The sequence below is a fragment of the Lacinutrix iliipiscaria genome (assembly GCF_042686125.1).
GTDB lineage: Bacteria > Bacteroidota > Bacteroidia > Flavobacteriales > Flavobacteriaceae > Oceanihabitans > Oceanihabitans iliipiscarium.
Genome location: NZ_JBHUOV010000015.1, coordinates 173,015 through 230,685 on the forward strand (window position 1 = coordinate 173,015; position 57,671 = coordinate 230,685).

Consider the following 57,671-nt stretch of genomic DNA (forward strand, 5'->3'; position numbering starts at 1 on the left):
TGAAGGAAGGTCGTGATCAATGGCTTCAACCTTTGTTAGATGCAGCTTCAGATCAATGTAAGGCTGAAGTCATGCAAGCTGAAGATCCTCTGTTTATTTTATATACTTCTGGTTCTACAGGAAAACCTAAAGGGATGGTGCATACCACAGCGGGTTATATGGTTTACACAGCTTATACTTTTAAAAATGCGTTTCAATATAGAGAAGATGATGTATACTGGTGTACCGCAGATATTGGTTGGATTACAGGACATAGTTATATTGTTTACGGACCATTGTGCAATGGTGCAACTACAGTAATGTTTGAAGGTGTACCAAGTTATCCAGATTTTGGACGTTTTTGGGATATTGTTGAAAAACATAAAGTCAATCAGTTTTATACTGCACCAACTGCAATTCGGGCTTTGGCAAAACAAGGTGTAGAATTAGTTGAAAAATATGATTTATCTTCTCTTAAAGTTCTAGGAAGTGTTGGCGAGCCAATTAATGAAGAAGCATGGCATTGGTATAATGACAATGTCGGGAAAGGAAAAAGCCCTATCATTGATTCGTGGTGGCAAACTGAAACAGGTGGTATTATGATAACACCAATTCCGTATGTAACACCAACAAAACCAACCTATGCGACTTTACCTTTTATTGGTATTCAACCATGTTTAATGGACGAAAATGGCGAAGAACTAAAAGGCAATCAAGTAGAAGGGCGTTTGTGTATAAAGTTCCCTTGGCCAAGTATTGCAAGAACCATTTGGGGAAATCATCAACGTTATAAGGACACCTATTTTTCAACCTATAAGAATATGTATTTTACAGGTGATGGTGCACTAAGAGATGAAGTAGGTTATTATAGAATTACAGGTAGAGTAGATGATGTCATTATCGTTTCTGGTCATAACTTAGGTACAGCTCCTATTGAAGATGCCATTAACGAACATCCTGCAATTTCTGAAAGTGCTATTGTAGGATTTCCACATGATATCAAAGGAAGTGCTCTATATGGTTATGTGACTCTAAAAGATACTGGAGAAAACAGAAACCATGATAACCTGCGTAAAGAAGTCAACCAACTTATCGCTGATCGAATTGGACCTATAGCAAAACTAGATAAGATTCAATTTACAGAAGGCTTGCCAAAAACACGCTCGGGAAAAATCATGAGACGCATTCTTCGTAAAATTGCTGAAAACGATACCACTAATTTAGGTGATATAAGCACACTCTTAAATCCAGAGGTGGTTCAGCATATTATTGATAATAAATTGTAATAGTTGTAACTATTTATACTATACCAACGTCTTATGATTAGTTGATAATTAAATCTAACCTTAAAATTCTCGCATCATGAAAAAACTAGTCTTTGTTTTCAGTTTATTATTTATAAGCTTTACATTACAAGCTCAAGATAATTTAATTTCTTCTGAAGTTAAGGAGCATATTAAAGCCAGAATAGAAACTAAAACAGATGTAGCCATCGCAATGGGATTTATTGATGGCGATGCTGTCGAGTATTATAGTGCAGGACAAACTGCTTTAGAAAATGGGACAGATGTTGATGAACATTCTGTTTTCGAAATCGGTTCAATTTCAAAAACCTTTACAACGGTTCTTTTATCTCAAAAGATTATAGCAGGAGAAATGAGCTTAGAGGATCCTATTTCAAAATATTTGCCATCGACTGTAAAAACACCTGCTAGAAATGGTAAAAATATTACCATTCTTGATTTGGCAACTCATACTTCTGCTTTGCCAAGAATGCCAAATAATTTTACGCCTAAAAACCCTAACAATCCGTTTGTAGATTATACTTACGAGCAGTTATATGATTTTCTTTCTAACCATGAGCTCAATCGTGATATAGGAGTTCAATATGAATATTCAAATTTAGGAATGGGTTTACTTGGCCATATTTTAGAGCTTCAAAGTGGTAAAACTTTCGAGCAATTATTAATAGATAATATTGCTAAACCATTAGGGATGAATGATACTGCTATTGCTTTAAATGAATCTATGAAAAAACGGTTAGCTAAAGGACACGACGGCCTTGCTGAAGTTGAGAACTGGGACATTATTACTATGGCTGGAGCAGGAGGTATTCGTTCAACGGTTAGCGATATGGTCAAATACATACAAGCTAATATGGGCGTAACAAAATCATCTTTTTATAATGCCATGCAATTATCTCATGAGTCTGCGTATAAGAATAAAGAAAATAATTACGAAATAGGCTTGGCTTGGCATTACGAAAATGATAAAGAGGTCATATGGCATAACGGACGTACAGGTGGCTATTCATCATTTGCAGGTTTCGTTCCTAAAACCAACAAAGGGGTTGTCATCTTAACAAATAATACAGCAGATATTGGTGCCTTGAGTTTTAGAAGTCTTGGAGGTCCAACACCTTTAGTAGCACCAAAAAAATCAATAGTAACTTTGCTAAAAAAAGAAATTCAAACGAGTGGTATTGATTCTGCAATTGCGTTATACATGTCAGAAAAAAGCAATGCAGCTACAGAATACAATTTTAACGAACAAGCGCTTAACACATTAGGTTATGAGTTATTAAACGGTGAAGCCCTAGACGATGCCTTAGCCATTTTTAAACTCAATGTTAACATGTATCCAAACGCCTCTAACCCTTACGATTCTTTAGGTGAAGCGTATCTGGCTAAAGGCGATTCTGTCTTAGCTAAGAAAAATTATGAAAAGTCACTAGAGCTTAATCCAGCTAATACAAATGCAGTTTCGGTCCTAGAAAGTATGGGTGTAAAAAATGTAGTTAAAGAAGTGGTTATCCCTCAGGATGTACTCGATACATATGTTGGAAAATACGAATTAGCACCTGGATTTATTATAACTGTGACTAGAAAAGAAAATCAAATGTTTGCCCAAGCTACTGGACAATCACAATTTGAAATTTTTGCTTCAGCACAAAATAAATTTTATTTAAAAGTGGTTGAAGCTAATGTGGAATTTAATGTCGATGAGTCTGGTGAAGTTACAAGTATGACGCTATATCAAGGCGGACAAGTCTTACCTGGAAAAAAATTAGACGAATAAGTTGTTGGGCATTCCCAAACATAGCTTTGGCTAAGTTTGGTCGTGCTTTCGCGAGTCACTCTTAAAATTTAAAAATTTTAAGGAGTTTCAACAAACGCTCAATCACTAATGCAAAACGCAACCCAAAAGGTTGCGTTTTTTCATAATATAATCATTAAAAATAAAGCTTATAAAATAAGATTGTTATTATGTCATATAAAGCATTATGGCATATTAGTTGACAATACAATAAATTATAATTCAAATAGTAAGACGCTTAGATTTAAAATAAACACATGCAACACCTCAAAGAAAAAACAAAAAAAACGAAGCCAAAAGTCACTATGGTGCAAGCCTTTAAAACGATTATTTGGCCAAGACGTAAACTAGTGTTTATTGGTTTAATACTTATTGTTATTCGAAGTTTATCTGGCTTAGTTTTGCCATGGCAAAGTAAAGTACTGCTTGATGAAGTCGTACCATCAAAAGACTATAGTCAGCTTTATTCTTTAATCATTATCGTATTATTAGCAATATTAATTCAAGCCGTAACCTCTTTTTTATTGACTAAAATATTAGCCATTCAGGCGCAATTTTTAATTTCCGAATTACGTGCGCAAGTACAGAAAAAAGTATTGTCCTTGCCTATTAGTTTTTTCGATAATACAAAGTCTGGCGCACTCGTATCACGAATCATGACTGATGTAGAAGGCGTTAGAAACCTTATAGGTACAGGTCTAGTACAATTAGTTGGAGGTACGTTTACAGCAATTGTGTCTTTAGTCATTTTAATTAAACTTAATGCATGGATGACCCTTTTTGTGTTTATCCCACTTTCTATTTTTGGAATTATAGCTTTAAAAGCATTTAAATATATTCGACCAATATTTAGAAAAAGAGGAGAGATTAATGCTGAAGTAAAAGGACGCTTAACAGAGACTCTAGCTGGAGTTCGTGTAATTAAAGCCTTTAATGCTGAACCTCAGGAAAATATAATTTTCGAAAAAGGCGTAGATAAACTTTTTCAAAATGTTAAAAAGAGCATGACAGCAACAGCACTTATGACAAGTTCTTCTACCTTTCTTATTGGAGTCGCAACTACAGGTATTATGGGAATTGGTGGTTATTACATGATGCAAGATCTTATGACAACTGGAGATTTTCTCTTTTTTACTTTACTATTAGGTTTTATGATTGCGCCTATCATACAAATGAGTAATATTGGAAGTCAGTTAACAGAAGCACTTGCTGGTTTAGATAGAACCGAAGAATTAATGAATATGACTGCCGAAAGCGAAGATCCAAATAGAACTGTTTTATTAAACGATATCAAAGGCGAACTCGAATTTAAAGAGGTCTCCTTTGCTTACGAAGAAGGTAAAGAGGTTTTGCATAACATCAGTTTTAAAGCGCCTTCGGGTTCGGTAATTGCTTTAGTGGGAAGCTCTGGCTCAGGAAAGTCAACTATAGCTGGACTGTCAGCTACATTTTTAAATCCTGAATCTGGTAAAGTTACCATCGATAACCAAGATTTATCTCAAGTTAATTTAAGTAGTTACAGACAACATTTAGGAGTTGTTTTACAAGATGAGTTTTTATTTGAAGGAACAATTAGAGAAAATATTATGTTTCCAAGACCAGAAGCTACTGAAACCGAATTGCTAAATGCTGTTAAAGCGGCTTATGTTAATGAGTTTACAGATCGCTTTGAAGATGGCTTAGACACTTTAATTGGAGAACGAGGAGTGAAGCTTTCTGGAGGTCAACGCCAACGTTTAGCTATTGCAAGAGCTATTTTAGCAAACCCTAAAATTATTATATTAGATGAAGCAACGTCTAATCTAGATACCGAAAGCGAAGCTTTAATTCAGAAAAGTTTAGCGCAATTAGTAAAAGATAGGACGACTATTGTTATTGCTCACCGATTGAGTACAATTAGAAAAGCCAATCAAATACTAGTTATTGAAGACGGACGTATAGCTGAACGCGGAACACATGATGAATTAATTGCAAAAAATGGGAGATACTATGATTTGTATACCTATCAAGCTAAGATTTAAAACCGATTTTAACTTTTTAATTTTAAGAGGAGTAACCACTAGGTTTTCCGTACCTTTAAACAAAACTAATTATGGATATAAAACTAGCAGTACTTATAGATGGTGATAATATTCCGTCAGCTTATGTTAAAGAAATGATGGAAGAGATTGCTAAATATGGTAATCCAACTATAAAACGTATTTATGGCGATTGGACCAAACCGCATCTATCGAAGTGGAAAAATGTGCTTTTAGAAAATGCCATAACACCTATTCAACAGTATGGATATACTACAGGTAAGAATGCAACAGATTCTGCGATGATTATTGATGCCATGGATATCCTATATTCTGAAAAAGTTGATGGTTTTTGTTTAGTGTCTAGTGATAGCGATTTTACAAAACTTGCAACACGACTTCGTGAAGCTGGTATGCAAGTGTATGGTATTGGTGAAAAGAAAACTCCAAACCCATTTATAGTCGCTTGTGATAAGTTTATTTATATAGAGATTCTTAAAAACCAAGCACAAAAAAGTGCATCTGAGTCTGAAGATCTGGAGGATAGTAATAAAGATAGCTTAGATAAAATAACAGCTAAAGAAATCAGGTTTATATCATCTACTATTTCTGATTTAGCAGATGATGATGGTTGGGCATTTTTAGGAGATGTTGGTAGTTTATTACAAAAAAAACAGCCTAATTTTGATTCAAGAAATTATGGTTTTCAAAAATTAACCCCTTTAATTAAATCCATTAATAACTTTGAAATAGAACGTCGAGAAGATTCTCGTGGACGCTTTAAATTGATTTATGTGAAGATTAAAGAACAAAAACCAAAACCAAAATCTAAAACAAAAAAACGCCAATAGATTATACCTTCTTGTGTTTTAGAGATATAAAAATAAAAAGAGAGAGCATTCCAAATACAGAAAACCCAACAAAAAGGGGTAATGCTGTTTGATCTACAAAGCTTCCAATATAATTGGCAATAGGTACAGCCATTACAGTGGCTATAAATCCTGTTATAGCAGCACCTATTCCTGCAATATGCCCAATAGGTTCCATAGCAATGGCTCTAATGTTTCCGAAGATAAATCCAATTGTGAAAAATTGTATGGCCATAAATATTAGTAGTATTGCTAATGGTGGGTTTGTAGTATTCCAAAATAATAGTACATATACTAAAGCATTAATACTAAAAACAATAATTGCTAAATAGGATAATCGCCACATACCTAATCGCATGACAAAAGAACCATTTAAAAAGGTCGATAAACCAACACCAGCAGCTAATCCAGCAAATATGTATGGAAACTCTTCTTTTAGATGATACTGATTTTCAAAAATATGCTGTGAAGCACTTAAGTACACTATAAAAGCACCAGAAATAAACCCTGAGACTAAGGTGAACCCTAAAGTTATTTTGTGTTTTAGTAATTCTTTTAAACCATTAATAAAAACATACTTGCTGAACTTTATTTTATATTCTGGTTTTAGTGTTTCTGGTTGTCGTTTCCAAAACCATAAACAAACTAAAAAAGCCATTAACAGTTGGACATAAAAAATAGCTTTCCAATCATAAAAATTTAAAATAAATTTTCCCATAACTGGAGCAACCACAGGAACAAGGATGAAAAAAGTAGTAATAAAGGACATGATTTTTGCCATGTAATCACCTTTATATAAGTCCCTAATAATCGCTATAGCTATAGTTCTTGGAGCAGCCAAACCAACACCTTGTAAGACACGACCAAAAATCATCATTTCAATAGATGTAGATAAAACACAAATAGCACTTGCAAAAGCAAAAATTATAAAGCCAATATATACAATAGGTTTTCTTCCAAAACTATCAGATAATGGACCTAATATCAATTGACCAATTCCTAAGCCTAAGAAAATCATAGTAATTAACTGCTGACTATCGCTCGAATCAGAATTGTTTAAAGATATACCAATAGATGATAGCGCAGGAAGTAAAGCATCAATTGCTAATGCTACAATAGACATTAAAGATGCCATCAATAAAATGAACTCTAACTTTACAGTTTGTGTGTTTTGCATCCCGCAAAAGTACTTTAATTGTTTAGAGTGTTTTGCATAAATATTATAATAGAATGTTAATATTCATATACCTCATTAAAATGTGTATTTTTGTTTAATATTTGCATTGGTATGTTGCCTTTAATAACTACAGAAGAAAAACTAAAAGAGCGTATTAAAGAACTTAGTTGTTTATATACTATTAGCTCTTATATTTCGAATTGTAATTTTAATGATTTAGATCCTACAATTCAAGCCATAGCTAGAAGTCTTCAAGATGCTATTCGCTTTCCAAAAGATGCATCTGTAGAAATTTTGATAGATCAGAATGTGTTTACGGCTGGGAAAGATCCTCTAAATAAAGTTTTTATATTATCTGCTATAAAAGCATTTAATGTCCAAATAGGTTCTATAAAAGTAGGCTATTCTAAAGCTAAGTATACAGCAAATAGTTTTTTAAATGAAGAAAAACAACTATTGCAAAAAGTCGCTATAGAAATAGGTAATTTATTTGAACGCAAACAAATTATAGACAACGAAGTTATTTCTAAGCGTCAAATAGAGCGTGCAGACCGATTAACTATTTTAGGTGAAATTACTGCAGGAATAGCTCATGAACTCAACACGCCTTTGGCTAATATTTTGGGGTATTCTGAACTTTTAAAAGAGCAGTTTCTAAATAATAAAGCTGCTATTAGCGATTTAGAAAAAATCACGAATAGTGCCATTTATTCTAGAGAAGTGGTTAAAAAACTTATGTTTTTTTCTTGTGATATGCCGCAAGAAATGAAACTTACCAATGTTACGCCCATTATTAAGGATGCGATAACTCTTTTAAAACCTAATTTTACGAGGAAGAATATTGATTGTCAATTATCAATTTCTGATAAGAACATTCCACTTCGTGTGGATGCCATTCAGTTGACGCAAGTAATTTTTAATATTGTTATGAATGCAATTTATTTTTCACCAGAAAATGGTATTATAGTCGTTACTGTCAAGCAAGATGATAAGAATATAATATTAGATATAAGTGATGAAGGTCTGGGTATAGAAACCTCAAAAAATGATGCTATTTTTAATCCTTTTTATTCAACTAAGCCAGTAGGTGAAGGTTCAGGATTAGGATTGAGTGTTGTTCATGGAATTGTTAGGAGTCATAAAGGGACTATTAAACATCGCCCTAATTCTCCAAAAGGCACTATCTTTACTATAAGCTTTCCTAAAAATTAAGTTATGGCACTCAACCGTGAAAATATATTAATAGTTGATGATGATGTTCATATTTTAGAACTCATTCAGCGTCATTTGAAGGCGCTAAATTACCATACTTATAAAGCCATTTCTGTAAAAGAAGCAATAACCATTTTGCAAGATAAAGCCATAGACTTATTAATTACGGATTTACGAATGCCAGGTGTTGATGGCTTAGAATTGGTGAAATATGTCTCTGAACATTTTCCTCATATTCCTAAGCTTGTTGTAACAGGCTACCCTTCAATTGATGGCGCTTTAGATGCTTTAAAATCTGGTGCTATGGAGTATATGACGAAACCATTCACCAAAGAAGAGCTGAAAAAGGCCGTCTTAAATGCATTAAAAGATAAACCCAAGAAGAAGCAAGTGGTTTCTAATGTAGCTAAAGATAATAAAGCTTACGGCGAATTGATAGGAAAGTCAAAAGCCCTGAAAAAAGTCACTGATGTTATTGAACGTGTTAAGAATAATAAAGCTACAGTTTTTATTACAGGTGAAAGTGGAACAGGTAAAGAGTTAGTAGCACGGTCTATTCATTATATGGGGAAATACGCAACAGCGCCTTTTGTGGCGGTGAACTGTGGCGCTATTCCAGAAAACTTATTAGAATCTGAGCTTTTTGGTTATGCTAAAGGTGCTTTTACTGGTGCTGATACACAGAGAGATGGTTTTTTTCAAGCTGCTCATCGTGGAACTATATTTTTAGATGAAATCGGGAATGCTTCTTTAGCCACTCAATTGCGCTTATTACGTGTTCTTCAAGAAAAAGAAATTACTAGAGTCGGTTCGCAAAAAGTTGAATATGTGGATGTTAGGGTAATTGCAGCGACTAATGTTAATTTAAAAGATTTAATCGCAAAAGGCCGTTTTCGTGAAGATCTCTTTTATCGTTTAACTGTTGTTGAACTTGAAGTTCCTCCGCTAAGAGCCCGTTTAGAGGACGTGGCAGTTTTAGCTCAAACCTTTTTATTTAAGTATGGTGTAGAGTTTAAAGACCGATTGATACCCATTACTGAAGATGCTCTTGCAGCTCTTGAACGCTATACGTGGCCTGGGAATATTCGGGAATTAGAAAATGTTATTCAGCGCGCTGTAATTATGTGTCATAAACAGATTACGATAGCCGATTTACCTGAACACTTAAAATACACTATTGACTTTCCTGAAGATAATCAAGAGCTCTTACCTTTAAAAACAGTGGAACGAAACTATATTCTAAAAGTTTTAGAGTTCACCAAGAATAATAAAACACAAGCTGCAAAAATTTTACAAATAGATCGTAAAACCTTAAGCGAAAAAATAAAATAAGCCTTCTATAAAAGTGAGTTATATTTACTCACCTGGGGAAATATTCCCCAATTTGCAATATTGTAATATTTCAAATAATAGAATGTAATATACTGTATTACAATTCATTACTATAATTTTTGTGTAGTTTATTTTAATGTGGCATAGCAGTTGCCTATACGTTGGTAATATTTAAAATTAAAAATATGAATAACGCTATGGAAAACAGCTTATGCAGTGATTGCAAATTTAACCAGGACTGTAGTTTAACATCAGATAAGAACTTTATATGGTCTTGTAGTGAATATGAGTTCGATGCTATAAACGATTCAGAAGCCCCATTATCAACCCATAATACTTTTGCGTACGATACTTCAGAGCGTGCCATAGAGATTATCTAAAACCAACAAATAATGACTTTAACAAAAGAATTAAAAAAGAAAAAACAGCCAAAGCAAGGTATGCTGGCAAATGTGATGAAACAATTTGACGCAGCAGCAGATATGGTTGACTTAAACCCTAACATTAAAAAAATACTCGCAGTTACCAATAACGAATTAATTATTCACTTTCCTGTACGTATGGATAATGGTGATGTTGAAATTTTTAAAGGATACCGTGTGCAACATAATAATGCATTAGGGCCTTATAAAGGCGGATTACGTTATCATCCAACTATAGATATTGATTCTGTGAAAGCATTAGCCATGTGGATGACATGGAAAACATCATTAGCAGGTTTACCTTATGGAGGTGCTAAAGGAGGAATTCAAATAGATCCTAAAAAATATTCGAATGCAGAATTAGAACGTATTACAAGACGGTTTACGTATGCCTTAGGTGAAAATATTGGACCAGAACATGATATTCCTGCTCCAGATGTGAATACAAATGCACAAACTATGGCATGGATTGCTGACACCTATATGTCGACAAAAGCACCATCTGAACGTTCTAAAAATCAACATGTCGTAACAGGAAAACCAATAGGTTCTGGAGGTCTAGAAGGAAGAGATAGAGCGACAGGTTATGGTGTGTTTTTAACTATTAAATATTGGGCAAAAAATAAAAATGTATCGTTAAAAGATAAAACTTTTATTGTTCAAGGATTTGGAAATGTAGGTTATTGGGCTGCTCATTTCTTAGAGCAAGAAGGCGCTAAAATGGTCGGAGTTCAAGATGCTTTCGGTTCCATTGGGAATGCAAAGGGGATTCCAGTTGAGACTTTGTTTGAATATACTAAGAACAACCAAGGAAGTGTTGAAGGGTTTCCTAAGTCGATGTCTATTGTCAAGGACGACTTCTTTACTTTAGATTGTGATATTTGTATCCCAGCAGCTTTAGGAAATCAAATTACAAAGGAGAATGCGCCACATATTAAAGCTTTTTTAATAGCTGAAGGTGCAAATGGACCTACGACAGTTGAAGCAGAAAAGATTTTGTTAGACAGAGGCGTTACTATTATTCCTGATATTTTATGCAACTCAGGAGGTGTTATTGGTAGTTATTTTGAATGGTTGCAAAACCGTAATGGAGAACTTTGGGAACTTGATGAGATTTTAGTCAAAATTGATAAAAAGATAAAAGAAGTTTTTAATAAAGTTTTGAATACATCAGAGAGCAAACATATTGATATGCGCTCGGCGGCCTATTTTTTAGCTATTGAACGCATTGAAAAAGCGTATGTGCAAAGAGGAATTTTTCCATAATAAATTAAAAAAAAAAGTTAGATATGAGGTATGGTAGTTTAGTAATTGAAAAAAAGGAATATGTTGCACTAAAGCAACTGCTTAATTTGGCAGAAAGTTATAAAGAGCCTACAAGAAAACAATCGGTCTTAAGGTTGGAAAAAGAATTAGAAACGGCAATTATATCAAACGAAGAAGAAATGCCGGAGGATGTTATTCGGTTTAATTCTGAGGTTGTTGTTGCTACGGCTGATGGTTGGGAGAATTCTTTTGAATTGGTATCTCCAACTGAAAGTAATTTTTCTAATAAAAAAATATCCATTTTGACACCTATGGGATTAGCTGTTATTGGTTACGCAAAGGGGGATGTTATTGATTGGGAGTTTCCAGGAGGTTCAAAATCTTTAGAAATTAAAGATGTGAAACAAATACAAAAAGTAAAGTAAAATACTATAATAATGGAATTAAATACATATTTTGATCATGATACTGACGACCGTATAGTTCAGAAACGAAGTGCAGAAGAGTTAGGTTTTTGGATCTCACACATAAACTATATAATTGAGGAGAGTGATAGATTAGCAAAAATAGCTTCTAATGTTCTTAAGAATAGAGCTATAAGAGATGATTTTCTGGAGATAATTATTAAGAATCAATCTGTGTTGAATGAATTTACAGCATATAAAAATTCAATGGTGCAGTATAAAGAGTGTGACCACTTTGAATGTGATTTATATTATATTAATAAACACGAACATATTAGGCAGCTCTATATTAAAACCATTGTTGATTATAGAAAACTGAAAACTCAGCTATATTCTGAAATACTCAAATAATTATCCCTAATTTAATTTTTACTTTTAGAGCCAAAGCAATTTGTTGTTTTGGCTTTTTCCTTTTAAGTCCTGATGGTTTTTATGTGTTGTTAAATTAAATGATTTGAGCTGTTTTTGTTTTTAAGTTTCTATTTTTAATTCTTAAATTTAAAACAAAAACATTGTGCCATGCTAACAGCAACTTTAATCAAACTTTTTAAAAGAGATTTACAGGCTTTGAAAGCTGAAATTATACAGTATAACAGTGAAAAAAATATGTGGCTAGTCGATGGTGCGATAAAAAACTCAGCAGGAAATTTATGTCTTCACTTAGTCGGAAACCTAAATCATTTTATTGGGCACGATTTAGGAAACACAAATTATATTAGACAACGTGAATTAGAATTTTCACTTAAAGATGTACCAAGAGAGGAATTGGTGAAACAAATTGATGAAGTCACACTTGTTGTAGAACAGACTTTGTTAGCCTTGTCTCCTGCAGATTTGCAAAAGGAATATAAACGACGTGTGTTTGAAGATACAATGACAACAGAATATTTCCTCGTACATTTAAGTATGCATTTAGCATATCATTTAGGACAAATTAATTACCACAGACGTTTATTAGATTGCTAATTATGGAGTTTGATCATTTTAAAATTCAATTATTACAGCCTCATGAAGGAAAAGCTTTTTTTGATTTAATTGAAAGAAATAGACCGCGTTTAGAAGATTTTTTTGCAGGAACAGTATCCAAAACTCAGACTTTAGATGATACCATAGCGTATTGTGAAATCATTCAACAACACATAGAAGAACAGAGTTATTTTCCGTTTTTAATAACAGATTTAAAGACGAATACTTTTGTTGGGCTAGTAGATGTGAAAAACATAAATTGGGATTTACCTAAAGCAGAACTTGGCTATTTTATTGATGCCAATTATAATAGAAAAGGAATCATGTCAAAAGCTCTTGGGTTGGTTATAGACCACCTCATTTTACATTATAAATTTAAGAAACTATTGTGTCGTATAGGAAGTAAAAACTTAGGGAGCATTCAAGTCGCTTTAAATAATGACTTCCTATTAGAAGGTGTTATTAAAAATGATTATAAAACCACAAAAGGAGAAATCGTTGATCTAAAATATTATGGTAGAGTGTTTTAAGTGTGTTAAAACTTCTTAAAAATAGATGGCGTTGTTTTATAGTTTACTATTTTTATAAATAAACCAAAATCATTCAATCATTATGAAATTTAAGGCAGTTTTACTTTTATTCTTCGTTTTTGCGTTTACGAGTTTTTCTCAGAAAAAAAATAATCGAGAATTAAAGCATGTTACACTTTCTGGCAGTGGTTATGAGTTAGGTCTACAACATGGATCGTTGTTAAAATCAGAGATTGCTGAAATCGTATCTAAATGGAAACAGAATACGACTCAAACTTTTCAAAAGGATTCTGATAGCATCGTAAGCGATTTCTTTAAATATGCACATTTTACTGAAGCTATAAAAAAATGGACTCCAGAGTTGTATGAAGAAATTAGAGGAATAGCAGATGGCTCAGGTCAAGATTTTAATGACATTTTTATACTGAATTTGTTAGATGAGTTTTGGGTGTATATTGATGACCTCTCCAATCATCATTGCAGTGATGTTGGTGTTGCCTCAGTAAATGGAAGTCCGAGCTATATTGCTCAAAACATGGACATTGAAACGTACACAGATGGCTACCAAACTCTCATAACACTTCAACGACATGATAACAAACCAGAACAGCTCATCTTAACGCATCCAGGTTTAATTGCTTTAAATGGTATGAATGAAAATGGAGTAGGTGTAGTTGTAAATACCATCATGCAATTAAAGGCTTCTTCTGAAGGATTGCCAGTTGCTTTTGTTATTAGACGTATTATTAATTCTACAGATAAAGAGGATTTGTTAACATTTATTCAGTCTGTAAACCATGCTTCAGGTCAGAATTATATCATCGGAATTAGAGGTGAAGTCTATGATTTTGAAGCTTCAGCAAATGAAGTGGTAAGATATGATCCTAAAAATAAAAATGGCACAGTGTATCATACCAATCATCCTATTGTAAATACAGATGTTAAAGCGTGGTATAAAAATTATAATCCTAATCTAAAAGATGAATCTTTACCACGAGCATCAAATAGTTATGTAAGATTAGATGCACTTAAAAGTCGAATGCTAAACAAATTCACTATTAATGATGAAATCATTAAAGAGGCCTTAAGGTCGAAGGATAATGAAAAGCATCCTGTTTGTAATAGCAATACAGAAAATGCTTTCGGGTTTACATTTGCTTCAGTCGTTATGACTTTAACTGAAACACCTTATTTACAAATAACTGCTGGTCCTCCAGATGAATCAGAATTTACTCGAATTGATTTTAGCAAAAAGTGATTATAAACTATAACGGAATATTTCCATGCTTTCGCTTTGGTTTATTCACTTGTTTATGTTCTAGCATTGAAAAAGCTTTTATCAATTTACGCCTAGTATCTTTAGGTAGAATGACTTCATCAATAAAACCGCGTTCTGAAGCACTGTAAGGGTTGGCGAATAATTCAGCATATTCAGCTTCTTTCTCTTTCCATTTTGCTTCTGGGTTTTCTGCAGATTTAATATCTTTTTTGAAAATAATTTCCGCAGCACCTTTGGCTCCCATAACAGCAATTTCAGCACTAGGCCAAGCAAAATTCATATCAGCACCAATGTGTTTAGAATTCATGACATCATAAGCACCTCCATAGGCTTTACGCGTAATAACAGTAACCCTTGGCACTGTGGCTTCACTAAAAGCATATAATAATTTTGCACCATGAACGATAATACCATTCCACTCTTGATCGGTTCCTGGTAAAAAGCCTGGAACATCTTCTAATACTAATAATGGAATATTGAAGGCATCACAAAAACGGACAAAACGTGCTGCTTTTTTCGAGCTATTAACATCTAAAACACCTGCTAAAAACATTGGTTGGTTGGCTACAACACCAATACTTCTACCTCCTAATCGAGCAAAACCAACAATAATATTTTCCGCATAATTTTTATGAATTTCATAAAAAGAGTCTTCATCTATAATACCAGAAATTACCTCATGCATATCGTAAGGTTTATTTGCATTATCTGGAACTATATTAGATAAACTATCTCGTTCTTCAATTTTAAATTCAAAGGGTAGAAGCGAAGGGCTTTCAGTATTATTTTGAGGAAGATAACTTAGTAGTTTTTTTATATCTTCTAAGCATTCGACATCATTTGATGCAGTTATGTGAGCAACTCCAGATTTACTAGAATGCGTACTTGCGCCACCTAATTCTTCAGAAGTGACTTCTTCATTCGTTACCGTTTTTACGACATTAGGACCAGTAACAAACATATAACTGGTATCTTCTACCATAATGGTAAAATCAGTCATTGCTGGTGAATAAACAGCGCCACCAGCGCATGGTCCCATGATGGCAGAAATTTGTGGAATCACTCCAGAGGATTGTACGTTTTTATAAAAAATATCGGCATAACCTCCAAGCGAACGAACCCCTTCTTGAATTCGTGCACCACCAGAATCGTTTAAACCAATTAAAGGCGCTCCAACTTTAAGCGCTAAATCCATAATCTTACATATTTTTTCAGCGTGTGTTTCTGATAAAGACCCTCCAAAAACAGTAAAATCTTGGGCAAATACATAAATGAGTCTTCCATGTACTGTACCATAGCCAGTCACAACGCCATCACCATAGAATTTTTGGTTTTCCATACCAAAATCTTTAGTTCGATGAGTAACCAAAGCACCAATTTCTTCAAAAGAGCCTTCATCTAAAAGATAGTGTACACGTTCTCTAGCTGTTAGTTTTTTCTTCTCGTGCTGCTTGTCTATTCTTGCTTGTCCACCACCTAAATATGCTGCAGCTAATTTTTCGTTGAGATTTTTTATCTTATCTTCCATACAGATTTTAGTTAGGTAAGCGTAATAATTTTTGATCTTCTATATATTGTTTTACTGCAATAAGTGCAGCAATATAAGCTTCTTCTTCCTGTTTACTTTTTAACGCTTCAGGCGAATAGTATTTCTTTACAAAATGTGTATCAAATTGTCCTGAACGGAAAGCGTCATGCTCACAAACAAAACTTCCAAAAGGGAGAGTGGTTTGTATACCTTCAATATGATAGTTATTTATTGCTTTTAGCATCAATTGTATCGCTTCATCTCGCGTTTCTCCATAAGTGATTAATTTCGATAGCATAGGATCGTAATAAATAGGAATATCCATACCTTCTTCAAACCCGTTATCGACACGTATATTTTTACCAACAGGTAATTGATAAACTTCTAAATTCCCAACGCTAGGTAAAAAATCATTTAAAGGATCTTCAGCATAAACGCGCAATTCTAAGGCATGTCCTTTAATTTTTAAATCGTCTTGTTTAATAGGAAGTTCTTCACCACGCGCAACACGTATTTGTAATTCTACTAAATCGGTTCCTGTAATAAGTTCGGTAACAGGGTGTTCGACTTGTAAGCGTGTGTTCATTTCTAAGAAATAGAAGTGATGCTCATCATCTAATAAAAACTCTACGGTTCCTGCGCCTAAATAATCACAAGATTTTGCGACTTTAATGGCTGCTTCTCCCATTTTTGCTCTTAACTCCGGAGTTAGAACAGATGATGGTGCTTCTTCTACAACTTTTTGATGACGACGTTGAATACTGCATTCGCGTTCAAAAAGGTGAACAACATGGCCATGAGCATCTGCCATGACTTGAATTTCAATGTGTCTTGGTGAGGTAACATATTTTTCAATAAAGACTGAACCATCTCCAAAAGCAGACGTTGCTTCGCTTATTGCACGATTCATCTGAGATTCAAAATCGGCTGCTTTATCAACGACTCGCATACCTTTTCCGCCTCCTCCAGCAGAAGCTTTTATTAAAATGGGAAAACCAATTTCATGAGCAATATTTTTAGCTTCAGTAATATCTGTTATGGCTTCGTCGGTTCCTGGAACCATAGGTATATCATAGACTTTTACAGCTTCTTTAGCGGCAAGTTTACTTCCCATAATTTTAATGGCCTTAGATTTTGGACCAATAAAAGTAATGTTGTTTTCTTCACAAGCTTCAGCAAAATCAGCATTTTCAGAAAGAAACCCATAACCCGGATGGATCGCATCAACGTTAAGTGATTTAGCTACATTTATAATTTTATCACCTAATAAATAGGATTGGTTTGATGGTGCTTCTCCAATTAAAACCGCTTCGTCAGCATATTTTACATGTGGTGCATTTCGATCAACAGTAGAGTAGACAGCCACTGTTTTAATGCCCATTTTTTTAGCTGTTCGCATCACACGTATAGCAATTTCACCTCTATTGGCTACTAATATCTTCTTCATATTATTCAAATTCAATTAATAGTTGATTTTTATCTACAGCATCACCTTTATTTATAGCAATAGATTTTATAACACCATCTCTAGGCGCTGTTAAAACATTTTCCATTTTCATAGCTTCAAGGATTAAAAGCGCATCATCTTCTTTTACTTCTTGTCCTTTTTTTACGTTAATTTCAAGTATGAGTCCTGGCATTGGCGCTTTTATTTCATTGACTTTTTTTGTTGCTCCAACTTCAAAACCCATTTGTTTTATTAATGAATCTAAATTATTGAAAATGTTTACATTATAGTTGTTGTTATTAACTTTTACTTTATATGTTTTTGTGTTGAAATTTGCTTCAGTAATTTCAGCTTTAAAGCTTTTGTTTTCTTGAAGGACATGAAATTTAGAAGGCGATACTTCTATGGCATCAAGTGCAGAAAATTGTTCCGATGAAATATCAAATTCTGAAGCGTTATTGACTTTGACTTTATAAGATTTAGACATATTATTCTAATTTGGTGTAAATATAAATATTAAAAATTCAAAAACTAAGAGACTTTAAATCTTGAATTATCAGAATGTGTATTAATGGCTTTTTTTGATAAGTACAATCCAATAAATAAAGAGATAAATGCGCCAACCCAAATACCAGGAATGAACTCTAAAAATAGAAAGAAATCGTAGGCACCATGAAAGAGAATAGCAAAGAATAAACCAAAGAGATTTAGTAATTTTTTATGCTTAGAGAATTTCGCTTTCCCCATAAAATAACCCATTATTACTGCAAATGTGGCATGTGCAGGAACTGCTGTAAAAGCTCTTAATAATGCAGTTTGAACACCACTTTCCAGAACATACATGATGTTTTCTGTAGCAGCAAAACCCATAGAAACCATTACAGCATATACAATACCATCAAATTGTTCGTTAAATTCTTTTTTAGGTTGAGCAAAATAACGCACAATAATGTATTTGCTAAATTCTTCAATCAGCCCAACGATTAAAAATGCCTTTATAAAGAGTTGTACAATACTTTTGTTATCTTTTATTTGTATAGGAATAGTGTAATCGGTCAATACATATAAAACTGTAGTAATAATGATACTTACAATAGCACCTAATAAAAAACTAAATAATAATAGGCGTTTAGGTTCTTTATCATATTTGTCTTTGTAGTATATGTAAAGAATGATTATAAAAACTGGTGCTACAGCTAAGGCAAGTAATTGCATGTTTAGGAGAATAGTTAGGTTTTAAGTTTTTGCTTAATCGTATTTAAAACAAAAACATAATAGTTGAAGTTCGATTTTATAAAATGATTATTTGTTTCACTGTGATGTAATAAATTTTCAAATTCATTAAAACGGACTAGTTTTAATTCTTCTACCTCATTTTTTTGAGGTGTAAGCTGACTAATATCTTGAACTAATTCAGCGATAAAAGTATGATGAAATTCGTTGTCCTGAATACCATTGTCATAAGTCTGAAAACATGGAAATACGCCTATTTTTTCTAAATGCTCTTCATTAACCAACAGCCCAATCTCTTCTTGCGTTTCTCGAATAGCAGCTTGTTTTATGGTTTCGCCAGCATCTACATGACCAGCAACTGAAACATCCCAAAGTAATGGACAAATAGCTTTTAAAGCTGAACGTTGCGCTAATAAAATTTCTCCAGCTTTAGTATATAACCACACATGAGCTGTGTTATGATAATATCCTTTTGCATGAATTAAGGATTTTAACTCAGAGTTTCCAGTAGGAAATCCATCAGATGTTATGATATCAAGAAGTTCGATAATTTAAAATAATTAAATATTAAATAATTGTATCTTTAAGCAACTAACCTTAAACCAATACATTTATTATGATTAAAAAGTACTCTTTTTTATTGACAATACTTGGATTATTATTGTCAATATTTTCTCAGGCTCAGAATACAAATATACAATGTAGTCCAGTTACTGAGAATTTTAAATCTGTTAAGTTTTGTGAAAATGAAAATCATTATAGTCAAGACAAATCTGGCAATAGAATACATAGTCTAGAGAATGAGTTTATAGATCGTTTCGGGAATAAGTTTCATAAAAAAATTAATAAAAATATTAATGAAGCTGGAAGAGCAGTAACTGACACACCTGATTATATAAGTCCAGATGGACTTTTCGCATTGTATTTAGCTGATCCTGATGGTGTTGTAAATGAAGATAACTTTACCACATTAAACAGTCAAGGTGATGCATATAGAAATGTATTAGCTCAATTATTTGCAGATGTAGAAAGCCTCATTATTGAAAATGGAGCAGCAAGTATGGAACCTGTTAAATTTGAAATTCGCTCTTTTTCAGCTACAGATGGTCCGTTAGGTGCAGCCTCTTCTTACTATGATACTGCTGGTTTTCCAGAAGGATCAGTAATCGCAGGCAATGTATGGAAGGCAATTAATTCTGGAGTTAATGACCCAAATGAATGGGATGGTTATATAAGGATTAATTTTAGTTTTAATTGGTTTACAGATTTTAATAACCCAACAAGTATAAGTAATGAAGTAGATATGTATGGTGTATTGCTACATGAACTCATGCATGCGCTAGGTTTTGCATCAGGAATTGATGCAAGTGGATCACCAGAACTTGGTTTTTACTATCCTTATGATACACTTTTAAAAACGGAATCTGGAACGGATGTTATTGTTAATAGTGGAAGCATTTGGAGCTTTAATCCAGCGCTAAATACTAGTCTTTTAACATCTGGGTGTGAATCACCAGTTACTGGTATCAGACTTGGAGATGCAAATTTTCCTGTTTTTGCACCTGATACATTTTTCCCAGGAACCAGTTTGAGCCATATTGATAGAAATGATGATTGTTTGTTACCATCTGATGAATATTTAATGGGTCCTGGTACTGGATCAGGAGAAACTAACCGCTTAGATGTTGATCAGATTAATGTGTTATGCGATTTAAACTATTTAGTTTCTAATAGTTATGGTCATGCTAATGTTGTAGAGTTTGGTAATCCTGCTATTGTCACTAATGTATCTAATGTAAATGTTCTTAATTTACCTGGATGTAATCCAGTTGTTTTTGGAGGAGATGATATTCCAAATATAGGAGTCTTCGATAATTGTGATGATACAATTGTACAAATAAATGAGGCAGATTTACTGAATAATGATACGGGTTCAAATCTTAGCGTTTCAAATCTCACAGACCCAAGTGGTAATGAGTTAATAGTTGATAGTGGTGTTGCTCCGAATAGAATTTTTCTATATAACCCGACGTATCCAGATTTAGGGACTGTGCAATTGCGCTACCAACCTATGGATGATCAAGGTAATTTCGGTAATTATACTTATGTAGATATTGAAATTATTGCTTGTCCAGGAGCAGAATTTGGTTGTACTAATAGCGACCCTTGTAATCTCATTTGTAATCCACATATTATTCATGAAACATTAGATTCTGATTCTGCTTGTCAATACCTTAATAACATTCCTATTGGATGGCGTCTGGCATTTTCCACTCCAGATTGGTTACCAGATAATCCAAGCTGTGAAAATACTTCTACAGGTATTAGAAACTATAATGTATTACCAGGTGATTTTGGTGGACGAATATCATTTGGTGGAGGTATTAATGAAGTGAATAATGGAGAAGTTGATATGTGGACAGAAGGCATTTCTACTTCAGTTAAAAGTGTTCAGCCTAATACTAAATACCTTTTATCTTATCATAAGAACGATGGAATAAACACTAATCTGGAAGGAAATATTACAGGAGGAAGACGTCTTAGTTATGCTATTGGATTAAATGTAACATTGAGTAAACCTTTTGGTAGTTTTCCTTCATCTACAGCTGATTCCTATTACTATCATGATGTAGCTACTGGAACATTTACAGATAGTAATACTAATATTGAAGACTTTGAGAATAATCATACTAATATATTAGTTGATAATACCGTAACTCAAAATTGGTCACAAACAGTAGTTAGTTTCACATCGCCTGCCGATATAGAAAATGAATTTTTGAATTTTTCGCATCCAGTAAATGGTGCGTTTTATAGTTTAGGTATTGATTATCCAACAATTACCTCTCTTTATATCCTAGCTATTGATGGAGTAGAATTAATTGAAGACCGTCTCCATCAAACACCAACTAATTATTTAGTTGATTGCGGGACTACACATACTATAGGAATTGATTTATGTGATGTAACTAATATGCAATATCAATGGTGGGATGTGACAAACCCTGGAACTCCAGTTCGGTTAACCGATTTAGTTGATTCTTCAGGTGATTACGATGCAGATGGAATTCTTATTACAAACCCTGCTACTCAATATAATATTGAAAGTGTCAATGCCAATGGTTCTCAAATAGTATTATCTGATATATTAGGACCAGTGAACTTGCAATTAAGGCGCGTTTTCCCAGTTACATTTGGAGGTGATTCTAATTTAGTAATTAATAATAATCTTACTGCTGCAGATTCTATTGTAGATGTTGCAGTTTCTATTAATTCAGGAGGAATACCTGCTGATGCTGGATTTTCTAGTAGCCTAAACCTTAGTAATTGCTTATTTAGTTTTCAATCTAATGAGACATATGATATGCATGAATGGGATTTTGGTGATGGTACAGTAATATCAGGTGTTGGAACAGATGATAATTTTGTCAACCCAACACATGGATATGCATCTGGTGGATCTTATCTAGTAACACATACTGTAAGTAATGAATGTGGAAGTATTTCAAGTACACAGAGTGTTTTTGCGTTTTGTACACCTCCACCTTGTACTAATTGTGAATCCGTTTTTAATGATATTGATGAGTCATTTATTGAAAGTGGAGGTAATTGTGGTGAATATGCTTTTGTTATTGCACCATCTACTTTCGATTGCTATAGTGTTCAAGTGACTTTAGAGGGGCAGCCATTACTTATTCAAGAAGGTACAAACCTCGTAAACTTTGATATGAATGGAGCTTATGCTATAGATGTTTTATTGACAAGTAATTATACTAATGAAACTTGTAATGGGGCAATTAATGTAGATGTAGACTGCCATATAAGTTGCAATAATTTTCAACCAGATTTTACATTTTCACAAGATCAAGAGACGGGTTGTCCACTTGGGTTTGTAGGTATTAATAATGGAGATGATTGCCCTGGACAGACTTATCTTTGGGAAGTTTTTGATGATGAGAATGGTAATAACAGTATTGATAGTGGTGATATTTCGGTATATCAAACATCAGAAATTAGTTTCGATAGTGACGATTTTTCATTTCCAGATCCATATGCTAATTATATCATCCAATTTACCATTTTCGATCCAAATAGTGACTACTCTGAAACACTAATTGTGCCTTGGCCTATTGCAGATACTTGCTATGATAATCCATGTACCGACTTTGAATTAGATTTCACCTTTTTACAAACCACTCCAGAATTATGTCCTATTGAGTTTGTTGGACAAATAATAGGTGATGTTTGTCAAGGACAAACATATCTGTGGCAAGTGTTTGACGATGCTAATGGAAACGGTATTTTAACTAACGATGAAGAATTATTCCATACAGATAACATTAGTTTTGATGTGGATGATTTTTCATTTCCAGACCAAAACGCTAATTATTATATTCAGTTTACTGTTTTCGATCCTAACAGCGATTATTCAGATACACTTACTGTTCAATGGATTATTCCTGCTACATGTTATCAAGGCCCTTGTATAGAATGTGATGAAGTGAATGATATTGTACTAAATAGTATTTCTACGGTAGATGATTGTAATAAATTGCAAGTTGCACTTTCTGAAGAGATTTTGAATTGCTATGATGTTTATGTTTATATAGATGATAATGAAACTCAAATTGAGCCTGGAACCACTCTAATAGAAATTGGTGACGCAGATTTGTATACTTTAGTTATAGTAGATGCTTTTAATCCTAGATTAGGTTGTCTAAAGGAAGATTTTGAAATTGAATGCTGTCCAAATTGTGTAGAAGCCTTTGATATTATTGCTAACTCTATAGTGACAATTGAAGACTGTCATTTTATTCAAATCACAGTTCCACAAGCTTTTACTGGCTGTTTTAATGCTGCCGTAGATATGGGAGAGGGACTTATAACATTAGAAACAGGAGTTAATACTATAGAGAATCTTGGAAATGATTTACTCGTTCTCCATGTTTTTGATATAAACAACCTGGAAGATGCATGCATTAAAAAGGAGGTTGAAATAGAATGTTGTCCGAGTTGTGAAGATGCTTTTGATATTATTGCAAACTCTGTAACCACAATTGAAGACTGTCATTTTATTCAAATCACAGTTCCACAAGCCTTTAATAGCTGTTTTACTGCTGCAGTAGACATGGGAGATGGTTTTATAGCATTAGAGACAGGAATTAATACGATAGAGAATCTTGGAAACAATCAATTCACTCTCTATGTTTTTGATATTAGTAACCCGGAAAATTCTTGTAAGAAAGATGAGGTTGCAATAGAATGTTGTCCAGATTGCCTAGAAGTGTTTCAGACTATTGCAAACTCTGCTATCACTATAAAAGATTGTCATTTTGTTCAAATTACTGTACCGCAGAATATTAATGATTGTTTTTTTGCTACTCTGGGTATAGGAGGTGGTGAAATTCTTTTAGAGACAGGGGTTAATACTTTTGAGTATAATGATAATGAACAATTAGTTTTATACGTCTATGACTTAAATAATCCAGATGATGCATGTCTTAAAGAAGAGCTTGAATTAATTTGCTGTTCTACATGTTCAGATATAAGACAAAAATTGAGTGATGTTTTAAGCGATTTATCACCAAATAGTTGTGGTAATTATACTTTAGAAATTCCGCAAGAAATTTTTGATTGTTATAGAATTAGAGTTTTGGTTAATGGTGTTAGTACAGAAATGGAAACAAGTACATTAGATTTTAGTTTTGAAGAAAATGGAGAGTATCCAATTCTTATTCAACCTATACGAATAGGAGGAGATAGGTGTAGATCAGTTCAGTCTACTATAGAAGTTGGTTGCTTTTTTAACCGAAACACAGTTTCAATGTATCCTAATCCAGCAGAAAGCAACGTATCCTTTGAGCTAAGCAAAACTATAGATGAAATATCTCAAATCGTGCTTAAGAATGTTCTCGGTAGAACAGTGATTAATGTTAAAAATAGCACAGATTTAAATGTAAGCTCGCTAAACTCTGGAATATATTTTGTTACTGTTATTACTAAGCAGAATGATATATATATGAAACGACTTATAGTAAAGTAAACAAATAAAAAAAAGCCCAATATCTTATAGAATATTGGGCTTTTTTATTTGAATTAATTATCATTTTTTAAGAAACATGCGACGATAAGCAAGCAATTAATGGTTTGAAATCTTCCGAAGTATTATATAAATGACAAGAAATTCTAATATAATTTCCTCTGAATGATACAAATATTTTGCTACCGAATAAATCCTTTTTCAAAGCCTGAAGACCTATTTGATCTGGAAGTTTAAAACCACACATGAGCTGTGTTATGATAATATTTTTTTGCATGAATTAAGGATTTTAACTCAGAGTTTCCAGTAGGAAAACCTTCGCTATTTACAATATCTATGCGCTCATCCATATTAAATAGTTTGTATAAGCATGGATGAACATGAAATATCAGATTTAAAATCTACTGCAGTATTAAACAGGAGACATGAAATTCTTATAGCATTCATTCTTACTTAAAATAACTAAACGTTTCTCCATCTTTAATATTAAGAAGTGTTTCATAAATCATTTTAATCACATTTTCAACATCTTCACGATGTACCATTTCTACTGTGGTATGCATATAGCGTAATGGTAAAGAAATTAAAGCAGAAGCGACACCTCCATTACTGTAAGCAAAAGCATCTGTATCTGTTCCAGTTGATCTTGAAAGTGCAGAACGTTGAAAAGGAATTTTATGGCTTTCGGCTGTGTCAGTAATTAAATCACGTAGTTTTTGTTGTACTGCAGGTGCATAGGCTACTACAGGACCTTTTCCCATTTCTAAATGACCTTCTTTCTTTTTATCAATCATTGGTGTTGTGGTGTCATGAGTGACATCAGTAACAATAGCAACATTCGGTTTTATCGTTTCAGTAATCATTTGTGCACCACGAAGTCCAATTTCTTCTTGCACAGAATTAGTTATATATAATCCAAAAGGTAAAGACTTTTTATTTTCGTGAAGTAAGCGTGCGACTTCAGCAATCATAAAACCTCCCATTCTATTATCTAAAGCACGACACACAAATTTGTCATTATTCAGGATGTGAAATTCATCAGGATAAGTAATAACGCAACCTACATGTACGCCTAGTTTTTCAACCTCTTCTTTTGTTGCACAACCACAATCAATAAAAATATTGTCTGGTTTTGGTGCTTCTTCTTTAGCTCGATTTCTAGTATGAATTGCAGGCCATCCAAATACACCTTTAACGATGCCTTTTTTGGTGTGGATATTCACCACTTTACTTGGTGCAATTTGATGATCACTTCCACCATTTCGAATCACATAAATTAAGCCATTATCACTTATATAATTAACATACCATGAAATTTCATCTGCATGTCCTTCAATAACTACTTTGTATTTTGCCTTAGGATTAATGACACCTACTGCAGTTCCGTAAGTATCTGTTATGAACTCATCAACATAGGGTTTTAGATAATTCATCCATAGTTTTTGTCCATCCCATTCATAACCTGTTGGTGCTGCATTATTTAAATATTTTTCTAAAAAGTTTAATGATTTTTTGTTGAGGATACTCTTTTTTGCCATCTGTATTTATTTTTCACTAAAATAATAATATTAATAGGAATTTAAGGTTTATAGATAAGTAAATTATTAATTTTGAATATCCTTTTGGAACGATTTTAGTATCAGATATAATAATGAGAACAATTAGTTACATTTTATTACTATTTCCTATGTTGCTCTTCGCTCAGGTTAATGAAGTTGAGCAGGATTCTACAGCATATGAATATATTATAATTGATGGCGATTCTATACCAAGAGCTAAAATAGATTTAGAAGAAGTGATGCTACTTCATAAATTAGAATTTAACGGCAAGGAAGATCGCAGGCGTTATTTGATTTTGAGACGAAAAACTATAAAGGTGTATCCTTATGCTAAATTAGCTGCAGAACGTTTGCAAACGATGCAAAAAAGAATGGATGCTATAGACCGAAAAAGCGCTAAAAAAAAATACGCCAAACGTATTCAAAAATACATTGAAGGCGAGTTTTCTGAAGAACTTAAAAACTTAACTAGAACCGAAGGTCAGATACTTGTTAAACTTATTCATCGGCAAACGGGCCATACAGCTTTCGATTTAATAAAAGAATTGCGTAGTGGTTGGCGTGCGTTTTGGTTTAATAATACCGCTAATTTATTCGATATTTCTTTGAAACGAGAGTTTGATCCTCTTAATGAAAAAGAAGATTATTTAATAGAAGACATCTTACAGCGAAACTTTCAGTCTGGGAATTTAGAAGAACAAAAACCAGCAATTCCTATTGATTTCTTTGCGCTTACTAATAAATGGATGAAGCCTACATCTGCTGCTGCAGGAGAAAAGGTGAAGCTTTAATTATAAAATACGAATGCGAATACAAACAGCTTTTGAAGAGCAACTCAATACATTCTCTCATGCTATTGGTGCAATATTAGGTGTTGTAGGTCTAATTTTACTTCTTGTATTTAACTCTCACAAAACAGAGTGGAGCTTATTTAGTGTCATTGTTTATGGTATATCAATTATTGTATTATTTACGGCTTCTACTTTATATCATTATGTAAAGCATGAAAAACATAAACACTATTTTAGAATTTTAGACCACATCAGTATTTATATTCTTATTGCTGGTACTTATACACCTGTTTTACTCATTTCTTTGCAGGATAGTCTAGGTTGGCCACTTTTTTGGATGGTCTGGGGAATAGCACTTTTTGGAGTGCTTTTAAAACTCTTTTTCACAGGACGTTTTGAGACGTTTTCTGTACTTCTATACTTAGCAATGGGCTGGTTAGTTGTTTTTGATTTTAATCATTTGACTGAAGTAATAGGTAGTCAAGGAATTTTGTTTTTGTTTGCTGGTGGACTAGCTTATACTGGAGGCATTATTTTTTATGCTATCGATAAAATACCATACAACCATGTGATTTGGCATCTATTTGTGTTGGCTGGTGCAGTATTTCATTTTTTCATGGTTTTTGGATATATCATCTAGATTAAATTTGAAACAGGCTAATGACTCTTTCTGCTGAATAATTACCGAGCATCACTATGCAATAAATTAGTATATTTATGCAAATAAAATACTAAAGTCGTTTTTTTGTTTTATCTGTCTAAAGGGTGTGTGAAATGGCTTAAAAATCATAATAGAATTGGTTAATTTTTTTAAAATGATAATGATAAGGAGAATCTTACTTTTATGTTGCTTTATATTTAGTGTGACGGCTAAAGCTCAAATTAGTTTTGCTGATCAGGCTAGTGGTTTAGGGCTAGATGCTGCGTGTGGAACCACTATTTTTGGAAATGGAATTACGTTTTACGATTTCAATAGTGATGGATGGGATGATGTGACTATAAATACTGAGTCTGGAGAAAGTCTTCGTTTTTTTGAAAATTTAAATGGAACTTTTCAAGAAATATTTCTTGAGATCCCAGATTTTATCGCGCAAACAAAACAAGTAAATTGGGTCGATTTTGATAATGATGGCGATAAAGATTTGTTTGTTACCAGTGACCTTAATGGGAATAAACTTTTTGAAAATGTTGGCGATTTAGTGTTTCAAGATATTACAGCTGCTTCAGGGATTAGTTTAGAAATAACGTCGTCTTTTGGTGCTTCTTGGGGCGATTATAATAATGATGGTTTTCTGGATTTATTTATATCAAATAAAACGCCTTTATTAAGTAATAAACTTTATAGGAATAATGGCGACCATACATTTACAGATGTAAGTACTGAAGCTGGAATTAGCCCTGACGGTCATGGCTCTTTTTGTGCTGCTTTTTTCGATTTCAATAATGATGGTTTTCAAGATATTTATATCTCTAATGATCGCGACTTTAATCCAAATATCTTATATAAAAACAATGGTGATGGTACTTTTGCTGACGTTAGTGAATCTTCTGGAACTAATGCCGCAATTGATGCGATGACTGTTACTATAGGTGATTTTAACAACGATGGCTGGTTTGATATATATGTCACAAATGGCATTCCAGGTAATGTGCTTTATAAAAATAATGGTGATGAAACGTTTACAGACATTGCTCTAGAATCTGGAACTACTTTTAATAGTGTGAGTTGGGGTGCTTCATTTCTTGATGCTGATAATGATATGGATTTAGATTTGTATGTATGTGGTTCATTTGATGCTTCTATTGAAGATTATTTAAATGGTGGGTTTTATATCAATAATAACGATGAAACATTTAATTTGAACAATGAAAGTTTTCCGGGAGATAATAGAGCAAGTTATTCTAGTGCGCTAGGTGATATTGATAATGATGGCTATCCAGAAATTGTAGTTGCTAATAGTAATGATGAAAATGTGTTTTTATGGAAAAACAATACGGCAACAACAAACAATTGGTTAAAAATAAATCTTGAAGGCGTAGAAAGTAATAGAGATGGAGTAGGTTCTGTTATTGAAATTTCAACCGATGGAAACAAGCAATACAATTACACACTTTGTGGTGAAGGCTATTTGTCTCAAAACTCTGCGACTGAAATGTTTGGATTAGGGACTCATTCAAGTGTCGATTATGTTAAAGTCACTTGGTTGAGTGGAGCTGTAGATGTATTGAATAATGTTACAGCCAATCAAACTTTACACATAGTTGAAGGTTCTAATCCTCAATTATCAATCGATGAATTTGAAAGCTCTAATAGAATAAAAATTTATCCAAATCCAGTAAAAAACACCTTGTTTTTAGAGACGAATACATTCTTAGATAATTCTATTTTTAATGTAGAAATTGTATCAATCTTAGGACAAAAACAAAGGGTTGCTTATCAAAATAAGTCTAATAAAATTAATGTGTCTAATTTTAGTAATGGCTTATATTTTTTAAAGCTTACAACAAGTAATGGGCAAATCATTCAAAAGTTTATAAAAGAATAGCGCTTATTTAATCACTTCTTTATACTCCTCAAAAAATGCTTCAAAAAGACTCATATTGGTATTAAAAAACACCATCACCTCTTGCCATGTGTTCTTATTATGAATTGATACTTTTTGAGTTAACGGAATGTAGATGCGTGATATTTCTTTACCATTATCTAAAAAGTACTCTTCTTCAAAAATAGCCTCTGGTAAATATTCATTTTGTAAAATAGATTTTAAAGCCTGTAATTTTTCCCAATAGGTAATCCTATTTTCTAGGTCATCTTCCAAGTCTAAAGCCACTAAAGCCGATTTAGTATCAAAATGAAATTTAAAACTAAAGCCTTTAATTTTAGTGTCATATAAAATCCATTTCCTTGGAAAGGATTTTCCAAAACTGGTCCAGAATTGCTGTCGTATTTGTCTTGATTCTTCTTTAGAAAACATTATATAAAATAAGCAATCGCTATTGCAGAAGTAATAATTAAAAGCTTTGTAATATTGAATTTATGACCTTCACTACTTTCAAATAAAATGGTTGTCGAGATATGTAAAAAGATACCAATCACTAAAGCAGAAATTTCAAAATAATATTCTTCTATAAATCCAAACTCTTGCGATAATATAACACCAAGAGGTGTCATTAATGCAAATAGAATTAAAAAGAAAGCAATCTTTATCTTAGGTAATTCTGAAGCTAAAAAGTAAGTCGATAGTATAATAGCAACCGGAAGTTTATGAATAATAATACCATAAATTAAATTCTCATGAGTGTGCATAGGAATACCTTCTAGCACACTATGAATACTTAAACTTACAAACAACAACCAAGGAAAAATACTAGAACTTTTATCAATATGCACATGACCATGCTCTGCACCTTTAGAAAAGAATTCTAGAATAATTTGAAGAAGAATTCCTATCATAATAAACAAGCCTATAGACTTGTTTTTACTCTGGTAAACCTCAGGTAAAAAACTAAAAACTGTTATAGAAAGAAGGAAAGCACCACTAAACGCTAAAAGTAATTTTAAATTTTTGCGTTGCGAAGGTTTTAGAATCACGACAATTAAAAAGCCGAGAAGCACACTTAATATGGGAAGAATAATATTATGCATTACATTATTTAAAAATCATAATTAAACGTTCGCTCTGTTTGTGATCAAACTTACGTAATTTATAATCACCAAAAACATCTAATAAATAAACACCTGCTTGTTCAAATAAGGCTTCAAAATCTGCTAACTTAAATCCGCGAACGCGCTCTTGATAGTTGTAATTTTCACCATCAGCTGTAAAAGAAATATCTTTAATAATGTATCCATTTTCATAGCGACGTTTTAATGCAAAATCAATACCATCAACTGTTTTTGTGTCTTCAGCTACCAAATGATCAATCACAAATTCACTATTCATAAAATCAATAACACCAAAACCAAAGGGATTTAAATTGGCTTTAATAGCTTTAATTGTATTTAAGTTGTCTGCTTCATGATCAAAGTAACCAAAACTGGTAAACAAATTAAAAACCGCATCAAATTGTTTTGGGTAAGGTTTACTCATATCATGCACCTTAAAATGCAAGCTATCGTTTTCATATTGCTTGGCATGTGCAATACTATTTGCCGACAAATCTACTCCTGTAACATCATAACCAAGCCTGTTTAAATACACAGAATGCCTTCCTTTTCCACAAGCTAAATCCAGTATTTCTCCACCTTCTGGCACATTTAAATATTGCGTAAGGTTGTCCATAAACTGCTGCGCTTCAGCATAATCTCTGTCTTTGTAAAGCACATGATAAAATGGCGAATCAAACCAAGATGCAAACCATGCTGTAGAGTGTGTAGTCATATATTTTTTTGGAGGTTTCCCAACTTAGCTATGGCTAAGTTGCGTCAGGCTTTTCGCTATATCTTTTTATACTAAATTGTATTCAGCATAAAAAGGATGTCGCTACAATCCTTAACCTAAATTTCAATAAACATTAAGTTTACCGCAAAATTAAGTTATTTTTGCAATCTATTATATGCAATTCATGGAGAATAATTTTAAAATGCTAGCCAAAACCTTATTTGGGTTTGAAGATTTACTAGCAAATGAGCTTGTACAGCTTGGTGCTCAAGAGGTAAAAAAAGGAGTAAGAAATGTCACTTTTGTTGGTGATAAAGGCTTTATGTATAAAGCTAATTTAGCCTTACGTACAGCTATAAAAATTTTAAAACCCATTAAAACCTTTCGCATTGTAAGTGAAGAAGATTTGTATAAGCAAGTCTATAAAATGGATTGGGATCAATACCTAAAACCTTCAGGTTCTTTAGCTATTGACGCAACTGTACATTCTAAACAATTTACTCATTCTAAATATATTGCCTTAAAAACTAAAGATGCTATAGTTGATAAATTTAGAGATACTACAGGCGAACGTCCTAATGTAGATTTACGTTTTCCAGATTTAAAAGTAAATGTGCATATCGATAGGCAAATGTGTACGATTTCTTTAGATACTTCTGGTGAGTCTTTACACAGACGTGGTTATAAAACCGCGACAAATATAGCACCAATAAACGAAGTGTTGGCTGCAGGACTGATTATGCTTTCAGGTTGGGATGGACAAACAGATTTTATGGATCCAATGTGTGGTTCAGGAACAATGCTTGCCGAAGCTGCTATGATAGCCTGTAATATTCCGCCTAACTTAATGCGAAAAGAATTTGGATTTGAGCGTTGGCAAGATTGGGATGTGGACTTATTTGAAAAGATAGAGGAGTCTTTATTAAATAAAACCAGAGATTTTCACCATAAATTATTAGGTTTCGATAAGTCGCCTAGTGCAGTCGCTAAAGCTAAAGAGAATCTTAAAAATGCACACCTTGATGAGTTTGCAACCATAAAACATGAAGATTTTTTTAAAACTCAAAAAGGTGGTCAAGAGAAATTACACATGGTTTTTAATCCACCTTACGGTGAACGCCTAGAAAATTTAGATGTAGAAGATTTTTATAGTAAAATAGGAGATACCCTAAAACAAGGCTATCCAGGAACAGATGCTTGGTTAATAACATCTAATCTTGAAGCTTTAAAATATGTAGGCTTACGTCCTTCAAGAAAAATAAAAGTATTTAACGCCAAATTAGAAGCACGTTTAGTAAAGTACGAAATGTATGAAGGGAGTAAGAAAGGAAAATACATGAAAAACGATTAGTTTACTTTTGTACTTCAGGAAACTCGAGAAATAACTCCTCAATTAAAGGTTTAATGTAATGTTGTAATCTCTTTTTGGATTTATTGAGTTCACAGGGAATCGTTGCTTGCCAAATCACTTGATTTTTATTTATGTCTGAGACATAAACAATTAATGTTTCACGTGTATATATGACATTGTTTATAGTACAGGTTTCCCAATACCCAAGTTTTTCTTGAACTTCACAATTTCTTACCATGACTTCTTCTTCAGTAATAGCAATTTTAAAACCTGCTTGCAATTGTGGTTGTAGCACATTGGTTTTGTAGCCTAAGACTTCCATATTGTTTTCAACTTCTAAACCAATCAATTCACGAACATAAGTATTGTCTAGTTCTGGATGCTTCGTATTGTTTATATTGAAATCTTCTACACATAATACAAAAGTATCATAGTAGTTGAAATCTATAGTTTCATCATATTCTGATATAATAGCATTTGGCGCAGCACAACCTAATACTAGTAGTGTTGCAATAAGGCTGAATGATTTAAAAGTTTTCATGGTAATGCATTTAAACCACGAAGATCATTAAATAAAAGAAACATTACTATGATATTTGTCAGCTTTAGAGAGATAAAGCACTATTAATACTTCTCTTGCAAAATTTTAGTGTGATGTTCGACATGGTAAGCGGTCCACATTATAATCTCACGAACAGGCATTTTTCCCATTAAAGGATGCGGTAATATATAAGTATCAAGTTGTTGGTCTGACCAACGTTTTAAAGTTTTGTATTGAAGTTTTTTGTTTTCCACCTGAAGTCTATTGAGGATATAACTTTTCTCTTTTAAAGTAGGGACTTTCATATTTTGAGAACCTTTAAATGTTTTTCCTTGCGCATCTTTTAATCGCTCTTGATAGCGTTTTACAACACTGTCATAATTTCTAAGTTCTCGATTAACTTTACCAAATTTATATCTTAAAATAAATTTAGGCATGCTTAGTGCATCATTTAAAGGCTTAATACTTTGTAGTAAATGTAAGGCTTGCTGACCAGTAGTCCATTTGCCTTCAGGACCTTCTTGCCACTTATCGTTGTCATGGTTAGCTAACCAATTGATAAGTGTTTTGTGTTTTTCTTCAAGTTTAAGAGCAATGTCTTCTTTGTGCATTATTTATCCTTTTTAAATAAAGGAATAAGGTAAGAAATATTATAGCCATAGCCAACACCAAAACGACCACTATCATAAGTTCTATTAAATCCAGGGACATAAAGATTTTCAAAATTATCTGGTTGATCTTGATTGATCATGCTTTTTAATTGCGCATTAATTCCTACAAACAAGTTGGGTAATACTTCGGCCTTAATACCAATAATGAGTTCTGCCCAAAGTGCAGATAAACCACTAAATTTTTGTGCATCGTTTGAAGAAAATTGTGGTTCCCAATATTGATTTTGGGAATAAACAGTAAAGTTGTTTCGGGTTTGACTAAATGTACTAGCTCCAATACGTAAACCACCATAAATCATATTATGCATGCCATACCAATTCACATAAGCGTTATAATCTACTCCAGCTTTAAAGTATGTTCCAGAAGCTGTACTGCTTAAATAGTCATTGCTTAATGTTCTTTCTTCTGTCCCTAATTCACCAGCGATATACCATTTTTTAGTCAGTCTAAAATCAGCCATAATTTCAAAGCCTTTATAATCATCGTCTAAAGCAGTTCTAACTAATTTGCTTAAGTCACCACCAATACGAAGTCCATATTTTTGCTCGTGCTTAATTGAGTCTTTTTTGGCTTTAGCAATACTATCGTTTTGTGCATGAACAGATCCACAAAACAAAATGAAAAAAGCAAAAAGCTTAGTGATATAGGTTGAAGTGTGCTTCAGTTTCATTAGTTATTGGGTCGTTATCTGTTGTTGTTTGTATAAAATCTATCCATTTATCTCCATCATCTTCTATTGCTATAGTCACGTTTTCAAAAACAGTTTTATAGCCACAAGCACGTGATACATAAACTTCTTTTACTGCATAAGATATAGTAATTATATCTTCATTACCAGTTATAAAATCATCGGTTTCATCATCAGGCGTACCGTTATCATCTATTTCATAATCGTTATGAAGTTTAAATTGTGTTTGGTTTTCTGTTGTTTTTAATGGTAATAAGACTTCATTTGTTCTAATGACATTATAATCATCTAAAGGGTTATCATTTCCAACACCTTGAGCGCGAAAATTAAATACATTCTTTCTACTATCTTGATTGTTATTGTTATAAAATGCAATATATAAGCGTGCAGTCGTCGAAGTATCTTCAGAACAAATGTCATCTTTTTCGCAGTTGGTTAATGCAAGACAGAGTAGAAGTAAGATTATTATTTTTTTCATTACACTATTATTAGTCACTATCGTTTCTCCAAAAGTACAACATTTTCAACATGGAACGTTTGCGGAAACATATCAACAGGTTGCATTTTGGTGACTTTGTACCACTCATTCATTAACGCTAAATCTCTAGCTTGTGTTGCACTATTGCAACTTACATAAACTATTTTATTTGGCGCAATGTTTAATATTTGATTAACAACATCTTTATGCATGCCATCACGAGGTGGATCAGTAATAATAACATCTGGATGACCATGAGTTTTTATAAATGTATCATTAAACACATGTTTCATGTCACCTACATAAAAATCAGCGTTGTCTATTTTATTTAATTTTGCATTTTCTTTGGCAGCTAAAATAGCATCAGGAACAGCTTCAACACCAATTACTTTTTTGGCTTGTTTAGCTACAAACTGAGCAATGGTTCCTGTGCCTGTATATAAATCATAGACTAATTCATTTCCTGTTAATCCAGCAAAGTCACGAGTTATCTTATAAAGCTCATAGGCTTGTTTGGAGTTGGTTTGATAAAAAGATTTGGCATTAATCTTAAACTGTAAACCTTCCATTTCTTCAAAAATATGATCATCGCCTTTAAAGCAGATAACGTCTTGATCATAAATTGTATCATTTGCTTTTTCATTGATAATGTATTGCAAAGAACTAATCTGTGGAAATTCTTCAGCAAGAAAATTTAATAACAACTCACGTTTGATTTTATCGTCTTTAAAAAATTGAACAACAACCATAATTGCACCTGTAGATGATGTGCGTATCATTAAGGTGCGTAATAATCCAGTCTGGTTTCTTGTGTTAAAGAAATCCATGTTATGTGTTAAAGCAAACATTTTAACAGTATTTCTAATGGCATTAGAAGGATCAGCTTGTAAGTGGCATTTTTTAATATCAAGAATTTTGTCCCACATACCAGGAATATGAAATCCTAAGGCATTTTTATCTCCTAAATCTTCTGTAGATTGAATTTCTTCTAAAGTTAGCCAACGACTATCGCTAAAAGAAAATTCCATTTTGTTTCTGTAGAAATACTGCTCAGCAGAACCAAGAATTGGTGTCACATCTGGTAAATCGATATGACCAATTCTCATCAAGTTATTAACGACTTCCTTTTGTTTGTAAAACAATTGATGCTCATAAGCCATGTCTTGCCATTTACATCCACCACAAGTCCCAAAGTGCTCACAAGCAGGAGTTGTGCGCTTATCAGATAATTTATGAAATACAGTCGCCTTACCTTCGTAATAAGCTTTTCGCTTTTTGAATGTTTGCACATCTACAACATCACCAGGTACTGCGTTTGGTAAGAATACTACTTTTCCATCAGGTGCTTTGGCAATCGTTTTACCCTTTGCTCCAGCATCTATAACTTCAAGGTTAGTAAATACTTGTTTTTTGTTTCGTCTTGACATGCTGCAAAAATAATAATAGCAACAAATAAAATGTATGTAAATTGAATTATCTTTAAAAGATTTTCATTTTCACATAAATAAAATGAACCTTTTTATTTTTTTCACGTCTTTATAGTATCAGAGTTATAAACATGCCTAGTTGAAAACGAACAAACAAATAGATGCAGCATTGGTAGAAGCCTACCAGTTAGGAGATAAAGCAGCATTAGCTAAGTTGGTAAAACGATGGCATCTTTTATTTTGTAAAAAAGCCCATTGGTTATTGAAAGATGCTGATGCTTCAAAAGATATAGCACAAGAGAGTTGGACAACCATTATGGCTAAAATGGAGACTCTAAAAGATACTAGTAAATTTGGTTCTTGGGCACTACGTATTGTGTATTCAAAAGCATTAGATGCGCTTAGAAAGATGAATAAAGAGCGAATTAATCAGCAAGATTATGCTAAAGATCAGGTTGTATTTGTTGAAGACGATAAAGAAAACCTTCAGCTTAAAAACGCACTTTTAAAAGCCATACGAAGTTTACCAAGTCAGCAACAACTCGTCATTAAGCTGTTTTATGTAGAAGACTATTCATTAAAAGAAATAAGTAAAACATTAAATATCTCGGTAGGAACGGTAAAATCAAGACTGTTTCACGCTAGAGAAATATTAAAACGAACATTAAAACACACACATTATGAAAACGTATAAAGAAGACATTGATCAATTAATTAAAGACACATTAACTAAAGAAGAAGCTAAATTCTATGATGAGTTAGATGAGCAAAACGTTTTAGGGATGATTTTCGGGCTATTCAAAGGAAAAAACAAATGGCTCCTTGTTATGATGAATATTATGACTTTAGTTTTTTTCGGTTTATTTATTTATTGCCTAGTACAATTTTTTAATTCAGAAGTGACAAAAGATTTATTAAAATGGGGATTTGGTGGTATTATATTTATGCTTGGTGTAAGTATGCTAAAAGTTTTTGCTTGGATGCAAATGGATAAGAACGCCTTACTAAGAGAACTAAAACGATTAGAATTGCAGGTGTCTTCATTATCTGGAAAAATGTCATGAATTAGATTTTAATACACAATTATTATTTTGTAATTTGCAAGCTCTAGGGATGATTTCTCTCCCACGCTGCTTTTTCAGTCTCTCTGAAAGAATAAAGGTACAGAAGGAATGGTTATTTTATCAATTTAAAATTTTTAAAAATGGCTGTTTTAGACCAATTAACATCGCAAGAAGCGATGGATTTAGAAAACAAGTATGGCGCACACAATTACCATCCACTTCCAGTAGTATTGAGTAGAGGAGAAGGTGTTTATGTTTGGGATGTTGAAGGCAAACAATATTATGATTTCCTTTCGGCTTACTCAGCAGTAAATCAAGGACATTGTCATCCAAAAATTGTTGGAGCAATGGTTAATCAAGCTCAAAATTTAACCTTAACATCAAGAGCATTTTATAACGACATGCTTGGGAGATACGAAAAATTCGCAACAGAATATTTTGGATTTGACAAGTTGTTACCAATGAATACAGGTGCTGAAGCTGTAGAAACCGCATTGAAGTTATGTAGAAAATGGGCTTATGAAGTGAAAGGAATTAATGAAAATGAAGCTGAAATTATAGTGTGTAAAAATAACTTTCACGGCAGAACAACCACTATTATTTCATTTTCTAATGATCCGATTGCAAGAAAGAATTTTGGACCATATACCAAAGGATTTATTAAAATTGAATATGATGATTTAGAGGCCTTAGAAACAGCCTTAAAAAGCAATCCAAATGTGGCTGGTTTTATGGCTGAACCTATTCAAGGTGAAGCGGGTGTTTACGTGCCTAGTGAAGGGTATTTAACTAAGGCTAAGGCCTTATGCGAGCAATATAATGTTTTATTTATTGCAGACGAAGTTCAAACAGGAATTGCTAGAACAGGTAAATTGTTGGCCGTTGACCATGAAAATGTTAAACCAGATGTGTTAATTCTTGGTAAAGCTTTAAGTGGTGGTGCTTATCCTGTTTCTGCTGTATTGGCAGACGATCGTATAATGAATGTTATTAAGCCTGGAAATCATGGTAGTACTTTTGGAGGAAATCCTGTGGCTGCAGCTGTAGCAATTGCTGCATTAGAAGTTGTTCAAGATGAAAATTTAGCGGATAACGCAGAAAAATTAGGTCAACTTTTTAGAAGTGAGTTAAATAAGTACATAGAAACCAGTGACTTGATAAACTTGGTTAGAGGGAAGGGATTACTTAATGCCATTGTAATTAATGATGATGAAGAAAGTGATACCGCTTGGAATATCTGCTTAGCTTTACGTGATAATGGATTACTTGCAAAACCTACTCATGGTAATATTATTCGCTTTGCACCACCTTTAGTCATGACTGAAGAGCAGTTGTTAGATTGTGTATCAATAATTATAAAAACACTTCAACAATTTGAAGTTTAATTTTTGCGTGTAGTAAAAATTAAAATATAAGTATAAAAAAAGCGACCATATTATATGGTCGCTTTTTTTATATAGTAAACATTATTATTGTCTCTGTAATTCTTCCATACGTTGTTGCATTAGTTCTGGGTCTTGCATAGCTTCCCAGCCAATAGCCATTAAAGCCCAAAGGACAAAAGCAATTGTAATTACACATAAAATGATGCCAATTATTGCCATTATTTTACCAGCTTTTACATTTCCATAACCTAAATAGTTTTCAGGAGCGGTTTTATATAATGCTGTGGCTTTATTGGCTAATACGAGTGCTACAATCCCTAATATTAATCCTAAAACACCATAACACCAACAAGTGACGATAGATAATATTCCGAAAACTAAAATAAGAGTCGAATTTGGTAAAGTTTGTTTTTCCATAATTGAGTTTAGATAAATTTATTGATATAATTAGTAATAATAATTAAAATATTGATAATAAATAGAGCAAGTAAATATTTATGACCATTTTTAAATTTAAACTTTAAGTGTAAGGCTAATACAAATAGCATTAAGATTATTGTATAAATTGCAGGATACATAACAAAAGCAGCCTTAAAATCGCCTTGAATAATTAAAGCTATTGAGCGTTGCATGCCACAGCCTAAACAATCTATTCCAAATAGTTTTTTGTTTAAACAGGGTAGCATGTAATCTTCTAATGAAGACATAAATTAAATAATTATTGAAATACAAATGTATAAAAAAGCCAATTACTAGTAATTGGCTTTTTTATTTATTTAAAAGAATGCTTTTTAGTTATTCTGAGAAACAACTATTTTTTTACTTATACTACTTTGATTAGCAAAATCAACCTTAGCAACATAAATACCTTCACTTAAATTTTTTGTTGAGAAATGATATCTGTCTTGTGTTTCTAAATTCATTTCATGAAAAATTCTTTTCCCAGAAACATCATATAAAGTTACAGTTTTTACTTCTAATTGATTAGGGTTTAAAATTGTTAGTTGTGCAGTGTTATTATTTTGCATCACTAAGAAATCATCATCATTAAATTCTTCAGTAGAAAGTGATTCTGATTTAAAAACAATTTCAAAACGGTCTGTATAATGTCCTTCTTCTAATGAAATTTCATAGGCTTGATTCTGTAAATTAATATACAAACCAGCTACTTTATCATGAATATAAATAGGTTGACCTTCATCAAAATTTTGTACATCAGAAATGTCAAACCTAGTTAATTGTTGATTGCTCACGTTTACGATTAGTGGTATTTTAAGATCGATATTGTAATTAAAAGCTTGAATTGCATAAGGCACATCATCTAAAATCCAATTAGCATCAGACGCTACTTGCTCAGATATTTGAGCTTCTAAACCATAATCAAATCCATCTGTGGCAGTATGGTGAAAATTCATTAATAACTGACGAATATAAGATTCGTTTCCATTATTATCAAAGCCAACATTTATTCTAAAGCGTTTAAAATCTTCAGGAACTATATTGTAGCCATCTTCATTGTATTCTGTTTCAGCAAATGCACTTGAAGTATCATGGCTGTCTCTGAAAAACTCACTACTACTACCAGATTGTTTATAAAACACGCGGTACGAATTCGTAAATACAACACTTGTTGCACTACCTGTTCCTTCCATCATAAATCCTTGTCCTATTGGGATATAACGTCTTCCTGTTTTACTTCCTGTACCAACTGGAGGTCCAGATGCTACTGTGCCATCTAATAGATACATGTGAAACGGAGCAGCGGTAAACGAATCTACTCCACCAGCCGAAATAGTGTATAGAGCATAACCACCAACATAATTAGATAAGACATGCGAAGTTGCTCCAGCTTGTTGCTCCCAATATTTTAAAACACCAGTGGTGTTATTTTGATTATGAGTATTGTGTATAAACGGGAGTGCATCTAAAGCAGAAGGGTAAGGGTTACCCACTAAGGTCTCTCTATTTGGATTAATTGTAACTGTAATATTACCATTGTTGGCTCTTCCTCTAAAGTCGTATTTTTGGGCTCCGCTAGGGTTACCTTTCATAGTAAATCCGTAACCTGAAGCCAAGGTACCATTTGGGTCTCCACCTACAGGTAAACTCCCACCGCCTAAACCTACCCAGTCTTCGTATGGGTTAGTAGTGGTTGTAAGTCCTATGAATGTATATAGCCAATAGCTTGCAATTTGAGTTGTAGTACCATCATAACCAGCAACGTAAGTAAAAGGCGTACTTGTTATAGGAGCTGCTGTTTCACGGTAGAAATTATTACTAGGCATTGTTGTGGTATTACCAGCAGAACCACTATTTTGTCCAACAGGTGAAGCCCAATAATTATACATATATGTATTAGAGTTTCCTGTTTGAAATACACTAAGTTTACCTTCGCCTGCATTACCTACATTATTACTTTGTAATAATTGCGCTTCATTACGTAAGTAAAGATGTCCATCAGTATCTATATTAACATCATCTGTAACAAATAAAGGAGCAACAGTTGGTCCGCTTGTAAAAGCAGTCCCATCTACATAAACAAAACTATCGGTACTGATAAATAAATCAGATTGCGCAAAAGTCATGCTATAAAATATGAATAGGATTAATGTTTGAATATTTTTCATTTGATTATGTTTATTTCTTTGAAGCAAATTTTAGCACTAAAGTTAACAAATTAAAAATAGTTTATTAATCTTGGCTTTCTAATATAGCATTTAATCTGCTTTCTAATAAAGTGATTTTATCTTCTAAATTAGAAATTCTATTGTTTTGTGCTTCAATTATTTCTTGTTGTTCTTTAATTGCTTCTACTGTTACAGGAACAATAGCGGTATAATCAACGACATTAAATGTTTCTTTTCTAAATTCTGATAAACTAGCAGAAGAATTCATTTTATCTGGCCCATCAACAATTAACTGTTTTTCAGCCACAGCCTCAGGAAAAATTTCCTTAACATTTTGAGCTAAGAAACCTAAGTATGTTCTTGTATCACCTTTTGCTAAGTAGTTATATTCATTTAAATTATATGTATATGAAACACCTCGAATTTGCTTAAGTTTATTAATAGCACCACTAATCGTGACAATATTAGATTTAACACGCTCATCAGATAAATTGTATAAGCCATTAGCATAACCTAATCCTCCTGTAAATAGTCCACCAAAACCAAGCCAAGACCCAGTAGTAGGTATTGAACCATATACAGCATCGGCATCTGAACTATTTGAAGTTCCCCAAACACCTGTACCACCACCTGTTGCAGGAAGGTGAACACCATAAGAGCCTAAACCAACAGTATTATTTGTAACACCACCTAATGCATTATATGTTCCAGTTACGTAACCCGCTAGGCTAGCTCCAGTAGCATGCGTGTTTTCATAAAAAGCTAAGTAATCATTTCTATTGCCTTCCATATGTAAATGGTAAGTCGGAGCAGTTAAGCCAATACCTATATAGCCATTAGTTGCGATAGTTAACCTTGTATTTGTCGTTAATGCAGTTGTACCAATTTTAAATTTATCGCCATCACTATCATCAATTCCCATCGTAATTCGCGAAGTACCATTGACTTGGTATTGTAATGTTGGATCTCCATTTCCTCGAATATTATTAATTTCAATACCATCTGATGCGGCATTTACTTCAATATCGAGAGCACTACTAGGTGAGGTGGTACCTACACCAACTTGCGCAGTTACAGAAAGAGTAAATATTAACAAGAATATTAATATTGTTGTTTTTAAAGGTTGAGTAATTTTAAACTTCATATCTATCATTTTTTTGGGTTCTACGTATATAAGTTATTAAAAAGTTTGATAAATGTATAATGCTTATTATTCTATTTTGTTTATTTTCGATGTAACGTATAAATGTTTCGACCACTTCATGAAAAATTCAAAAAAAATCGATTATCTACTAGTATTAATTGGTTGTATTATAGCAATTTACGCTCAGGCTGAAGTTGAACAAAACACAGTTATACTCGTTTTTGGAATCGTAATTTTGATGTATGGTTTGTTTAGAATTTCATCAACGATTCCTTATAAAAAAAATAAAGATGACAGCACGAATATTTAAAAAAGGGGATTCTGTTTTGGTTTTAGATGATGATTTTTCTGGAAAGGTTATATCAATTTCAGGAAATACTATAACTATTTTAACAGACGATGGTTTTGAACTCGATTTCGATGCTAAAGAGTTAGTGAAACAAGAAGTGCAACAGTCGTTTTCTAAGCATATTTTTAAGAATGAATCCATACAAAGTGTTGTTTCTGAAAAGGAGATCAAAAGGCGTAAGGTCGTTACAAAAAAAACTAAAGAGCGTTTTAAACCTACATTAGAAGTTGATTTGCATATTCATCAATTAACCAATTCTACAAGAGGTATGACTAATCACGATATGTTAACGTTGCAATTAGATACAGCAAAAAGGCAATTAGAATTTGCGATTAAAAAGCGTATGCAAAAGATTGTGTTCATTCATGGCGTAGGTGAGGGAGTTTTAAAACTAGAACTAGAGTATCTATTTGGGAGATACGATGTAAAGTACTACGAGGCAAATTATCAAAAGTACGGTTTAGGCGCTACCGAAGTTTATATATATCAAAACGCCAAGCCTTAGAAAGGGATTTCTACGGTACGTTCATTAGTTAATCTGCTATCTTCTAGTGTTCCAAAATCAAATTCATCAATAGTGATATTTGATAATTGCAAACCTGTAATTATTAAAGCGACTTCAAAAGTCTGTTCAATGTTATGATCTCTGTATGCTGTAGCCGCAACTGTATTACTAACCAAAGGATTTAAATAATCGGCTATAGTAGGATCTGTAAAATCATTTGAAGGATTTTCATCTTGGGTATCATTTTCTTCATCAATGGTATTTACACCATCACCATCATCATCTATATCTAAATAGTCTGGAGTACCATCTGTATCAGTATCTAGCGGATTAGTTAAAGGGTTGTCATCGCCATCTAGGTTATCATCATCTATTTCTAAACGCGTTAAAACATTGTCGCCATCATCATCTTCATCAATATAATTTGGTAAGCCATCACCATCAGTATCATCATCCGTTAAATCACCATTGCCATTTAAATCTTCTAATTCGGCATCAATGCCATCATTATCATCTTCTATTAAAGACATCGTAAATAGTGCTGTTCCAGTATCGCTTTCATCATCGTTCGTTATTACAATATCAGAAGGAGGTACATCATTACAAAAGAAATCTGTTGGTGTTTGGTTATAGGTTCTATAGTTAAATAAATTACTTGTGCCATTTATTGTGAAGACTTCTTCGGTAGATAACAGAAGACCGTCTGCATCGACCTCTATTAAATCCTCAAGTGTGGTTGATGGTGAAGTAATTTGAAGTGAAAGCGATTCGGCAGGATCTTCTTTAATTTTATAAAACACCAATTCTCCACAAGTAGTAAACGTATCATCAAAATCGAGTTCTACAGTAATAATGTCACCATCATCGCAAGCAGTCATTAGTATTAAAAATGAAAAAAGGGAAAGTAACTTTCGCATAGCACCATAAATTTTAAACAAAAATAAAAGAATTGTTAAACTTATAACGATGCTTCTTGCAAATAATTTTAATTGAACTATTTTTGTGACTTCTAACGTACATAACTAACTTATGAAATCTGTTTATTTTGATAGTGCAGCAACAACAAAGGTTCGAGATGAAGTCATAAAAGACATGCAAGCTGTTCTTGCTGAAAATTATGGTAATCCTTCGTCAACTCATGCGTTTGGGCGTTCATCAAAATCAATTATAGAGTCTGCTAGAAAAACAATTGCAAAGCATTTAAATGCCTTGCCTCAAGAGATTATTTTTACTTCTGGAGGTACTGAAGCTGACAATATGATTTTACGTTGTGCAGTTAGAGATGGAAATGTAAAAACCATTATCACTTCGCCAATTGAGCATCATGCTGTTTTGCATACTGTTGAAGAATTGCGAAATGAATACGATGTAACTGTTGAATATGTTAAACTTTTGCATTGTGGCACACCAGATTATAGCGATTTAGAGCGTTTGCTATCTGCTAATGATGAACGCAAGTTAGTCAGTTTAATGCATGTTAATAATGAAATTGGTAATATTTTAGATGTAAAAAAAGTGGCGCATTTATGTCAGACTCATAACGCTATGTTTCATAGTGATACAGTGCAGTCTGTTGGACATTTCTCTTGGGATGTACAAGATGTTCCTATTGATTTTATGACTGCAGCTGCTCATAAGTTTCATGGACCAAAAGGAATTGGTTTTGCTTTTATTCGTAAAAACAGCAATTTTAAGCCACTTATTTTTGGAGGCTCACAAGAACGTGGGTATAGAGCAGGAACAGAGCCTGTACATAACATTAAAGGCTTAGAAACAGCATTTGTATTGGCTTATGATAATTTGGAAGCTGAAAGTGCTTATATACAAGATTTAAAAGATTATTTTAAAACCAAACTTAAAGAGGCAATTCCTGGTGTAAAGTATAACGGGAATTGTGAAGATCAAGTTAAAAGTACTTATACATTGATTAATGTATGCTTACCAATGAGTCCAGAAAAAGCATTAACGCTTCAATTTCAACTCGATTTAAAAGGTATTGCGTGTTCAAAAGGTTCTGCTTGCCAAAGTGGAAGTGGTAAAGGCTCTCACGTACTTGCTCAAATTTTAAGTGAAGAAGATATGAATAAACCGTCGATACGTTTTTCTTTTAGTAGCTATAATACAAAAGAAGAAATCGATTATGTGGTAGATGTATTGAAGGCATTTGTTTAGGATTTATTTTAATCATTAATTTATATAAAAAAGCCTTCAGGTTAATGATTACTGAAGGCTTTTTGTTACATCTTATTTAAGCGGCATAAGCTTTCTTTCGACTGAGTTTACTTTTAATTAAAGCTTCCCATTTTTCTAAAAGTAAGACTTCATTGCTCATTTCAAAGTTAATATCAACGTTGTAAAACTCTAACACCTCTTTAGTTTTTTTAGAGTCTTTATAGCAAAGTATTAAGTCAATTTTATCTGTTTCAATTTTAGTTGTTTTCTTGTTTGTATAATTTCTATTAGTTTTAATAATTTCGCAGGTGGCTAACTGATCTAAATTAATAATTTTTGTAATGTGTTCGTCTTCAATTATTTTAGAATAGATAAGCATGTTAGCCCTTTCATCTATGGCAATGGCATAGTAAGTTCCCCAGAAATCGTGTTCTGTAATGTTTAAATTATTTTTTTGAGCTTCATCTATAAATCTTTTTTTTGATTTACTCTTTTTTCTCTTTTGAGCGACTTGTATGAATATAAGAGGTAATATTATTATAAGTGCGATTACGCCCCCTATTATAGTTGTATATGATTTCATGATTATATTTTTTATACTGTAATACCTTGATAATTAGTCAAGGTTAAATAAATAGTGCCACTAATAAAGGTTAAGTCTATTAGTGGTGAGTTTATTGATAAAAAAATAAATCTTAAGAAAAGGAATGAAACGGATAGAGTAGGGTTTTACCATCTAATCCAGGCTGTATATTTTTACTTTTATATAGGTATTGATTATTAACATTTAGTAGGTAGGAATCTACTAGTTTAAATAATTGAAAAGGTGCTTTTAAATATTCATTATGAACTTTATATACGTTTTCGTTTTCTAAATCTCCTAGCGGTTCTAAATCAGGAAAAATAGATAATTCAGGTGTTTTAGTATCTACAAGATTAACAGAAACAAAGAGTGGCTTATCATTATTTAAAATAGTATCTACTATAAAATTTTGTATAGCAATGCTGATGTTTAAACTATAAGCAAAAAGCAGACTTAAGGCCACTAAAGTTCTAAACCATTGTTTCATAAAAGTAAATGTACCAATGTTATTAATTTAAATTTTAAATAAAGTGTTAAATTATTAAAACTTCATACTCATACGAACATTAAAGACACGAGGTGTTAAATAATTTGGAATAGCATATTGACGCTTACTATACACATCTCTTACCCAAGTATTGGTAATGGAGTTTTGTACATCAAACACGTTAAAAATTTCAAACCCGAAGGCTAATTCTTTAAAAGGTTTGCGCCAACCAGATTCAAATTGTTTTTTATCATCAACAATAACATATTGCAAGCCTAAGTCGGCACGCTTGTATGCAGGTAATCGGTTTTGGTAAACATAAGGATCTGCATAACTAGGAGAACCACCAGGAACACCAGTATTATACACTAAGTTTAAAAACATTTTAAAATTAGGCATTGTTGGTACGTAGTCTTGAAATAAGGCTGCAAATTTTAAGCGTTGGTCTGTTGGCCTAGCGATGTAGCCTTGCCCTTCAATATTTTCTTCGGTTTTTAAATAACCAAAACTAAACCAAGATTCTGTTCCAGCCACAAATTCACCGTTTAGTCTTAAGTCTAAACCATAAGCATAAGCTTCAGCAGAATTGTTTGCTCTGTAGCGTATTCGTACATTTTCAACTGTATAAGGGTTGACGTCATTTAATTTTTTATAATACGCTTCGGTAGTCAATTTAAAAGGTCTGTCCCACAATTTAAAACTGTAATCATTTCCAACTACAAAATGAATAGATTGTTGTGCTTTAACATTAGGTTGCACTGTTCCGCTTTGGTCACGTAATTCTCTATAAAATGGAGGTTGATAATAAAAACCTGTACCAACTCTAAAAAGCATGTCTCTTTTCCAATTTGGTTTAATAGCAAATTGTGCTCTTGGACTGAAAACTGTTTGCGAAGAGCTTTCAATGCCATCACCATTAACACTCCAGTTATGAACCCTTACACCTGCATTATACCAAACATCATGTTCGCCAAGGTTGCTGCGTTTACTCCATTGTAAATAGGCTTGGATTCTGTCTATAGATGTACTATTAGTTGCTCTTACATTTTGAAAGGCTGTAATTGGACCTTCATTAGGTTGATAAGGCTGTTCGTTAAAATCGTCTATGGTTGGAGGATTTATTGCGAATCCTGCAGAGTCAATAACTTCCCATTCAACAAGTCGATCACGAATATCTTCATTAGTATATTTCACAGACCATTCTATATTATGGTCATCAATGTCATAATCACCTTTGTGTTCAATAGTTGTAATTAATGCATCTAAATCATTACGACCATGATTTAGTTGTCCGCCAATACCTTCACTAAATTCAACTTCACCTAAATCTTCATCTCCAATATTGGTATTAACTTCACCAAGTCTGTATTGCGCTAGAATATCAAAATACTCTTCTTCTGTCGTATGATATGTGGAGGCGACTAAACTTAAATTTAAATCGTCATTCACTTTGTAAGTTCCTTGTAAAGCTCCAAAAAGTGTTTGGTATGCATCTTTTTCTTGTCCTTCATAAAAAACCAATAGAGCAATAGGATCTGAAAGAGTTCCGAAATTAGTTTGTCGTGTTTCTGGCTCGTAATTGTATTTGTTTAATGAAGCATTCCCTAAAAAACTTACAGTAAACTTATCTGTAAAATTATAACTTACAAAGGATTGAATATCCATAAATTTTGGGTCATAATTAGTTTCAGTTTCTTTAGCATTTACTAATAGACTGTTGTCACGATATCGAACACCAACAATTCCTGTAAGCTTAGAATCTTTACTTACGGCTTCAACAGAAAGGCTTCCACCTAGTAAACTCAAATCTGCAGCTATTCCAAAATCGGTAGGTTTTCTATAAGTAATATCTAAGACTGAAGATAATTTATCTCCATATTTTGCTTGAAAACCACCAGCAGAAAAATCTACGTTTTGGACTAAATCTGAATTCACAAAACTTAAGCCTTCTTGTTGTCCAGAACGAATTAAGAATGGACGATAAACTTCGATACCATTAACATAAACTAAGTTTTCATCAAAATTACCACCACGAACAGAATATTGTGTACTTAACTCGTTATTACTGCTCACACCAGGAAGTGTTTTTAATAAATTTTCTACGCCAGCATTTGCACCAGGTATTTTTCTAATTGTAGCAGGTTTTAAAGTCACAATGCCTTCTACATCTTTTCTTTTTCTAGCAGAAATTACAACAGTAGCAATTTGCTCAACATTAGTGTTCATTACAGGGTTAAACTCAATTTCTTCGCCGTTTTTAAGATTAAATGTTGCGACAGTTCGTTTAAGTGAAATATGAGTTAATTGAACAACAACATCTTGATTTGCAGGTATTTTTAAAATATAAAAGCCATTCTCATTTGTAGTTGTTCCTAGGTCTCCAGCTTTAATACTTACTTGGTCTACAGGTGTATTGGTTTCGTCTAGAATAACCCCTCTAATTGTTCCCGTTTGAGCTAATACAAAAAGAGGAAATAATAAAAGGAGCGTAGTTAGGCTTATAAATTTAGTCTTCAAGGTTTTTTTATTTTCGGTAAAACATAATTTCAAATGTAGAATTATTTCCAACATTATCAGTAACAATTAGCTTTAAATTATTTTTAGTTTCAGTAATAATGCCATCATCAAAGTTATAAGTTAATGTTTTGGTTTTGTAATCGTATTCCATTAAAATCCATTTTCCATTAATAGCAGCTCTGTAATTTGAGATGCCAGAAGCATCATCATCAATTTTAATTTTAAGGAACTTGTATTTACTTAACCACTTTCCTTTAGAAAAATTGATAGGCTGAATTATTGGTGCTATTGTGTCTGAAGCTAACGCATATTTGCCTAAAATTCTTGTGCTGGTTGTTAAAACATTTTCTTTTCGTGTAGTTTTAGAATAAAGTGGATAATCATTCCAACCAACTAATCTCGCGATATAGAGTTTGTTTACATCTTCAGATTTGTAGTCACTTATATCATAACTAATATCAAAATAGCGTTTTGCTGGAATGATATCTTTATGAAGAAAAAGCGTATCGCTAGACACTTTGAAATCAATAAAAAAATCATCATAAAAAGTGTTTCGCGTAAAGTCAACATTAATACGACCATCGTTTAAATGATGATCTTGATTGGCATAAATGTAATAAGGTGTGCTTAAATCTTCTTGAGGTTGGACATCGTTAGTTTTTACACCTTTAATGTTTATGTGAAGCCAAGTGTCGTTATCTTTAAAATCGTTTATACGGACTTTATAAATGGAAGAGGTACTATCTTCAACAACTATATAGCCATCATTAACGATGTTCTTGTACATGCTTAAAGGGTTTCCTTTTTCTACAAAAAGCTTCTGGAGTCGCTCTTTATTCGTTTTGTAGTGGTCATAATCTATTAAACGGTTTAAATGCCTAGTTTCATCAAAAGAGAAACGCTTATATGCCAACTCGAAACACAAATTTCCATTATAGCGCGCTTGAATATTATAAACGCCATTTTTGTTAGAAGCTAAATCTTGTCTGTCTATAGATTCAATTGCAAATCCAATTTTACCATAAGCTTCAATATTTTCCACAGTATAAGTCCCATTTTTATTATCTATAAGACGAAGTTTTTGTTTCATTTTAGATTTGTTAACATGTGCATCTTCGCTGATCGCGTAGGCGTAAACTTCAGAAATTATTGGTCTGGTTGTATCTGCAATATCTAATCCAAAAAGCATCGGATTTAAAGGTCTTTCCTGATTGTCTCTTATCTCATAATGTAAATGTGGACCACCAGATCCACCAGTATTTCCACTAAACGCAATAATTTCACTTTTTTCAATGGTTAAATCTTCTAGGTTAGGGAATAATTCAATCTCAAAAGATTCCTTTTCATACTGCTGAGCTTTAACGTATGCTTCAATTTTTGGAGAAAATTTTTGCAAATGGCCATATACTGTCGTGTAACCATTAGGATGTGTAATATATAAGGCTTTTCCATAGCCAAAATGCGAGACCTTAATTCGACTCACATAACCACTTGCAGCAGCATATACTTTTAAGCCTTCCCTTTGCTGTGTCTTAATATCAATTCCCGAATGGAAATGGTTAGACCTAAGTTCACCAAAGGTCCCAGCAGCAACAAGAGTAATGTCTAATGGAGGTCTAAAATAATCTGTTGGATAAATACTTTGAGCTGTGCAAAGTGATGAAAATAATAATAAAAAAACTGTAAGTAAACGCATAAATATAATTGTATTGCTAATGTATTAATTTGTAATGACCAGAACTAAATTTTTTATACTAGAATGATTAATTTAATATAGAAAATATTCTATAAATATATGCATATGAAAATTAACTAGCAAGTTTTAAACAAATACTACGCCATAGTATTGATACAGAATGATTTCAGATGTTTTTTTATTTTATTGTATAAAACTATTGTTATTTAACTTTAGGTATGTTAACTTTGTGAGATAAGTATTGAATTTGTAAATGAGTCATATTGAAGATATTGTAGATGCTTTAGAGAATAAAATTAGTAAAGTATTGCATAAACTAGAGGTTTTAAAGCAAACTAATTTAAAACTAGAAGAGACCATACAATTATCAAATAAAGCGCTTCAAGAGCAAGAACGACAATTAGTTGTTTGGAAAGATAAGTATGAGGCACTCAAGATGGCAAATTCTATGCTTGGCAGTGACAATAATAAAAGAGAAACTAAGCTTAAAATAAATACATTAATTAGAGATATAGATCATTGTATATCACAACTCTCTGAGTAATGACACATAGTTTTCATGGCAGAACAGCTTAAAATAAAGCTATCTATAGCTAATAGAGTATATCCTTTAACCATTAATCCAAGTCAGGAAGAAGGTTTAAGAAAAGCGGCTAAGAAAATTGAAGCTATGATTAAACAATTTGAGCAAAGTTATTCCGTTAGAGATAAACAAGATGTTTTAGCCATGTGTGCTTTACAGTTTGCGTCTCAAACAGAACAAAAATCAATAGATAAGGAAAATGTGAATGTGCATGTTGAAGATAAGCTTAACGCTTTAAATGAGCTGTTAAAAGCGCACTTACATTCTTAATACGTTCTTTAAATAAAATAAAGGTTACTGCCTGCATTAGTTATTTTTTTTGATAAACTCAACGTTAATTCTTTAAAAAGGGTGAGTTTAAGTTGTAAAAGCGTGCTGTCTTTGAACAGATACTTGATCAGCTTGTTAGCCCTAAACTTGTTTTTAAGGAGTTTATACAAAACTTTATACTGATGTAGGCTTTTTTTATATTAACTAATTAACTAAACATGGACAACCCAATTGTATTAGCAGTAATAGGCCTAGTTGTAGGTGTAATTATTGGATATATTATAGCAAAGGCATTAGAAAAAAATAATGCTTCTAAATTAATTAAAAGCGCAAAAAAATCTGCAGCTTCTATAATAAAAGACGCAAATCACGAAGGTGAATCAATTAAAAAGGATAAGATTCTCCAAGCCAAAGAAAAATTTATAGAACTTAAAGCAGAACACGAAAAAGTCATTTTATCACGTGATAAGAAAATGGCTGAAGCTGAAAAAAGAATTCGTGATAAGGAGTCTCAAGTTTCTAGCGAGCTTTCTAAAACTAAAAAAATTAATGCTGAAGCTGAAAATAAAATAAAAGACTATAACCACAGACTTGATATTTTAGATAAAAAGCAAGTCGAAGTGGATAGGTTGCACAAAAGCCAAGTAGAGCAATTAGAAGTCATCTCTAGTCTTTCAGCCGAAGAAGCAAAGGCTCAATTGGTCGAATCTTTAAAAGGTGAAGCTAAAAGTGATGCTATGGCTTATATTCAAAGCACGCTTGAAGAAGCTAAAATGACTGCTCAACAAGAGGCGAAAAAAGTCATCATTAATACCATACAACGCATTGGTACAGAAGAAGCTGTAGACAATTGTGTTTCTGTTTTTAATATTGAATCTGACGACGTTAAAGGTCGTATTATTGGTCGTGAAGGACGTAATATTCGCGCTATTGAAGCTGCAACTGGTGTAGAGATTATTGTTGATGATACGCCTGAAGCGATTATATTATCTTGTTTTGATTCTGTTCGTCGTGAAATCGCTCGTTTGTCACTTCATAAACTTGTTACTGATGGTCGTATCCATCCTGCTAGAATTGAAGAAGTGGTGAAGAAAACCCAAAAACAAATTGAGCAAGAGATTATTGAAGTTGGTAAACGTACAGTAATCGATTTAGGAATTCATAATTTACATCCAGAATTAATTAAAGTTGTTGGAAGAATGAAATACCGTTCTTCTTATGGCCAAAATCTATTACAACACTCTCGTGAAGTTGCAAAGCTTTGTGGTGTCATGGCTGCTGAATTAGGAATTAATCCAAAATTAGCTAAGCGTGCTGGATTGTTACATGATATTGGTAAAGTGCCAGATGCTGAAGCAGATATGGAAACTCCTCACGCGATCCTTGGGATGCAATGGGCTGAAAAATACGGAGAAAAAGATGAAGTATGCAACGCAATAGGAGCACACCATGATGAAATTGAAATGAAGTTTTTATTAGCACCTATTGTTCAAGTTTGTGATGCTATTTCTGGTGCACGACCAGGCGCAAGACGACAAGTACTTGATAGCTATATTCAACGTCTTAAAGATTTAGAAGATATCGCATTTGGCTTCCAAGGTGTAAAAAAGGCTTATGCGATTCAAGCTGGTAGAGAGTTAAGAGTCATTGTTGAAAATGAAAAAGTGTCCGATCAAAATGCAGCCGATTTGTCTTTTAATATTTCACAAAAAATACAAACAGATATGACCTATCCTGGACAAGTAAAAGTGACTGTTATTCGTGAAACTAGAGCAGTAAATATTGCTAAATAATTCACAATAAGTGTATAAGATTATTTAAGTCAGCTTTATGCTGACTTTTTTATTTTCTAGGATGATATGCATTCATCACATCTTTTAAATGACGCTTATCAACATGCATATAAATTTCTGTAGTGGTTATGCTTTCATGACCTAGCATGAGTTGAATCGCTCTTAAATCTGCACCATTCTCAAGAAGGTGAGTGGCAAAGGAATGTCTAAACGTATGTGGAGAAATATTTTTATTTAAACTTATTTTTTCTGCAAGTTGTTTAATAATCGTAAAGATCATCGCTCTTGTAAGTTGTTTTCCTCGACGATTTAAAAATAAGATATCTTGATGATTCGGTTGTATTGGCAAATGAACTCTAACCTGTTCTTTATAGATGTTGATTAACTTTTGTGTATGCGGAACAATTGGCACAAAACGTTGTTTGTCTCCTTTTCCTGTGACTTTCAAGAAGCCTTCATCAAAAAATAAATCAGAAATTTTTAAACCTACAAGTTCACTAACACGTAAACCACAACTATATAGAGTTTCAAGCATTGCACGATTGCGTTCGCCTTGTGGCTGACTTAAATCTATAGCATTAATAAGCTTATTAATGTCTTCTTCAGATAAAGTGTCTGGGAGTTTTCGTCCTATTTTAGGAGATTCTATTTGTTCTAGTGGATTGGTTTTAAGATAGTCTTCAAAAATTAAATAATTAAAAAAACTGCGTAAACCAGATATAATTCTTGATTGCGATCGTGCATTAAGGTCTTTGGCAACATCATAAATAAATTGCTGTACTATTTCTGAAGATATGGAAAGAGGCGATTCTTGTATATCCTTATCTTTAAGATAGTTAATAAGTTTATTAACATCTAAAACATAATTATCTATAGAATTTTGGGATAGTCCGCGTTCTATTTTTAAATACGATTTGTAATCTTGAATTGCTTGTTGCCATTTCATTACCTCTAAAATAGGACTTTTTAGCATTTTTTTTAATAGAATTGTAATGTAATAAATAGAGAGGTATTTAATGAGTTGTATATGAATAGATTACGCTATCAATAGTTCATATTATTGTTAATGTTGTAGGTGATATCTGTTATAAGGCAATCGTAAATAGGGTTAAAAGCGCAATTCACGTAAAATTTCGCTCTTTTTTTTATGTCTTTTCCAATGGTTTTGACCAAAATACTGTCTAAATTAGACTCTTTTTCATCATTTTTTGTTAATAAAATGCCTTTTTTAATAATTATTAAATACTTGATAATGAGGCAGTAAAATACAAATTGTTAATAAAATTGTTAATAAGTAGGGTTAAAATGTTGATAAGTAGAAAAAATTGTATTTAATTTGCTCCAACATTAATTAATTAACAAGATTTTTTTAAATCTTAAAAAACTCAATCTATTATGAAAAAATTATTTTTATTTGCGGCATTGGCATTATTTGCCTTAAATGTCAACGCACAAGAAGAGAAAGCTACAGATGGTACAGGTGGTTTCGCTAAAAGTGATATCTATTTAAGTGGTACTGTAGGTATTAACACTTGGAAACAAGATGACGCTAAATCTAACAGTTACGCATTTATGCCTTCAGTGGGTTATTTTTTATCTGATAACATTGCCTTAGAATTAGGTCTTTCTGTTGGTGGTGGAGAAGATACTGGTGAAAACAAAACAAATACTTTTGGTGCTAATTTAGGTGCTAGATATTTCTTTACACCAGCGAACCAATTTTCTTTTACTGTAGGTGCAGGATTTGGTTATATGTCATCTAAGTATGAGCCTAATGGTGGTGATGAATCTAAAACGAATACTTTTGGATTTTCTGTAGCGCCTGGACTTAACTATTTTGTATCTAACTGCTTTGCTTTAAGAGCTTCTATTGGAGCATTATCTTATACAAGTGAAAAAGGCGACTGGGATGGTGCTGAAGCAGCTAACTCTTTCGGATTTAATTTAGATTTATCTGACATCAATTTTGGTGTTACTTATAAGTTCTAATTTTAGACTATATATATTAACAAAAAAGGAAGCTTAAGCTTCCTTTTTTTATACAATAACTTTTGTATTTTTACTATATGAAGAAATTAATCATCATTAATGGACCTAATTTAAATATATTAGGGAAACGTGAGCCTAAAATTTATGGGAGTTTAACGTTTACAGAATTTTTAGAGGAAGTCAAGCAGAAGTATTCTACGATACAAATAGATTACTTTCAATCTAATATTGAAGGTGAGCTTATTAGTAAATTGCAAGATGCTGATGCTTTATATGATGGGATTATACTTAATGCTGCTGCTTATACACATACATCAGTTGGTATAGGTGATGCCGTAAAAGCCATTGAAACACCTGTGGTTGAAGTCCATATTTCTAACACCTTTGATAGAGAAGAGTTTAGACATGTTTCTTATGTTTCGCCTAATGCTAATGGTGTTATTTTAGGCTTTGGCCTGCAAAGCTATGAGTTAGCTATTCAGAGTTTTATGAATTAAAGCACGTCCATTAGGTTTCTTTTAAATCGATTGTAAAAGATATAAACAAAAAAAGTTCCAGAAATTTCTGGAACTTTTTATATTTCTAATAGGTAACAACTATAAATGAATCACTTCGCCATAGGCTGCAGCAACAGCTTCCATAACGGCTTCACTCATTGTTGGATGTGGATGCACAGCTTTTAAGACTTCATGACCAGTAGTTTCTAATTTTCGACCTAAAACGGCTTCAGCAATCATATCAGTTACACCAGCACCAATCATATGGCAACCAAGCCATTCGCCATATTTAGCATCAAAAATAACTTTAACAAAACCATCTTTTGCACCAGAAGCACTTGCTTTACCAGAAGCAGAGAATGGAAATTTGCCCACTTTAATATCAAGACCTTGTTCTTTTGCTTGCTTTTCAGTTAAACCAACAGAAGCAATTTCAGGCGCACAGTAGGTGCAACCAGGAATGTTTCCATAGTCTAAAGCTTCAACATGCTGACCAGCAATTTTCTCTACACACAGAATGCCTTCCGCGGAAGCGACATGTGCTAAAGCTTGTCCAGGCGTTACATCTCCAATAGCATAATAACCAGGAATATTAGTTTGGTAAAAATCATTAACCAAAATCTTATCACGATCTACAGCAATGCCTACATCTTCTAAGCCAATACCTTCAATGTTGGTTTTAATACCTACAGCAGACAGGATAATATCTGCTTCAAGCACTTCTTCGCCTTTACTTGTTTTAACAGTAGCTTTCACACCTTTACCAGAAGTATCTACACTAGTAACTTCAGCAGAAGTCATAATATTAATACCACTTTTCTTAAAGCTTTTTTCTAATTGCTTTGAGACATCAAGATCTTCAACAGGAACGATATTAGGTAAGTATTCAACAATAGTAACGTCTGTTCCCATGGCGTTATAAAAATAAGCGAACTCTACACCAATAGCTCCAGAGCCAACCACAATCATTTTTTTAGGCTGTTTAGGTAAAACCATAGCTTCTCTATACCCAATTACTTTTTTACCATCTTGAGGTAAGCTAGGTAACTCGCGAGAACGAGCACCAGTTGCTATAACGATATGATCTGCGCTATATTCTTTTCCATCGACATCAACCTTTTTGCCAGGTTTTATTTTTCCGAAGCCTTCAATAACATCAATCTTATTTTTTTTCATTAAAAATTTAACACCATTACTCATGCCTTCAGCAACACCACGACTGCGTTTCACAACAGCATCAAAATCTTTATCTGCTTCTTTTAC

Annotated in this window: 54 protein-coding genes and 1 other RNA gene (2 of these 55 running past the window's edge); 29 read left to right on the forward strand and 26 right to left on the reverse strand. The window is 32.8% G+C overall.

The window, feature by feature from the left end; all coding sequences use genetic code 11:
• From acs to ACFS5M_RS13545, 4 genes are all read left to right on the forward strand, one after another.
• Positions 1-1,265, forward strand: the 3' portion of a protein-coding gene (gene acs / locus ACFS5M_RS13530) for an acetate--CoA ligase (protein ID WP_183489310.1). It extends 643 nt beyond the left edge of the window; the window shows 1,265 of its 1,908 coding nt (coding positions 644-1,908); its start codon lies off the left edge, out of view; it ends in the stop codon at positions 1,263-1,265.
• Positions 1,266-1,341: 76 nt separating this feature from the next.
• Complete coding sequence (locus ACFS5M_RS13535) at positions 1,342-3,057, forward strand: serine hydrolase (RefSeq protein ID WP_183489313.1); 1,716 nt, start codon at positions 1,342-1,344, stop codon at positions 3,055-3,057.
• A gap of 275 nt (positions 3,058-3,332) precedes the next feature.
• Entirely contained in the window at positions 3,333-5,096 is a 1,764-nt protein-coding gene (locus ACFS5M_RS13540) for an ABC transporter ATP-binding protein (protein WP_183489317.1), read from the forward strand.
• 71 nt (positions 5,097-5,167) lie between these two features.
• Complete coding sequence (locus ACFS5M_RS13545; RefSeq protein ID WP_183489319.1) at positions 5,168-5,944, forward strand: NYN domain-containing protein; 777 nt, start codon at positions 5,168-5,170, stop codon at positions 5,942-5,944.
• A 1-nt stretch (position 5,945) separates the two neighbouring features.
• Here the strand turns inward: ACFS5M_RS13545 and ACFS5M_RS13550 are convergent, their stop codons facing one another.
• A complete protein-coding gene (locus ACFS5M_RS13550) occupies positions 5,946-7,181 on the reverse strand; it encodes a multidrug effflux MFS transporter (protein WP_183489543.1) in 1,236 nt (411 codons plus the stop codon).
• Between the two features lie 48 nt (positions 7,182-7,229).
• Here ACFS5M_RS13550 and ACFS5M_RS13555 point away from each other — a divergent pair, with 48 nt between their 5' ends.
• The 9 genes from ACFS5M_RS13555 (at position 7,230) to ACFS5M_RS13595 (ending at position 14,589) form a co-directional block, all read left to right on the forward strand.
• Entirely contained in the window at positions 7,230-8,351 is a 1,122-nt protein-coding gene (locus tag ACFS5M_RS13555; protein ID WP_379899100.1) for a sensor histidine kinase, read from the forward strand.
• Between the two features lie 3 nt (positions 8,352-8,354).
• Entirely contained in the window at positions 8,355-9,683 is a 1,329-nt protein-coding gene (locus ACFS5M_RS13560) for a sigma-54-dependent transcriptional regulator (RefSeq protein WP_183489322.1), read from the forward strand.
• Positions 9,684-9,868: 185 nt separating this feature from the next.
• Entirely contained in the window at positions 9,869-10,063 is a 195-nt protein-coding gene (locus ACFS5M_RS13565) for a hypothetical protein (protein WP_183489325.1), read from the forward strand.
• 12 nt (positions 10,064-10,075) lie between these two features.
• Positions 10,076-11,371, forward strand: coding sequence for a Glu/Leu/Phe/Val family dehydrogenase (locus ACFS5M_RS13570; protein ID WP_183489328.1), 1,296 nt, complete (start codon positions 10,076-10,078; stop codon positions 11,369-11,371).
• 23 nt (positions 11,372-11,394) lie between these two features.
• Positions 11,395-11,796, forward strand: coding sequence for a GreA/GreB family elongation factor (locus ACFS5M_RS13575; protein ID WP_183489331.1), 402 nt, complete (start codon positions 11,395-11,397; stop codon positions 11,794-11,796).
• Positions 11,797-11,808: 12 nt separating this feature from the next.
• Entirely contained in the window at positions 11,809-12,186 is a 378-nt protein-coding gene (locus ACFS5M_RS13580) for a hypothetical protein (RefSeq protein WP_183489334.1), read from the forward strand.
• A gap of 168 nt (positions 12,187-12,354) precedes the next feature.
• On the forward strand, positions 12,355-12,801 hold the full coding sequence (locus tag ACFS5M_RS13585) for a DinB family protein (protein WP_183489337.1): 447 nt from the start codon (positions 12,355-12,357) through the stop codon (positions 12,799-12,801).
• A 2-nt stretch (positions 12,802-12,803) separates the two neighbouring features.
• Positions 12,804-13,331, forward strand: a complete 528-nt coding sequence (locus ACFS5M_RS13590; protein ID WP_183489340.1) for a GNAT family N-acetyltransferase — start codon at positions 12,804-12,806, stop codon at positions 13,329-13,331.
• Between the two features lie 82 nt (positions 13,332-13,413).
• Positions 13,414-14,589 (forward strand): C45 family autoproteolytic acyltransferase/hydolase, encoded by a 1,176-nt coding sequence (locus tag ACFS5M_RS13595; RefSeq protein WP_183489343.1) that lies wholly within the window; start codon positions 13,414-13,416, stop codon positions 14,587-14,589.
• A 7-nt stretch (positions 14,590-14,596) separates the two neighbouring features.
• Here the strand turns inward: ACFS5M_RS13595 and ACFS5M_RS13600 are convergent, their stop codons facing one another.
• The 5 genes from ACFS5M_RS13600 to ACFS5M_RS13620 are packed head-to-tail and all read right to left on the reverse strand — an operon-like array spanning position 14,597 to position 19,369.
• Positions 14,597-16,138 carry an acyl-CoA carboxylase subunit beta gene (locus ACFS5M_RS13600; RefSeq protein WP_183489346.1) on the reverse strand — a complete coding sequence of 514 codons (1,542 nt, stop codon included), beginning with the start codon at positions 16,136-16,138 and terminating at the stop codon, positions 14,597-14,599.
• A gap of 7 nt (positions 16,139-16,145) precedes the next feature.
• Positions 16,146-17,585 (reverse strand): acetyl-CoA carboxylase biotin carboxylase subunit, encoded by a 1,440-nt coding sequence (accC, locus tag ACFS5M_RS13605; protein ID WP_183489349.1) that lies wholly within the window; start codon positions 17,583-17,585, stop codon positions 16,146-16,148.
• Position 17,586: 1 nt separating this feature from the next.
• Entirely contained in the window at positions 17,587-18,072 is a 486-nt protein-coding gene (locus ACFS5M_RS13610; RefSeq protein WP_183489352.1) for a biotin/lipoyl-containing protein, read from the reverse strand.
• A gap of 44 nt (positions 18,073-18,116) precedes the next feature.
• On the reverse strand, positions 18,117-18,800 hold the full coding sequence (locus ACFS5M_RS13615) for a PrsW family intramembrane metalloprotease (protein WP_183489355.1): 684 nt from the start codon (positions 18,798-18,800) through the stop codon (positions 18,117-18,119).
• A gap of 14 nt (positions 18,801-18,814) precedes the next feature.
• On the reverse strand, positions 18,815-19,369 hold the full coding sequence (locus tag ACFS5M_RS13620; RefSeq protein ID WP_183489549.1) for an NUDIX hydrolase: 555 nt from the start codon (positions 19,367-19,369) through the stop codon (positions 18,815-18,817).
• A gap of 65 nt (positions 19,370-19,434) precedes the next feature.
• Between ACFS5M_RS13620 and ACFS5M_RS13625 the strand changes: the two genes are divergently transcribed.
• On the forward strand, positions 19,435-24,861 hold the full coding sequence (locus ACFS5M_RS13625; protein ID WP_183489358.1) for a T9SS type A sorting domain-containing protein: 5,427 nt from the start codon (positions 19,435-19,437) through the stop codon (positions 24,859-24,861).
• 446 nt (positions 24,862-25,307) lie between these two features.
• Here the strand turns inward: ACFS5M_RS13625 and ACFS5M_RS13630 are convergent, their stop codons facing one another.
• Entirely contained in the window at positions 25,308-26,396 is a 1,089-nt protein-coding gene (locus ACFS5M_RS13630; RefSeq protein WP_183489361.1) for a M42 family metallopeptidase, read from the reverse strand.
• A 113-nt stretch (positions 26,397-26,509) separates the two neighbouring features.
• Here ACFS5M_RS13630 and ACFS5M_RS13635 point away from each other — a divergent pair, with 113 nt between their 5' ends.
• The 3 genes from ACFS5M_RS13635 to ACFS5M_RS13645 all read left to right on the forward strand — a co-directional run bounded on the left by ACFS5M_RS13635 (position 26,510) and on the right by ACFS5M_RS13645 (position 29,754).
• Positions 26,510-27,208, forward strand: coding sequence for a DUF4294 domain-containing protein (locus ACFS5M_RS13635; protein ID WP_183489364.1), 699 nt, complete (start codon positions 26,510-26,512; stop codon positions 27,206-27,208).
• Between the two features lie 13 nt (positions 27,209-27,221).
• Positions 27,222-27,848, forward strand: a complete 627-nt coding sequence (gene trhA, locus ACFS5M_RS13640; RefSeq protein ID WP_183489367.1) for a PAQR family membrane homeostasis protein TrhA — start codon at positions 27,222-27,224, stop codon at positions 27,846-27,848.
• Between the two features lie 181 nt (positions 27,849-28,029).
• A complete protein-coding gene (locus tag ACFS5M_RS13645; RefSeq protein WP_183489370.1) occupies positions 28,030-29,754 on the forward strand; it encodes an FG-GAP-like repeat-containing protein in 1,725 nt (574 codons plus the stop codon).
• A gap of 3 nt (positions 29,755-29,757) precedes the next feature.
• On the opposite strand, the gene ACFS5M_RS13650 is transcribed toward ACFS5M_RS13645, so the two are convergent.
• From ACFS5M_RS13650 to ACFS5M_RS13660, 3 genes are read right to left on the reverse strand one after another with little or no spacing between them, the layout of a single operon-like run.
• On the reverse strand, positions 29,758-30,183 hold the full coding sequence (locus tag ACFS5M_RS13650; protein ID WP_183489373.1) for a DUF4268 domain-containing protein: 426 nt from the start codon (positions 30,181-30,183) through the stop codon (positions 29,758-29,760).
• Positions 30,183-30,854: a ZIP family metal transporter gene (locus tag ACFS5M_RS13655; RefSeq protein WP_183489376.1), complete on the reverse strand. Its 672-nt coding sequence runs from the start codon at positions 30,852-30,854 to the stop codon at positions 30,183-30,185. The genes ACFS5M_RS13650 and ACFS5M_RS13655 overlap by 1 nt, the downstream gene beginning before the upstream one ends.
• A gap of 4 nt (positions 30,855-30,858) precedes the next feature.
• A complete protein-coding gene (locus ACFS5M_RS13660; protein ID WP_183489379.1) occupies positions 30,859-31,590 on the reverse strand; it encodes a class I SAM-dependent methyltransferase in 732 nt (243 codons plus the stop codon).
• Positions 31,591-31,774: 184 nt separating this feature from the next.
• Between ACFS5M_RS13660 and ACFS5M_RS13665 the strand changes: the two genes are divergently transcribed.
• On the forward strand, positions 31,775-32,941 hold the full coding sequence (locus tag ACFS5M_RS13665) for a THUMP domain-containing class I SAM-dependent RNA methyltransferase (RefSeq protein ID WP_183489382.1): 1,167 nt from the start codon (positions 31,775-31,777) through the stop codon (positions 32,939-32,941).
• A gap of 1 nt (position 32,942) precedes the next feature.
• Here ACFS5M_RS13665 and ACFS5M_RS13670 read toward each other — a convergent pair whose 3' ends face one another.
• From ACFS5M_RS13670 to rlmD, 5 genes are all read right to left on the reverse strand, one after another.
• A complete protein-coding gene (locus tag ACFS5M_RS13670) occupies positions 32,943-33,482 on the reverse strand; it encodes a DUF4136 domain-containing protein (protein ID WP_183489385.1) in 540 nt (179 codons plus the stop codon).
• 83 nt (positions 33,483-33,565) lie between these two features.
• Positions 33,566-34,093 carry a DinB family protein gene (locus tag ACFS5M_RS13675; RefSeq protein WP_183489388.1) on the reverse strand — a complete coding sequence of 176 codons (528 nt, stop codon included), beginning with the start codon at positions 34,091-34,093 and terminating at the stop codon, positions 33,566-33,568.
• On the reverse strand, positions 34,093-34,824 hold the full coding sequence (locus tag ACFS5M_RS13680) for a DUF6048 family protein (protein WP_183489390.1): 732 nt from the start codon (positions 34,822-34,824) through the stop codon (positions 34,093-34,095). The genes ACFS5M_RS13675 and ACFS5M_RS13680 overlap by 1 nt, the downstream gene beginning before the upstream one ends.
• The gene (locus tag ACFS5M_RS13685; protein WP_183489392.1) at positions 34,790-35,320 is read right to left on the reverse strand and encodes a DUF6452 family protein; all 531 of its coding nucleotides are present in this window, start codon (positions 35,318-35,320) and stop codon (positions 34,790-34,792) included. The genes ACFS5M_RS13680 and ACFS5M_RS13685 overlap by 35 nt, the downstream gene beginning before the upstream one ends.
• A gap of 17 nt (positions 35,321-35,337) precedes the next feature.
• Positions 35,338-36,747 carry a 23S rRNA (uracil(1939)-C(5))-methyltransferase RlmD gene (gene rlmD, locus ACFS5M_RS13690; RefSeq protein ID WP_183489394.1) on the reverse strand — a complete coding sequence of 470 codons (1,410 nt, stop codon included), beginning with the start codon at positions 36,745-36,747 and terminating at the stop codon, positions 35,338-35,340.
• Positions 36,748-36,886: 139 nt separating this feature from the next.
• Here rlmD and ACFS5M_RS13695 point away from each other — a divergent pair, with 139 nt between their 5' ends.
• From ACFS5M_RS13695 to rocD, 3 genes are all read left to right on the forward strand, one after another.
• Positions 36,887-37,441, forward strand: coding sequence for an RNA polymerase sigma factor (locus tag ACFS5M_RS13695; protein WP_183489396.1), 555 nt, complete (start codon positions 36,887-36,889; stop codon positions 37,439-37,441).
• Positions 37,428-37,811 (forward strand): DUF6768 family protein, encoded by a 384-nt coding sequence (locus ACFS5M_RS13700; RefSeq protein WP_183489398.1) that lies wholly within the window; start codon positions 37,428-37,430, stop codon positions 37,809-37,811. Before ACFS5M_RS13695 ends, ACFS5M_RS13700 begins: the two co-directional genes overlap by 14 nt.
• Before the next feature lie 140 nt (positions 37,812-37,951).
• The gene (gene rocD / locus ACFS5M_RS13705) at positions 37,952-39,196 is read left to right on the forward strand and encodes an ornithine--oxo-acid transaminase (protein ID WP_183489400.1); all 1,245 of its coding nucleotides are present in this window, start codon (positions 37,952-37,954) and stop codon (positions 39,194-39,196) included.
• 84 nt (positions 39,197-39,280) lie between these two features.
• Here the strand turns inward: rocD and ACFS5M_RS13710 are convergent, their stop codons facing one another.
• The 4 genes from ACFS5M_RS13710 to ACFS5M_RS13725 all read right to left on the reverse strand — a co-directional run bounded on the left by ACFS5M_RS13710 (position 39,281) and on the right by ACFS5M_RS13725 (position 42,967).
• Entirely contained in the window at positions 39,281-39,613 is a 333-nt protein-coding gene (locus ACFS5M_RS13710) for a CCC motif membrane protein (protein WP_183489402.1), read from the reverse strand.
• A gap of 8 nt (positions 39,614-39,621) precedes the next feature.
• Positions 39,622-39,903, reverse strand: a complete 282-nt coding sequence (locus ACFS5M_RS13715) for a DUF2752 domain-containing protein (protein ID WP_379899112.1) — start codon at positions 39,901-39,903, stop codon at positions 39,622-39,624.
• A gap of 84 nt (positions 39,904-39,987) precedes the next feature.
• Complete coding sequence (locus ACFS5M_RS13720) at positions 39,988-41,823, reverse strand: T9SS type A sorting domain-containing protein (RefSeq protein WP_183489405.1); 1,836 nt, start codon at positions 41,821-41,823, stop codon at positions 39,988-39,990.
• A 64-nt stretch (positions 41,824-41,887) separates the two neighbouring features.
• Positions 41,888-42,967, reverse strand: coding sequence for a tail fiber domain-containing protein (locus ACFS5M_RS13725; RefSeq protein WP_183489408.1), 1,080 nt, complete (start codon positions 42,965-42,967; stop codon positions 41,888-41,890).
• Positions 42,968-43,257: 290 nt separating this feature from the next.
• Between ACFS5M_RS13725 and ACFS5M_RS13730 the strand changes: the two genes are divergently transcribed.
• Positions 43,258-43,821 carry a DNA mismatch repair protein MutS gene (locus tag ACFS5M_RS13730; RefSeq protein ID WP_183489411.1) on the forward strand — a complete coding sequence of 188 codons (564 nt, stop codon included), beginning with the start codon at positions 43,258-43,260 and terminating at the stop codon, positions 43,819-43,821.
• Here ACFS5M_RS13730 and ACFS5M_RS13735 read toward each other — a convergent pair.
• Complete coding sequence (locus ACFS5M_RS13735; protein ID WP_183489414.1) at positions 43,818-44,738, reverse strand: hypothetical protein; 921 nt, start codon at positions 44,736-44,738, stop codon at positions 43,818-43,820. The two genes, ACFS5M_RS13730 and ACFS5M_RS13735, sit on opposite strands and share 4 nt — an antisense overlap.
• 112 nt (positions 44,739-44,850) lie before the next feature.
• On the opposite strand from ACFS5M_RS13735, the gene ACFS5M_RS13740 reads away from it, so the two are divergent.
• Positions 44,851-45,993 carry a cysteine desulfurase family protein gene (locus ACFS5M_RS13740; protein WP_183489417.1) on the forward strand — a complete coding sequence of 381 codons (1,143 nt, stop codon included), beginning with the start codon at positions 44,851-44,853 and terminating at the stop codon, positions 45,991-45,993.
• Between the two features lie 76 nt (positions 45,994-46,069).
• Here ACFS5M_RS13740 and ACFS5M_RS13745 read toward each other — a convergent pair whose 3' ends face one another.
• The 4 genes from ACFS5M_RS13745 to ACFS5M_RS13760 all read right to left on the reverse strand — a co-directional run bounded on the left by ACFS5M_RS13745 (position 46,070) and on the right by ACFS5M_RS13760 (position 51,276).
• A complete protein-coding gene (locus ACFS5M_RS13745) occupies positions 46,070-46,576 on the reverse strand; it encodes a hypothetical protein (protein WP_183489420.1) in 507 nt (168 codons plus the stop codon).
• A 112-nt stretch (positions 46,577-46,688) separates the two neighbouring features.
• On the reverse strand, positions 46,689-47,063 hold the full coding sequence (locus tag ACFS5M_RS13750; RefSeq protein WP_183489423.1) for a hypothetical protein: 375 nt from the start codon (positions 47,061-47,063) through the stop codon (positions 46,689-46,691).
• A gap of 54 nt (positions 47,064-47,117) precedes the next feature.
• Positions 47,118-49,634, reverse strand: a complete 2,517-nt coding sequence (locus ACFS5M_RS13755) for a TonB-dependent receptor (protein WP_183489426.1) — start codon at positions 49,632-49,634, stop codon at positions 47,118-47,120.
• The gene (locus ACFS5M_RS13760) at positions 49,588-51,276 is read right to left on the reverse strand and encodes a M23 family metallopeptidase (protein WP_183489429.1); all 1,689 of its coding nucleotides are present in this window, start codon (positions 51,274-51,276) and stop codon (positions 49,588-49,590) included. The genes ACFS5M_RS13755 and ACFS5M_RS13760 overlap by 47 nt, the downstream gene beginning before the upstream one ends.
• 253 nt (positions 51,277-51,529) lie before the next feature.
• Here ACFS5M_RS13760 and ACFS5M_RS13765 point away from each other — a divergent pair, with 253 nt between their 5' ends.
• The 4 genes from ACFS5M_RS13765 (at position 51,530) to rny (ending at position 53,922) form a co-directional block, all read left to right on the forward strand.
• The gene (locus ACFS5M_RS13765; protein ID WP_183489431.1) at positions 51,530-51,820 is read left to right on the forward strand and encodes a hypothetical protein; all 291 of its coding nucleotides are present in this window, start codon (positions 51,530-51,532) and stop codon (positions 51,818-51,820) included.
• A 15-nt stretch (positions 51,821-51,835) separates the two neighbouring features.
• Entirely contained in the window at positions 51,836-52,129 is a 294-nt protein-coding gene (locus tag ACFS5M_RS13770) for a cell division protein ZapA (protein WP_183489434.1), read from the forward strand.
• A 56-nt stretch (positions 52,130-52,185) separates the two neighbouring features.
• A non-coding RNA gene (ssrS, locus tag ACFS5M_RS13775) (6S RNA) lies at positions 52,186-52,293 on the forward strand.
• A 54-nt stretch (positions 52,294-52,347) separates the two neighbouring features.
• Positions 52,348-53,922 carry a ribonuclease Y gene (gene rny, locus ACFS5M_RS13780; protein WP_183489437.1) on the forward strand — a complete coding sequence of 525 codons (1,575 nt, stop codon included), beginning with the start codon at positions 52,348-52,350 and terminating at the stop codon, positions 53,920-53,922.
• 49 nt (positions 53,923-53,971) lie between these two features.
• Here the strand turns inward: rny and xerD are convergent, their stop codons facing one another.
• Entirely contained in the window at positions 53,972-54,868 is an 897-nt protein-coding gene (gene xerD, locus ACFS5M_RS13785; RefSeq protein ID WP_183489555.1) for a site-specific tyrosine recombinase XerD, read from the reverse strand.
• 449 nt (positions 54,869-55,317) lie between these two features.
• Here xerD and ACFS5M_RS13790 point away from each other — a divergent pair, with 449 nt between their 5' ends.
• Positions 55,318-55,911, forward strand: coding sequence for an outer membrane beta-barrel protein (locus tag ACFS5M_RS13790; protein WP_183489440.1), 594 nt, complete (start codon positions 55,318-55,320; stop codon positions 55,909-55,911).
• A 77-nt stretch (positions 55,912-55,988) separates the two neighbouring features.
• Positions 55,989-56,408: a type II 3-dehydroquinate dehydratase gene (gene aroQ, locus ACFS5M_RS13795; protein ID WP_183489443.1), complete on the forward strand. Its 420-nt coding sequence runs from the start codon at positions 55,989-55,991 to the stop codon at positions 56,406-56,408.
• Positions 56,409-56,507: 99 nt separating this feature from the next.
• On the opposite strand, the gene lpdA is transcribed toward aroQ, so the two are convergent.
• Positions 56,508-57,671, reverse strand: partial view of a dihydrolipoyl dehydrogenase gene (lpdA, locus tag ACFS5M_RS13800; protein ID WP_183489446.1) — the 3' portion only. The gene runs 213 nt beyond the window's last position; 1,164 of the gene's 1,377 nt are visible here — the last part of the coding sequence; its start codon lies off the right edge, out of view; it ends in the stop codon at positions 56,508-56,510.

Excerpts from the sequence above, each read along its gene's own strand:
- ACFS5M_RS13535 (WP_183489313.1), top strand. The coding sequence starts at position 1,342 with ATGAAAAAACTAGTCTTTGTTTTCAGTTTATTATTTATAAGCTTTACA.
- ACFS5M_RS13540 (WP_183489317.1), top strand. The coding sequence starts at position 3,333 with ATGCAACACCTCAAAGAAAAAACAAAAAAAACGAAGCCAAAAGTCACT.
- ACFS5M_RS13545 (WP_183489319.1), top strand. The coding sequence starts at position 5,168 with ATGGATATAAAACTAGCAGTACTTATAGATGGTGATAATATTCCGTCA.
- ACFS5M_RS13560 (WP_183489322.1), top strand. The coding sequence starts at position 8,355 with ATGGCACTCAACCGTGAAAATATATTAATAGTTGATGATGATGTTCAT.
- ACFS5M_RS13565 (WP_183489325.1), top strand. The coding sequence starts at position 9,869 with ATGAATAACGCTATGGAAAACAGCTTATGCAGTGATTGCAAATTTAAC.
- ACFS5M_RS13570 (WP_183489328.1), top strand. The coding sequence starts at position 10,076 with ATGACTTTAACAAAAGAATTAAAAAAGAAAAAACAGCCAAAGCAAGGT.
- ACFS5M_RS13575 (WP_183489331.1), top strand. The coding sequence starts at position 11,395 with ATGAGGTATGGTAGTTTAGTAATTGAAAAAAAGGAATATGTTGCACTA.
- ACFS5M_RS13580 (WP_183489334.1), top strand. The coding sequence starts at position 11,809 with ATGGAATTAAATACATATTTTGATCATGATACTGACGACCGTATAGTT.
- ACFS5M_RS13585 (WP_183489337.1), top strand. The coding sequence starts at position 12,355 with ATGCTAACAGCAACTTTAATCAAACTTTTTAAAAGAGATTTACAGGCT.
- ACFS5M_RS13590 (WP_183489340.1), top strand. The coding sequence starts at position 12,804 with ATGGAGTTTGATCATTTTAAAATTCAATTATTACAGCCTCATGAAGGA.
- ACFS5M_RS13595 (WP_183489343.1), top strand. The coding sequence starts at position 13,414 with ATGAAATTTAAGGCAGTTTTACTTTTATTCTTCGTTTTTGCGTTTACG.
- ACFS5M_RS13600 (WP_183489346.1), bottom strand. The coding sequence starts at position 16,138 with ATGGAAGATAAGATAAAAAATCTCAACGAAAAATTAGCTGCAGCATAT.
- accC (WP_183489349.1), bottom strand. The coding sequence starts at position 17,585 with ATGAAGAAGATATTAGTAGCCAATAGAGGTGAAATTGCTATACGTGTG.
- ACFS5M_RS13610 (WP_183489352.1), bottom strand. The coding sequence starts at position 18,072 with ATGTCTAAATCTTATAAAGTCAAAGTCAATAACGCTTCAGAATTTGAT.
- ACFS5M_RS13615 (WP_183489355.1), bottom strand. The coding sequence starts at position 18,800 with ATGCAATTACTTGCCTTAGCTGTAGCACCAGTTTTTATAATCATTCTT.
- ACFS5M_RS13625 (WP_183489358.1), top strand. The coding sequence starts at position 19,435 with ATGATTAAAAAGTACTCTTTTTTATTGACAATACTTGGATTATTATTG.
- ACFS5M_RS13630 (WP_183489361.1), bottom strand. The coding sequence starts at position 26,396 with ATGGCAAAAAAGAGTATCCTCAACAAAAAATCATTAAACTTTTTAGAA.
- ACFS5M_RS13635 (WP_183489364.1), top strand. The coding sequence starts at position 26,510 with ATGAGAACAATTAGTTACATTTTATTACTATTTCCTATGTTGCTCTTC.
- trhA (WP_183489367.1), top strand. The coding sequence starts at position 27,222 with ATGCGAATACAAACAGCTTTTGAAGAGCAACTCAATACATTCTCTCAT.
- ACFS5M_RS13645 (WP_183489370.1), top strand. The coding sequence starts at position 28,030 with ATGATAAGGAGAATCTTACTTTTATGTTGCTTTATATTTAGTGTGACG.
- ACFS5M_RS13650 (WP_183489373.1), bottom strand. The coding sequence starts at position 30,183 with ATGTTTTCTAAAGAAGAATCAAGACAAATACGACAGCAATTCTGGACC.
- ACFS5M_RS13655 (WP_183489376.1), bottom strand. The coding sequence starts at position 30,854 with ATGCATAATATTATTCTTCCCATATTAAGTGTGCTTCTCGGCTTTTTA.
- ACFS5M_RS13660 (WP_183489379.1), bottom strand. The coding sequence starts at position 31,590 with ATGACTACACACTCTACAGCATGGTTTGCATCTTGGTTTGATTCGCCA.
- ACFS5M_RS13665 (WP_183489382.1), top strand. The coding sequence starts at position 31,775 with ATGGAGAATAATTTTAAAATGCTAGCCAAAACCTTATTTGGGTTTGAA.
- ACFS5M_RS13670 (WP_183489385.1), bottom strand. The coding sequence starts at position 33,482 with ATGAAAACTTTTAAATCATTCAGCCTTATTGCAACACTACTAGTATTA.
- ACFS5M_RS13675 (WP_183489388.1), bottom strand. The coding sequence starts at position 34,093 with ATGCACAAAGAAGACATTGCTCTTAAACTTGAAGAAAAACACAAAACA.
- ACFS5M_RS13680 (WP_183489390.1), bottom strand. The coding sequence starts at position 34,824 with ATGAAACTGAAGCACACTTCAACCTATATCACTAAGCTTTTTGCTTTT.
- ACFS5M_RS13685 (WP_183489392.1), bottom strand. The coding sequence starts at position 35,320 with ATGAAAAAAATAATAATCTTACTTCTACTCTGTCTTGCATTAACCAAC.
- rlmD (WP_183489394.1), bottom strand. The coding sequence starts at position 36,747 with ATGTCAAGACGAAACAAAAAACAAGTATTTACTAACCTTGAAGTTATA.
- ACFS5M_RS13700 (WP_183489398.1), top strand. The coding sequence starts at position 37,428 with ATGAAAACGTATAAAGAAGACATTGATCAATTAATTAAAGACACATTA.
- rocD (WP_183489400.1), top strand. The coding sequence starts at position 37,952 with ATGGCTGTTTTAGACCAATTAACATCGCAAGAAGCGATGGATTTAGAA.
- ACFS5M_RS13710 (WP_183489402.1), bottom strand. The coding sequence starts at position 39,613 with ATGGAAAAACAAACTTTACCAAATTCGACTCTTATTTTAGTTTTCGGA.
- ACFS5M_RS13715 (WP_379899112.1), bottom strand. The coding sequence starts at position 39,903 with ATGTCTTCATTAGAAGATTACATGCTACCCTGTTTAAACAAAAAACTA.
- ACFS5M_RS13720 (WP_183489405.1), bottom strand. The coding sequence starts at position 41,823 with ATGAAAAATATTCAAACATTAATCCTATTCATATTTTATAGCATGACT.
- ACFS5M_RS13725 (WP_183489408.1), bottom strand. The coding sequence starts at position 42,967 with ATGAAGTTTAAAATTACTCAACCTTTAAAAACAACAATATTAATATTC.
- ACFS5M_RS13730 (WP_183489411.1), top strand. The coding sequence starts at position 43,258 with ATGACAGCACGAATATTTAAAAAAGGGGATTCTGTTTTGGTTTTAGAT.
- ACFS5M_RS13735 (WP_183489414.1), bottom strand. The coding sequence starts at position 44,738 with ATGCGAAAGTTACTTTCCCTTTTTTCATTTTTAATACTAATGACTGCT.
- ACFS5M_RS13740 (WP_183489417.1), top strand. The coding sequence starts at position 44,851 with ATGAAATCTGTTTATTTTGATAGTGCAGCAACAACAAAGGTTCGAGAT.
- ACFS5M_RS13745 (WP_183489420.1), bottom strand. The coding sequence starts at position 46,576 with ATGAAATCATATACAACTATAATAGGGGGCGTAATCGCACTTATAATA.
- ACFS5M_RS13750 (WP_183489423.1), bottom strand. The coding sequence starts at position 47,063 with ATGAAACAATGGTTTAGAACTTTAGTGGCCTTAAGTCTGCTTTTTGCT.
- ACFS5M_RS13755 (WP_183489426.1), bottom strand. The coding sequence starts at position 49,634 with ATGTTGGAAATAATTCTACATTTGAAATTATGTTTTACCGAAAATAAA.
- ACFS5M_RS13760 (WP_183489429.1), bottom strand. The coding sequence starts at position 51,276 with ATGCGTTTACTTACAGTTTTTTTATTATTATTTTCATCACTTTGCACA.
- ACFS5M_RS13765 (WP_183489431.1), top strand. The coding sequence starts at position 51,530 with ATGAGTCATATTGAAGATATTGTAGATGCTTTAGAGAATAAAATTAGT.
- ACFS5M_RS13770 (WP_183489434.1), top strand. The coding sequence starts at position 51,836 with ATGGCAGAACAGCTTAAAATAAAGCTATCTATAGCTAATAGAGTATAT.
- rny (WP_183489437.1), top strand. The coding sequence starts at position 52,348 with ATGGACAACCCAATTGTATTAGCAGTAATAGGCCTAGTTGTAGGTGTA.
- xerD (WP_183489555.1), bottom strand. The coding sequence starts at position 54,868 with ATGAAATGGCAACAAGCAATTCAAGATTACAAATCGTATTTAAAAATA.
- ACFS5M_RS13790 (WP_183489440.1), top strand. The coding sequence starts at position 55,318 with ATGAAAAAATTATTTTTATTTGCGGCATTGGCATTATTTGCCTTAAAT.
- aroQ (WP_183489443.1), top strand. The coding sequence starts at position 55,989 with ATGAAGAAATTAATCATCATTAATGGACCTAATTTAAATATATTAGGG.